The sequence below is a fragment of the Tianweitania aestuarii genome, assembly GCF_018457165.1.
Classification (GTDB): Bacteria; Pseudomonadota; Alphaproteobacteria; order Rhizobiales; family Rhizobiaceae; genus Tianweitania; species Tianweitania aestuarii.
Map to the genome: position 1 here is coordinate 230,687 of NZ_JAFMNX010000004.1, position 57,013 is coordinate 287,699.

Here is a 57,013-nt window from a genome sequence, read left to right on the forward strand (position 1 = left end):
CCATCCTCCTGCAAGCTTCGCCTGCTAACCAGTGGTTAACCATGCTCGTGGCAGCCGCCAGCAACGGAACTGTTGAAAATGTCTGACGTAGTGAGTGAGTCCAAGGCGATCCGGCTGAAGGGACGGTCCTTCCTGGCCCTTGTTCTGACGCCCGAGCTGCCCTTCGACGAATGGCTGGCCCGCCTTGATGACCTTGCTGCGCGCTCTGCGGGTTTCTTTCTGCGCCGCCCGATCGTGCTCGACGTTCAGAACCTCGATGTCGACCGTACTCAACTGCGCACGATGATCGAACAGCTGACTGAGCGCAATGTCCGCATCATGGGCTTGGAAAATGCGCGCGCCTCCATGCTGGCAGCCGATCTCCCGCCCGCCTTGACCGACGGCCGCGCAGCCTCCGACTTCGAGCCGCCTGCAGAACGCGCGCCCGGTGAAGCACCGCAGACAAACCCGTCGCCCGCTGCTTACGAGCGCGAGCCGGTGCAAGGCCAGTTCACGGCCATGCCATCGCTGACGGTCACCGAGCCGGTCCGCTCCGGGCAGTCGCTCGTGTTTCCCGATGGTGACGTCACCGTAGTGGGATCGGTTGCATCGGGCGCGGAAATCATCGCCGGTGGCTCGATCCACGTTTACGGCGCGCTGCGGGGGAGGGCGCTTGCAGGAACGATGGGCAATTCGTCGGCACGCATTTTTTGCCGCAAACTCGAAGCAGAACTGATTGCGATCGACGGCTTCTACAAGACGGCGGAAGACATGGAGCACGAACTGCGCGGCCAGGCCGTTCAGATCTGGCTCGAAGGCGAGGCGATCGTCGCGGAAACCTTAAGCTGACGCGAAAGCGGGCAAACGGAACACAGGAGATAACGATGGGCAAAGTTATTGTAGTCACATCGGGCAAGGGCGGCGTTGGCAAGACGACGTCGAGCGCCGCACTCGGTGCTGCCCTGGCGCAGAATGGCGACAAGGTCGTCGTCGTCGATTTCGACGTCGGTCTGCGCAACCTCGACCTCGTCATGGGCGCCGAGCGCCGCGTGGTTTATGACCTCGTCAACGTCATCCAGGGCGAAGCCAAGCTGGCGCAGGCGCTGATCCGCGATAAGCGCCTCGAAACGCTGTACCTGCTCCCGGCCTCACAGACCCGCGACAAGGACAATCTCACGCCGGAAGGCGTCGAGAAGGTCATCACCGCTCTGCGCAAGGCGTTCGACTGGGTGATCTGCGACAGCCCGGCCGGCATCGAACGCGGCGCGACGCTCGCCATGCGTCATGCCGATGTGGCGATCGTCGTCACCAATCCGGAAGTTTCGTCCGTTCGCGATTCCGATCGCATCATCGGTCTGCTCGATTCCAAGACCATGAAGGCGGAGCAGGGCGAGCGGATGGAAAAGCATCTGCTTCTGACCCGCTTTGACCCCGCACGTGCCGAGCGCGGCGATATGCTGAAGGTCGAAGACGTGCTCGAAATCCTGTCCATTCCGCTGCTCGGCATCATCCCCGAGAGCATGGACGTCCTGCGCGCTTCCAATGTCGGCGCACCCGTGACCATTGCCGACAACAAGAGCGCGCCGGCACTGGCTTATTTCAACGCCGCGCGTCGATTGAAAGGCGAGACTGTTCCGCTCACCACGCCCGGCGAGAAGCGTGGTTTCTTTGGCAAGATCTTCGGAAGGAAAGCGGCATGAACCTGAAGCGTTTCTTCTCCCGTTCGGCTTCCGCGCCCGCGGCGCGCGAGCGCCTGCAGGTGTTGCTGGCGCATGAGCGCGCGTCGAGCGGGGATTCCGATCTCCTCAAAACGCTGCGCGACGAAATCATGGCCGTGATCGCCAAGCATATGCAGGTCGATGGCGACAAGGTCAGCGTGAAGATGGAACGTGGCGCGTCGGTCTCGACGCTCGCCGTGGACATCGAAGTGCCGTTTGATGGTGGCAAAAAGGCAGCCTGACCGCTGCCTCTTCGTTCCATCTCCGTCTAAAGCGCGTTTGAACGCCTACAAGATCACACGATGCGCAGCCTGGCCGCGAATGCCGAGGTCTGCCTTGAAAGCCGAGCCTGCTAGGGGTTGGCTAGCCAAGGCTTCGGCATCGAGATTGTCGCGCGCGCTGGTGATGAAGAGCGTCGACAGGTCCGCGCCACCGAAGGCTGGACACGAAGACTGTGTCGCTGGCGTTGACACGATCTCGATCAGCGTTCCGGCATCGTCGTAGCAGGCGACTCTGCCTGCGCCCCATTGCGCCACCCAAAGGCGACCTTCGGCATCAACGGCGGCTCCATCCGGGTTGAGGCTTTCTGAGCTCAGGTCCAGAAAAACCGACGGTTCCCCTTTCGGCCATCCCTCACCGTCGAGCGCCTGTTTCCACACAAGCCGCTGCCGCGTATCGGCAAAAAAGGCAAAGCTTCCATCCGGCTTGAAGGAAATGGCGTTGGTGATCGTCACGTCGGGGACGAGCTGCCGGACCTCACCGCGATAATAGCGATAGATCGAGCCGGCCTTGTGTTCGCCTTTGCGTCCCATCGTCCCGATCCAGAACCCACCCCACGGATCGGTGCCGCCATCGTTCGAGCGATTGTCCAGCTGTTCGCCTTCCAGCTCGATGATCGGTTCAGAGCGACCGCTCACGAGATTGAAACGAAGCAAAGCGCCGGCACCGGCCACCAGCAGCGTGTCGCGATCGATCCAGCCGGCCGCCGAAACCGCTCGATCGAACTGCCATTCGCGCTGTTCATCGCCTTCGCGCGTTAACATCTTGTGGTTGAGAATATCAAACCAGAACAGCTGCTTACGCTCCGGGTGCCAGAGCGGACCTTCGCCAAGGCGGCAGGGGCGATCGTCGTAAAGCTCGGCCTGGATCATGCTTTTCCTCCGGCTTCCCAGGTCGATACGCTGCGCCTGGCTTCCTGTGCGATGCGGTCAACGGACCAATCCGGCTTGAACAGCGAGGAGCCCAAACCAAAGCCGTTTGCGCCGGCTGCGCGCCATGTCGCAAAGTCGTCGGGTCCAACGCCGCCCACAGGGTAAATCTGTGTTTGCGGGGGAAGAACGGCGCGTAAGGCCTTGAGTGCGTCCGGGCCCATCAGGCTTGCCGGAAAGATCTTCAGCGCATCCGCACCGGCGGCCAGTGCGGCGAAACATTCGGTCGCCGTAAACACGCCGGGAAAAGAGCCGAGGCCGCGATCCTTGGTGTAGGTGATGACGTCCGGGTTGCAGTTCGGCGAAACGATGAACGTCGCTCCGGCTTCAGAAACGGCGTCGACTTCATCTCGCGTCAACACAGTGCCGGCCCCGATCTCCGCGACGTCTTTGAAGGCGCGGCTCATGGTGGTGATACTTGTGAGAACATCGGGCGAGTTCAAGGGCACCTCGATGCGCGTAATGCCGGCATCGATCAAGGCGCGGCCCACGGCTTCCGCCTTGTCAGGTGTCAGTCCGCGCAGGATCGCGATCAAGGGCAGGGTCATCGTGCCTCCAGAAGTTGGTGCCGCGCTGCAACGAGGCCGGCAAGCGTACAAGCCTGCGCATCCACCATGCGCGCCGTTCCGCCAAGCGCATGTAAAGCGCGCAAATAGCGTTCGGCAAGCTGATCGGCGCCGATCAGAACCACATCGCCACCCGACCATTCCTGCTGCATCGCTGCCAGTTCAGCACCGATCAGGAGGCCCGATAGCCGGGAGCGTGCATCTTCATTGTCGGCATCCGCAACAAGCCCGCTTGCGCGAATGCCAAACAGAAGCGCGGTCAAATCGGCAGGGGTCTCGGCCGCAACACGCACGGCATTATCGAAGACGGTGTCATGAAGCGTTCCATCCTCGCCCATCGAGTGCCTGAGCACCGACTGCTTCGCCAGCAAGGCGAACAGTTCGCCCGTCATGAAGGTGCGGAAGCTCTGGACCTCGCCCGCTTCGACCCGCGCCCACTTGGAATGGGTGCCCGGCAAGCAGACCATGCCGGTAAAGCCTTGTTCCAGGCCAAGAAGGCCGGCGATTTGCGTTTCCTCGCCACGCATCACGTCGGCGGGATCCATTTGGCTCAGTCCATGAACGATGCGGACGGTCAAACGCGGGTCGGATGTCGAAACCTGCTGCATCGCGGATGCAACCACGGGCTGGGTCGGCACGGCGAGATAAGGCACTTCCTGCCATCCCTGCCGCGCGCCAACCATGCCGCAGGCAACCACGTCGATCGGGCGCTCAGCGGAAAGCCATGGCTCTGTCGCCGCAAGCAAAGCGGGCTCGAACTGGTGCCGCTCGAGGCCACCCATTCCGGTCGGCGCAGAAACCGTTGCCACGGCGCGATCGTCCGCCATGGCCCAGGCGCGCAGATTGCTCGTTCCCCAATCGACGGCAATCCAGTCGACGCGCTCAGCGCTGCTTGCAGTCTCCGGCATCACGCCAGATCTTGCGGCAAAAGGTCGGCTGGCAGGTTCTGATAGGCAACGGGACGCAGGAAGCGCCGGATCGCCAGCGTTCCGACCGACGTCGTCGAAACATTGGTGCTGGCAGGGTAGGGGCCGCCATGCATCATCGCATCGGCCACTTCCACGCCGGTGGGATAACCGTTTGCCAGAATACGACCGGACTTGCGCTCCAGAACCGGCATCAGCTGCTTGGCGAAAGCGGTGTCACCGTCGTCCAGCTGAAGCGTTGTGGTGAGCTGACCGCGAAGGCCATGCGCGATGGCCAGCATCTGCTCAGGACCGGCAGCGCGCACCATGATACCGAGCGGCCCGAAAACCTCCTCGCCGAGTTCGGGATTGGCCAGGAACGTGTTTCCATCCGTCACGAAGAGGGCAGGGGCCCCTTCGCGGCCATTGCCTTCCGCGGCATGCGCCTGGCGCACCGCATTGCTGCCGGCGATCCGCGCCGAGCCACGACGAAACGCGTCGGCTATTCCGGTCGACAACATCGGCTGCGCTTGAACGGCACTCAGAGCCTGCGCGGCATTTGTTTCGAAGTTTTCGGCCACGGCGTCGGGCACGACGATGATGCCGGGGTTGGTGCAGAACTGGCCGACACCCATGGTGAGCGACGCGGCCCAGTCCCTGGCGATCGTTTCGCCGCGCGCCTTGGCCGCTTCGGGTAACACGAAGACCGGATTGACCGAGCCGAGTTCGCCGAAGAACGGGATCGGCTCTTCGCGCGCATTGGCGATGTCGAACAAGGCGCGTCCGCCGCGCAGCGACCCGGTGAAGCCGATCGCCTTGATGAGCGGATGGCGCACCAGCGCTTCGCCCGCTTCGTTGGTGTTGGATTGCACGAGCGAAAACGTGCCGGGGTGCTGGCCGGTCTTCTCGATGGCTTCCAGAATGGCTTCGGCAACGATTTCGGCCGTGCCGGGATGGCCGGGATGACCTTTCACCACAACCGGGCATCCGGCCGCCAATGCGGATGCCGTGTCGCCGCCGGCGGTCGAGAAGGCGAGGGGGAAGTTCGACGCGCCGAATACGCCCACAGGGCCGATCGGCCGCTGGATCAGCTTGATCTCAGGGCGCGCCGCAGGCTTGCGGTCGGGCATTGCCAGATCATGACGCTTGTCGAGATAGCTTCCGTCGCGAATATGGCTGGCGAACAAGCGAAGCTGACCGGTCGTGCGACCGCGTTCACCTTCCAAACGTCCGGCAGGCAGACCGCTTTCGCGCGTACCGATCGCGGTGATCGCCGCACCGCGCGCTTCGATCGCGTCGGCAATGGCGTCGAGAAACGCTGCGCGGTTTTCACGACTGGACGATCCGAACACCCAGAACGCATCCTCGGCAGCCTGAGCGGCGCGGTCGATATCATCCGCCGTGCCCAGCGCGAAACGCTGCGGTTCGCCGGAAACGGGGTCGGACTGGAAGCTTTGCGATCCTTCCACCCATTTTCCGGCAATCAGATGAGCGCCGCGCGGCTTGAAGCTGTCAGACATGGTCAGGTCCTTTTCGACCTCAGAAGTTTGCTGGATTACATCTCGAAAGCATCAACAACGATCCGGCGGCCCAGCATGAAGGCGTCGGCGACATGCACAAGAGGCGCGAGATCGACGTCGATCGACGTCTCAGCGACAAGCTGCGCGAAGCGGGCATAGATCCCGTCATATTCGCTGTCGGCTTCCTGCATCATCACCTTGCCGTCGATCGTCATCTCGGCACCGCCGGATGACAGCTTGAGCTGGCCGTCGTTCGTTTCGATTTCGATATTCCAGGTTTGCGGCCCGGTCTGGCGCCAGTCGAAATCGGCCGACACGGTTTCACCGCTCGCGCCTGCAAATTGCAGCTGCGCGGCGATCGGCGCATCGCGTCCGTCGGGGAACTGGAGCTCCGCCGCCGTCACGCGAACCGGCTGCGGCAGGATTTCGGTGAGGATCGACAAGGCGTTAATGCCGGGATCGAACACGCCGAGCCCACCCGGCTGCCAGATCCATTCCTGGCCGGGATGCCAGCGCCGCACATCTTCCTTCCAGGTGATCCGAGCCGATTGCACCTGCCGCTTAGCCAGCCAGGCCTTTGCCGCCGGAACGGACGCGGCATAGCGCGAGTGCCAGGTGGCAAACAGGGCAACGCCTTCGTCGCGCGCAGCAGCAATCAGCGCTTCGACTTCGGCCACCGTCGCACCCGGCGGCTTCTCTAGCAGCACATGGCGCCCGGCCTTGATCGCCGTCCACGCCGCATCGAAGCGGGCCTGCGGCGGCATGCACAGCGCAACCGCCCCCACGTCCGGCCGACCGGCAAGCAGCTCTTCGATCGTGGCAAAATTCTCGACCCCATCCACCCCGGAATGCCGGCTGACGGTTGCGCTCAGCTCAAAGGCGCCGTTGCGGGTGATCGACGGGATATGCTGGTCCCGCGCGATCTTGCCGACACCGACGATTGCAATCTTAGTGGCTGTCACGACCAACGGCCCTTCCGCGATTGCCCTTGAGGAAGTCGAGATCGGCCCCGGTATCGGCTCCCTGCACATGCTGCTGGTGCAGCCAGGCATAGCCGGATTGATATTGCTCGTGCTTGGGCTGCCAGGCAGCCAGACGGCTTGCAAGCTCCTCCGCGGAAATGTCGAGATGCAAACGGCGGTTCGGCACGTCGAGCTCGATGAAGTCGCCGTTCTGCACCACGGCCAGCGGTCCACCCGCAGCGGCCTCCGGCGAGGTGTGGAGCACAACGGTGCCGTAAGCGGTGCCCGACATGCGCGCATCCGAAATGCGCACCATGTCGGTGATGCCCTTGCGCAGCACCTTGGGCGGCAGACCCATATTGCCGACCTCGGCCATGCCCGGATAACCCTTCGGGCCGCAATTCTTCATCACCATGACGCAGGTCTCGTCGATGTCGAGCGCCTCGTCGTTGATCTTGGCCTTGTAGTCGTCGATGTCCTCGAACACCACGGCGCGGCCGCGATGGGTCAAGAGATGCGCCGACGACGCCGACGGCTTCAAAACGGCACCCTTGGGCGCCAGATTGCCCGTGAGCACGACGATGCCGCCGGACTGCGTCAGCGCCTTTTCGGCCGGGCGGATGACGTCCTCGTCGTGATTGGTGACGTCCTTGACCTGGTCCCACATCGTTTCGCCCGAAACTGTGAGCGCGTCTTTGTGGAGCAGACCTGCTTCGCCGAGCCGCTTGATGACGACGGGCAGACCGCCGGCATAGAAGAACTCTTCCATCAGATATTTGCCCGATGGCATCAGGTTGACGATCGTCGGCACGTCGCGGCCGCAACGATCCCAGTCTTCCAGCGTCAGGTCGATACCGACGCGGCCGGCAATCGCCAGAAGGTGGATCACCGCATTGGTGGAGCCGCCGATCGCCGCATTGGTGCGGATGGCGTTCTCGAAGGCTTCCTTGGTGAGAACGTCGGACGGCTTGAGATCGTCTTTCACCATGTCGACGATGCGCCGGCCAGACATCTGCGCCATCACGCGGCGGCGGCTGTCGACGGCGGGAATGGCGGCATTGCCGGACAGCGCCATGCCCAGCGCTTCGGCCATCGACGCCATAGTCGAAGCGGTGCCCATCGTGTTGCAGGATCCGGCCGAACGCGACATCGAGGCTTCGGCTTCGGCGAATTCTTCCTGCGTCATCTCGCCCGCCTTCACCGCTTCGGAGAAGCGCCAGAGATGCGTGCCTGAGCCGACGCGCTCGCCCTTGTAATAGCCGTTGAGCATCGGCCCGCCGGTCACCACGATCGAGGGCATGTCGGTGGACGCCGCTGCCATCAGCAAGCTCGGCGTGGTCTTGTCGCAACCCACCAGAAGCACGCAGCCATCCATCGGCTGGCCACGGATCTGTTCTTCCACCGACATCGCCGCCAGATTGCGGAACATCATGGCCGTGGGGCGGAAACCGGATTCGCTGGCCGAAAAGGCCGGCACTTCAACGGGGAAGCCGCCGGCTTCAAACACGCCGCGCTTCACCGATTCCGCGAGCACATTGAGATGTGCGTTGCAGGGCGTCAGCTCGGACCATGTGTTCATGATGCCGATCACGGGGCGGCCATCGAACAGGTCGTGCGGGAAACCCTGGTTCTTCATCCAGCCGCGATGATAGATCTGGTCGCGGCCGGTGCCGCCGAACCATTCCTGCGAGCGAAGCTTACGCGGCCATTCGGCCTTGGTGAACGCCATGGGAGACGCTCCTTTCCCTGCAATCAAAGTGTCTGGACGGCAACGCGCGTGGCGGCCGGCGTTGAGCCGTCGATCGCCAAACCGTTGCGCAATGGCAGGCCGAACGCGGCCGCCTCGATTTCGAACTGGTCGCCGGCTTCTGTGCGGATGCCGTCGGCGAACGACAAAGTCGCCGTGCCGAACATATGCACATGCACGTCGCCCGGCTGGCGGAACACGCGATACTTGAAGTGGTGATGTTCCAGATTGGCGATGGAATGCGACATGTTCGCTTCGCCCGACAGGAACGGCTTTTCGAAGATCACCTCGCCGCCCCGGCGAATGCGCGAAACGCCACGCACGTCTTCCGGCAGGGCGCCGATGCGGATTTCCGGCCCGAACGATGCGGGACGCAGCTTGGAATGCGCGAGATAGAGATAGTTCACCCGCTCCATCACATGATCGGAGAACTCGTTCGACAAGGCAAAGCCCAGCCGGAACGGCGTGCCGTCATCGCCGATCACATAGATGCCCGCCAGTTCCGGTTCTTCGCCGGCATCATCGGCAAAAACAGGGGAGGGAAGGTCGGCACCCGGTGCAACGAGGCTGGCGCCATTGCCCTTGTAGAACCATTCCGGCTGCACGCCGACGCCATCGCCCGCCGGCTTGCCGTTCTCGATCCCCATGCGGAACATCTTCATGGAATCGGTCAGCACCTCTTCCGCACCGGCCGCCTTCGCATGCATGGCGTTGCGGGTGGACGCCGAACCGAGATGCGTCAAGCCGGTGCCGGTCAGATGCAGATGCGCCGGGTCCGGATGATGGATCGGCGACAGGAGCCGGTTTTCCTCATAGGCCTGCTGCAGGTCGACAGCTGCACCGAAGCCCAGGCTGCCGATCGTGGCGGCGAGGCTCTTGCCATTGCGGGCGCAGTCGAGGGCCAGCGCATAAACGCTCTGCGCGCCCCTGACTTCATAGGCTTCCTTGCCTTCACGCGCGACCACTGCGAGCGCGCCATCCGGTTTTTTGATCTGCGACAGCAGCATCGGCGCGCTCCTCAAGCCTTGTTGCGGTTGTAAACGTCGAAGGAAACGGCAGCGAGCAGAACGAGACCCTTCACCAGCTGCTGGTAGTCGATGCTGAGCTGCATGGCGCTTTGCATGCCCATGTTCAGCGCACCCATGATGAAGGCGCCGATCACCGCGCCCGTCACCTTGCCGACACCGCCATAAGCGGAAGCGCCGCCGATAAAGCAGGCTGCGATCACGTCGAGTTCGAGGCCGGTGCCGTTCTTGGCGGTAGCACTGCCGACACGGGCAAAGAACACGAGACCGGCAACGGCTGCCAACACGCCCATGTTGACGAACGCCAGGAACACGATGCGCTCGGTCTTCACGCCCGAAAGCTTGGCCGCCTTTTCATTGCCGCCCACGGCATAAACGCGGCGGCCGATTGTGGTGCGGGTCGTCACGAAGGCATAGATCGCGATCAACAGCGCCATCAGGATCAGGACGTTCGGCAAACCGCGATTGGTCGACATGAGGTAACCCATGTAGAGGATCGCGAGCGCAACGATGGCCATGCGGCCGAAGAAGAAGGCGGAAGGCTCATGCACGTTGCCGAGCCCGGCCTTGCGGCCGCGCTTGCCGATCCCGAACACGAGAAAGGCGAGAGCAACAACGGCCGCCAGGATCAGCGTCGTGGAATTCGCCAGATCGAAGGCGGGAAGGAAATCCGGGATCGTACCGGTGGACAGTGCCCGCAACGATGGTGGGATCGGCGAGATCGAGGATGATGAGCCGAGCGCCATGAAGGTGAGGCCGCGAAACACCAGCATTCCCGCTAGCGTCACGATAAAGGAGGGGATGCGCAGATAAGCCACGAAATAGCCCTGCACCGCCCCGATCGCTGCACCCACGCAAAGGCAGATCAGCACCGCCAGCGGAACCGGCAGATCATAGAGCACCATCAAAACAGCGCCGAACGCCCCGACGAAGCCCACCACCGAGCCGACCGACAGATCGATGTTGCCGGTGATGATGATCATCAGCATGCCGATGGCCATGATGATCACATAGCTGTTCTGCAGGAACAGGTTGGTCAGGTTGGAGGCCGACACGAAGGTCGGGCGTCCGGTCAAAGCGGAATAGATCGCGAAGAACAGGACGATGGCGACCAGCGCCACCAGCATGCCGTATTCGCGCAGATGGTTCTTGAAGTAACCGAGGCTCGAGCCGCTGTCTTCCTCGCGCGAAGCATCGCTCTTCGCGTCAAACGTCTTGATGCTCATGCAGCGTCTCTCCCTGCGGTGCGGATGATGGCGCGCATGATGCTTTCCTGCGTTGCCTCTCCCCGCGCCAGTTCGGCCACGAAGCGGCCTTCGTTCATGACGTAGATACGGTCGCACATCCCCAGCAATTCCGGCATTTCCGATGAGATCATCAGGATGCCTTTGCCTTCGGATGCGAGCCGCTCGATGATGGAATAGATCTCGAACTTGGCGCCCACGTCGATGCCGCGCGTCGGCTCGTCGAGGATCAGCAGTTCGGGATCCGAAAACAGCCACTTCGACAGCACGACCTTCTGCTGGTTGCCGCCAGACAGGTTGAGTGTCTTGTGGAAGATGTCGGACGAACGGATGCGCAGGCTGGTGCGGTAATCCTCCGCCACCGTGCGCTCGCGTTCGGTATCGATCACGCCATTCTTGGCGATCTCGGGCAGATTGGCGAGCGACACGTTCTGGCGAATGTCGTCTTCAAGCAGCAGGCCATATTGCTTGCGGTCTTCGGTCACGTAAGCCAGCCCGGCATCGATCGCCCGCGTAATGGTCGAAACATCCACCGGCTTGCCATGGATGAACGCTTCGCCGGACACGTTGCGCCCATAGGACCGGCCGAAGATGCTCATCGCAAGCTCGGTGCGGCCAGCGCCCATCAGACCGGCAATGCCGACGATTTCGCCCTTTCGGACGTTGAAGGACACGTCTTTGACGATGCGGCGCTGCGTGTTGAGGTGATGATAGGCGTTCCAGTCCTTCACCTCAAACAGCGTCTCGCCGATATTGGGGTGGCGCGGCGGATAGCGGTCGTCGAGCTGGCGACCGACCATGTCGCTGATGATGCGATCTTCGCTGACGCCGTTGGTGGCATCGAGGGTGGACACGGTGGAGCCGTCGCGCAGAACGGTGATGCTGTCGGCCACGCGCGAAATCTCGTTCAGCTTGTGGCTGATCATGATCGAGGTCATGCCCTCGGCCTTGAAGGCCAGCAGAAGATCGAGCAGCGCCTGGCTGTCGCGCTCGTTCAAACTGGCGGTCGGCTCGTCGAGGATGAGCAGCCGGACCTTTTTCGAAAGCGCCTTGGCGATTTCCACCAGCTGCTGCTTGCCGACGCCAAGATCCTTGATCAGCGTTGCCGGGCTTTCCGAAAGGCCGACCTGCGCGAGCAGCTTTTCGGTGCGCGCAAAGACCTGATCCCAGTCGATCACGCCGAAGCGCGAGATTTCGTTGCCGAGAAAGATGTTCTCGGCAATCGACAGAAGTGGCACGAGCGCCAGTTCCTGATGGATGATGATGATGCCGGCATGTTCGCTGTCGCGAATGCCGCGAAAGGCTTTCACCTTTCCGTCGAAGATGATGTCGCCCTGGTAGGAGCCATGCGGGTAAACGCCCGACAGGACCTTCATCAGCGTCGATTTGCCGGCGCCGTTTTCGCCGCAGATGGCGTGAATTTCGCCGTGTTGAACCGTGAGGTTGACGTCGTCCAAGGCTTTAACGCCGGGAAACGTCTTGGTGATGCCGCGCATCTCGAGGATCGGTGCCAAAAAACGCGCTCCCGCAGGCGTGAGGGATCGTGGACGGCCGCAAGCGACCGTCCGGCAAGAAGAGGAATGGGCGGAACGGCGAGCCGTCCCGCTTTTTAGAAGGATCAGGGCTTGATCTGGTCGGCCGTGTAATAGCCGCTATCAACCAGAACCGGCGTGATGTTTTCCTTCGTCACCAGAACTGGCTTCAGAAGATAAGCCGGCACGACCTTTTCACCGTTGTCATAGGTCTTGGTGTCGTTGACCTCGGGCTCCTTGCCCTGTCCAACGGCGTCGATCATGTTGACCGTGACCTTGGCGAGTTCGCGCGTGTCCTTGAAGATCGTGGAATACTGCATGTCGTTCTGGATCGACTTCACCGAAGGCACTTCGGCGTCCTGACCGGACACGATCGGCATTTTCATGTCGCCCTGGCCATAGCCGACGGCGGTCAAAGCCGAGATGATGCCGATCGACAGACCGTCATACGGCGACAGCACGGCATCGACCTTCTTGTCGCCGTAGTAGGACGACAGGAGGTTGTCCATGCGGGCCTGCGCAACGGCTGGATCCCAGCGCAGCGTGCCGACCTTTTCCATGCCCGTTTCGCCCGAAACCACCACCAGCTTGCCGCTGTCGATGTAAGGCTGCAGCACGCTCATGGCGCCGTTGTAGAAGAAGAAGGCGTTGTTGTCGTCCGGCGAGCCGCCGAACAGTTCGATGTTGAACGGGCCTTCTTCCGTTTCGAGCTTCAAACCGTCGACGATCGACTGCGCCTGCAGCACGCCGACCTGTTCGTTGTCGAACGTGGTGTAGTAGTCGACATTCGGCGAATTGCGGATCAGGCGGTCATAGGCGATGACCTTGATGCCCTTGTTATGCGCCTGTTCCAGAACGTCCGTCAGCGTGGTGCCGTCGATGGAGGCGATCACCAGCGTCTGAACGCCGGCTGCCACCATGTTTTCCAGCTGGCTGATCTGCGTCGGGATATCGTCCTCGGCATATTGCAGATCGGTCTTGTAGCCGCGGTCCTGCAGCTGCTTGACCATGTTGTCGCCATCGGCGATCCAGCGGGCCGAAGCCTTGGTCGGCATCAAAACGCCGACGGTGCCCTTTTCCTGCGCAAAAGCAGGCGCGCCCAGAATGGTGGCGGTGAAAAGGGTTGCCGCGAGCGCGGTCTTCAAAAATCGCATGTGGTCCTCCCAGGGATCCGTTTGACGCAGACCAGACGATGCCGCCGAAACAAGCGCGCGAACGTCTCCATCCGATCTCCCAATCGGGTGTGGCCTCATCGGTATTCTCCTGCCGGTATGTCGGTCAAATCAGAATGATGCTGTGCGATATAGCATTTCCGGTATATCGTTGAGCCATGAACACCTCCGCCACATCCACCAGCCCCGGTTCCATGCGCGATCGATTGATCCGCCGCGGCCTGAAACTGACCCATCTGCGCCTGCTCGCGGTGCTCAGCGAAACCGGCCAGATCCGCGCTGCGGCGACCCAGCTCGCCATGACGCAACCCGCCGCCTCGCGCCTTCTTGCCGAACTCGACACGATCACCGGCGCCAAGCTTTATGATCGCCACCCCCGCGGGGTGGTGCTGACGCCTTTCGGCCTGAAGCTCGCGGATTGGGCCGGCAAGATCATGCGCGATCTCGATGCGGCCGATCGCGAAATCGGCGAAATGGAAGCCGGCCGCAGCGGCTTCGTGTCGATCGGTTCGGTGACGGGTCCGGCACTCGATCTCGTTCTGCCGGTGCTGCGCCAGACCCGCGTCACGCATCCCAACATCGCCACCAATATCTTTGTGGATACCAGCGACAAGCTCGCCGATCTGCTTCTGAGCGAGCGCCTCGATTTCTTGGTCGGCCGCATTCCCTCCGATGTCGATCACGGCCGTTTCGCCGCGCGTCAGATCGGTCCGGAACCGATGAGCCTGATCGTGCGCCAAGATCATCCGTTGATCCGCACCGGCAGCACTGCGCTGGCCGATTACGTGGATTATGACTGGGTGCTTCAGGCGCCCGGCGGCCTGCTGCGCACGACGGTGGAAACCTACATCCTGAGCAAGGGTCTTCCCCTCCCGCAGCGCGTGTTCAGCACCTCGTCGACCCTGATGACGCTGGCGATCATCTCGCAGTCGAACGCGATTGCGGCCTTGTCGGAAGCGGTGGCGGATTTCTTTGCCAAGCCCGACGGGCTGAACGCGCGCATCGCCACGCTTCCGGCCGCGCCCGATCTCGCGGTCTCGCCCTATTCCCTTCTTCGCTCCAGGGATCGTCCCCTGTCACCGGCGTCACAGACGATCTGGGACCTCGTTGAAGATCGGCTGCAAGCAAGCGAAGATGAGGCCAAGCTCAGCGGTTTACAAAAATAATATAGTATGATTTTTTCTTCTCAGGGCAGCAGCCCTTCTCGTGGAGGAGAAACATGATCAGCAAAATTGTATTCGGCGCGAGCCTTCTCGCGTCGGTGAGCCTGTTGTCGTCTGCAGCGATGGCACAAACCGTCGGCTTCTCACAGATCGGCTCGGAATCGGGCTGGCGCGCCGCCGAAACCACGCTCACCAAGCAGGAAGCCGAAAAGCGCGGCATCGACCTGAAATTCGCCGATGCCCAGCAGAAGCAGGAAAACCAGATCAAGGCGTTGCGCTCCTTTATCGCGCAGGGCGTCGACGCGATCCTGATCGCACCGGTTGTGGAAACCGGCTGGGATGCCGTGCTCGAGGAAGCCAAGGATGCCGAGATCCCGGTGATCCTGCTCGACCGCACCGTTGATTCCAGCAAGGATCTCTACCTCACCGCCGTCGGCTCGGATCTCGAGCATGAAGGCAAGGTTGCCGGCGACTGGCTGGTGAAGGATGTCGGCGACAAGCAGTGCAACGTGGTCGAGCTTCAGGGCACCACGGGTTCATCGCCGGCCATCAAGCGCAAGGCCGGCTTCGAGGCCGCCATTGCCGGCCACGACAACATCAAGATCACCCGCAGCCAGACCGGCGACTTCACCCGCGCCAAGGGCAAGGAAGTCATGGAAAGCTTCCTCAAGGCGGAAAATGGCGGCAAGGATATCTGCGCGCTTTACGCCCATAACGACGACATGGCGGTGGGCGCCATCCAGGCCATCAAGGAAGCCGGCTTGAAGCCGGGCACCGACATCAAGGTCGTGTCGATCGACGCCGTGCCGGACATCTTCCAGGCCTTGGCGGCAGGAGAAGCCAATGCAACGGTTGAGCTGACCCCGAACATGGCCGGCCCAGCCTTTGATGCGCTCAAGGCCTATATGGATGACAAGAAAGAACCGCCGAAGTTCATCCAGACCGAGTCCAAGCTCTACACCCAGGCCGACGACCCGAAGGCCGTTTACGAGGAAAAGAAGGGCCTCGGCTACTAAGCCGACGCTCACTTGGCCTGCCCGATCTGTGATCGGGCAGCGCGCTCGACCCTGTCCGCCGCACTTTGCTTGCGGCGGATCTCGGCTTTGCATTGATCTGAGGAACGACCTGAATGCTCGACCCGACCCCTGGTCGCGTCCCGCTTTTGCGCGCGGCGGCCGTGTCAAAGAGTTTTCCCGGCACCAAAGCGCTTGATGCCGTTGATTTCACCTTGGGCGCCGGTGAAGTGCATGCGTTGCTCGGCGAAAACGGTGCCGGCAAGTCCACGCTGGTGAAATGCCTGACCGGCGCTTACCGCCGGGACGGGGGCGAGATCAGGCTGAACGGCACTTCCATTGATCCGCGCGACACGCTGCATGCGCAGCGGCTTGGCATCGGAACCGTTTATCAGGAGGTCAATCTCCTTTCCAATCTGACGATCGCCGAAAACCTCTTTCTCGGCCATCAACCCACCTGGCTCGGCTTCGTGTCCACCCGCCGCATGAACCGGGATGCCCGCGCGCTGACGGCGCAATATGGTCTCGACATCGATGTGACGCGCAGCCTCGGCAGTTATTCGGTTGCCGTTCAGCAGATCGTCGCCATCGCACGTGCCGTGCGCCTATCGGGCAAGGTGTTGATCCTCGACGAACCCACCGCCAGCCTCGATGCGCATGAGGTCGATGTGTTGTTTGAAGCAATACGCGGCTTGAAGGAACGCGGCCTGGGGATCGTCTTCATCTCGCATTTTCTCGATCAGGTCTTCCGCATTTCCGACCGCATCACGGTGCTTCGCAACGGCCGGCTGGTCGGCGCGGAAGACACCGCCTCGCTCGACCGCCTGCGCCTCGTCAACATGATGCTTGGCCGCCAGCTTGAAGAAGAAACCCGCCAAACCGGCAAGACGGGCATGAGATATGATGCCGAGCCGCGTCTGCGCTTTACCGGCTTTGGCCGGCGCGGGCGCATCGCGCCCTTTGATCTTCCGATCCAGCGCGGCGAAGTGGTGGGCGTTGCCGGCCTGCTCGGCTCCGGCCGTACCGAAACGGCGGAAGTCCTGTTCGGCGTTTATCCCCATGACAGCGGCACGGCGACCAAGGAGAACAGGGCGCTTTCGCTTGGCTCGACCCGCGCTGCCGTTGCCGCCGGCTTCGGCTTCCTGCCCGAAGACCGCAAAACCGACGGCATCATTGGCGAGCTGTCGATCCGCGAAAACATCGCCTTGGCGCTGCAGGCCCGCATCGGCTGGGCGCGGCCTTTGTCGATTAAGCGGCAGCGCATCATGGCCGACGACTTCATCCGCCGCCTCGACATTCGGACCTCCGATGCCGAAAAGCCGGTCGGTCAGCTGTCCGGCGGCAACCAGCAGAAGGTCATGCTCGCGCGCTGGCTCGCCACCAATCCCGAATTCCTCATCCTCGACGAACCGACGCGCGGCATCGATGTCGGCGCGCATGCCGAGATCATCCGTTTGATCGAGGAACTCTGCGAAGACGGCATGTCGCTGCTCGTCATTTCCTCGGAACTGGAAGAGCTCGTGGTCTACAGCCATCGTGTCATCGTGGTGCGCGACCGCGCCCATGTCGCCGAACTGGTTGGCGAGGACATCACAACCGAGACCATCGTCAACGCCATCGCCAGAACACCTGTCAGAACATCCGAAGCTGCGGAGGCCACGATATGACGACGGCCACTCGCCTGGCGCAGCGCCTGCTGCCGCAGATCATCGCGCTTGCCGCCGTTCTCGGTCTCATCGCGGTGGTGTTTCCCGGCTTCTTCGACATCAGCTTCGCCAATGGCCGCCTTTACGGCAGCCCGATCGACATTCTCAATCGCGGCGCACCCGTCGCCTTGCTGGCCATCGGCATGACCCTGGTGATCGCCACCGGCGGCATCGATCTGTCGGTGGGCGCTGTCATGGCGATCTCCGGTGCGCTGGCCGCATCCTGCATCACGCAGGGCTATGGATTGCCGGCGACACTCGCCATCAGCCTTGCCGCCGGTCTCGTTTGCGGTTTGTGGAACGGCATCCTCGTATCCGTTCTGCGCATCCAGCCGATCGTCGCGACCCTGATCCTGATGGTGGCCGGGCGCGGCATCGCTCAGCTCGTCACACAGGGCGCGATCCTCACCTTCAACAATGAGGGCCTGATCTTCCTCGGTTCCGGCAGTCTGTTCGGAATGCCGATGCCCGTGATCCTCTGGCTCGCCATGGGGGCACTCGTCACCCTGCTCATCCGCCGTAGTGCGCTCGGCCTGTTGATTGAAGCTGTCGGCATCAACCAGCGCGCATCGATGCTGTCCGGCATCAATGCGCGCGTGCTGCTGATCGCCGTTTACATGACCTCCGGCCTGTGTGCGGCACTCGCCGGCATCATCGTTGCCGCCGACATTCGCGGTGCGGATGCCAACAATGCCGGTCTATGGCTGGAACTCGACGCTATCCTCGCAGTGGTGATCGGCGGCACATCGCTGCTTGGCGGACGCTTCTCGCTGATCGCCTCCCTGATCGGTGCGATGATCATCCAGGCCGTGAATACCGGCATTCTGCTTTCCGGCTTCCCGCCCGAGTTCAACCTCGTGATCAAGGCGGTGATCATCCTGATCATCCTCGTGGTGCAGTCGCCTGCCATCCAGATCATGATGACCTTCTTCACCACAAGGACGCCGGCACGATGAATGCCCGCACGCTGCCCCTCCTAGCAACGGTGCTGATCTTCATCATCGCCTATGCGCTTTGCTACCTCCAGTTCCCGGCGATCCTCTCGACCCGCGTGGTCGGCAATCTCCTGACCGACAATGCCTTTCTCGGCATCGTCGCCGTCGGCATGACCTTCGTGATCATATCCGGTGGCATCGACCTGTCCGTCGGGTCGGTGATCGCCTTTTCCGGCGTGTTCATCGCAGTCATGCTGCGCGACACCGGTCTCGGGCCGTGGCCGGTCTTTGCGCTGCTCCTCGTCATCACTACTTTGTTCGGCGCGGCGATGGGTGCCACCATCCACTTTCTGCAGATGCCCCCCTTTATCGTTACTTTGGCCGGCATGTTTCTGGCGCGCGGCATGGCTTACGTCCTGTCGATCGACAGCGTGCCGATCAACGACGAAACGATCAGCGTCCTGCAGCGCCTTTACTGGCTGATGCCGGGCAAGGGACGCCTCACGCTCATCGGCGGGTTGATGCTGGTTGTGGTCGTGGTCGGCATCATCGTTGCCCAACGAACCCGCTTCGGCACGAATGTCTATGCGCTGGGCGGCGGCGCACAGACTGCCCGGCTGATGGGCGTACCGGTCGCCCGAACCACGATGCAGGTTTATGCCGTGTCCGGCTTTCTTGCGGGTCTTTCGGGCATCGTCTTTGCCATCTATACCTCCGCCGGTTATTCGCTGGCCACGGTCGGCGTGGAGCTCGATGCGATCGCTGCGGTGGTGATCGGCGGCACGCTTCTGACCGGCGGCAGCGGTTTCGTGGCCGGCACGCTGATCGGCGTGCTGATCATGGGTCTGATCCAGACCTACATCATCTTCGACGGCACGCTGTCGAGCTGGTGGACCAAGATCGCCATCGGCATGTTGCTGCTGGGCTTCATCGTGTTGCAGAAGGCGCTGGTCTGGGCCGGCGGACGCCGTACGGAGGCTGCGGCAGGCAAAGGCTGAACGGGGTTATGATACTCAAGTCCGCGATCTCGGGAAGCATCACGCGCAACAGTCACGCGCGTGTGGTCGATGAACTCGGCAAGGCGATCGTCGGCGGAATCTATTCACCTGGCGCGGTTCTTCCGGGCGATGCTGAACTGGCCGAGCGATTCGATGTCTCGCGCACCGTTCTTCGCGAAGCCATGAAAACGCTGACCGCAAAAGGACTGGTCGTCCCCAAGGCGCGTATCGGCACCCGCGTCACCGAACGCTCGACCTGGAACCTGTTCGACGGCGATGTGCTGATCTGGCATCTGGAGAGCGGAAACGACCCGGAATTCATCAGCAACCTTGCTGAAATGCGTCTGTCATTCGAGCCTTTCGCCGCAAATCTCGCAGCCAAACGCGCAAATGGCGCCGAAATTGCCAGACTTTTTGCCTGTGTCGAGGCCATGGAAAAGGCCGACGCCATGGACAGCTTCGCCGTAGCGGACCTCGAATTTCACCTGACCCTGCTCGAGATCTCCAAGAATCCCTTCATGTTTTCAGTAGGTTCGCTCATCGAAGCCGCCCTCGTCACCAGCTTCCGCCTGAGCTCCCCCAACGGAGAACCCCGCCGCCAAAAAGCCACCTCCGACGCCCACCGCACCATCGTCAAAGCCATCGCCGCCGGCAACGGAAACGAGGCCGCAACGGCCATGCAAGCCGTCATCATCGACGGCCGCGACAGGATAGCTGGTCAGATAACCAGAAGCTAAGTCTTTGACTTTAAAATCTATTTGCGTGCGCGATAACCGAGATTGGCCGAAACCTTCTCGGCAGCATTCATGACAGCCTGCACCTGATCCGTGCTCGGATCCGGCGCAATGTGCTGAACGGAATCGTTGATCGCAATCGACCCCACGAACCCTCCCAGCGCATCAAAGATGGGTGCCGCAACAGCATTGAGACCGACCATGGCCTCGTTTGGCCCGGTAGCCCAACGCCGCCTGCGCACCGCATCCACCTCCGCCTGAAGCTGCTCGGGATCGGTGACAGTGTAGGGCGTGTGCATATCAAGCCCCTCCGAGAGAATACGCGGGAGAAGCAATCGGTCACCAAAAGCCAGCGTGACCTTGCCTTGAGCGCTGGCGTGATAATGCAGAAGCGAGCCAGGCTTGACGTGGATCTCGATGTTGGAGCGGCTCGGGACGATGAGCAGAATACGCACACCGTCTGGTTCCGGCTGGCTGATCGCAACCGCATGGCCCGTCTGGTCGCGCAGCTCACGGGCCACGTCGCGGGCGGCGGTTGCCAACTCGAAGCTTTCGCTCACCGCCTGCCCAAGGGACATCAACCGCGCGCTGATCGAATAGCGCTCTGTTTCCACGTTGCGGATCAGATAGCCAGCTGACACCAGCGTTTGCAGGTGGCGGTGAATGCGGCTTTTCGTTGTGTTGAAGGCACGCGCCATCTCCGAGACGCCGACCGAGGTCTGGCCTCGGGCGACATATTCCAGAATTTCCAGCGCAAACTCGACCGCCTGGATCGAACCGCCTTTGGGTGCCTCACTCATAAATCAAACCGTTTCCGACCCGTTGCGTGCCACGAACCGGCCGGTGCGGGACTACTGCAGATAGACTGCCATTTCGTTCTGGAGCAAGGCTGCCGCGCACCAACAACCTCGCCGATGTCAGCGAAGTGAAGCCGGTGCAGGATATTCGTCGGCGTTCAGGACCCAGCCCTGCTTGGAAAAGTCAATCCGCGGCGGGGAGAAAATATCAACAAGCTGGTTCAAACCTTCATCCATGCCACGCGAAGTGTGGATGGCTGGCGGCGGGATGACCGTCAGCGATGGAGACTTGACCAGAGCATGTTCGTCGTCACGCCACGCCGCCAGGTTTGTCGTCCATGGCCAGCGAAGGTGATGCGTGTAGGTGCCAGCGAGCGCCAGCGATCCCTGCTCGAAATCATCGTGATGATGCGGTGAGAGCTTCGCAACGTCGCGTGGACCATGCTGCTCATCAAGATAATTCACCATCAACGTGGTGCAACGGAAGATGCGCCCGAAGCGTCCGGGCGTCGGCGGCACATCAAGGCTGTAGGTTCGAATTCGGAAGCCGCCCACCGGATCAGGCCAAGGCTCGAGCAAGGTCACATTGGGGTGCTGTTCGGCATAGGAATCAGCATTCGCGCAAAGCGCGTTGAGGTCTTCCGACTTGGTCGAGAAGATCCGTGTGGCACGTCCACCTTCGGGTAACGTGATACGACTGTCGCCAGGAGGCAGGATCACCAGCGAAAAGCCGCTGACCTCGACCTGCTCACCCTTGGCTTCAACGATTGCTGGCGTTTCACGATCGGGCAAAAGAAGAACATATTCGTCGACTTGATCGTTGCGGGATAAGGCTCCGCCGGTCTCTAGTTCGCTGTAGCCAACAAGGAAATTTTGGCCGCGAGTGAGCCAGGTTCTCGCGCCTTCGTCGACGATTTGCGGATCTGTCCCATAGAACAGGCCGTAGTCGGCTCCTGAAAAGGTGGTGGCTACTGCAGCAGGTGCTGCCGATGCGTCGGTCATGCTCCACCGAGGGTCAGTCTGATCATACATCGTCTTCCTCGTGTTCTCTTCAGCAGAACGTTGATAGCGAAAATGATGATCCTGTACTCATCGTGCTGTCAAGTATCCCTGATTTAAAGCTTGCAGAAATCTTTCTGGGGACTGCTTGACAGAAGAAAACAATCAAAACATCATTCCACGCAACAGCGTTCTGCATAACGAAACGGAGGAGACGTTCATGCTGACTCGCCGACAGGTCCTCGCGTCGACCGGCGCAATGGCTGCGACCCTTGCCATGCCCAACATCGCCCGCGCCGCGCCTATCCAGATGCGGTACGCACATGCCGCGAACGAAATTCATCCCGGCCATATCGCGGCGCTGGAATTCCAGAAGTCGCTCGAAGAGCTGGTCCCCGGCGCCATAGAGATCACCATCTTCCCAAACCGACAATTAGGCGAAGACAAGCAGAATCTCGAATCCACGATTGCTGGCGTTGTTGATCTTTGCGGCTGCTCTGGGGTTCAGGTTCCTCTTGTCACGGGGCGGCAGGCTCTGGATGCCTACCAGTTGCCTTTTCTGATCCGCGACTACGATCACTTCACCGAGCTAGCGACCAGTGAGGTTGGCCAGAAGATCTTGGACGATCTGGAACCTGCCGGCCTGGTCGGATTGCAGACCACTGACATCGGGCGCCGACACTTCGTTTCGGCCACCAATGTGGTGAAAGCACTGCCAGATTTCTCAGGCCTGAAGACACGCATCATCCCCGTGCCGTTACACAAGGCGATCTGGGAAGCGGTTGGCACGTCGCCGGTCGGCCTGCCTTATGGCGAAGTCTATGGCGCCTTGGAAACAAAGGTCATTGACGCCGTCGAGATCAACGTCTCGTCGATGCTGTCAGAGAACCTCTGGGAAGTCGCCAAGAACTTTACGCTGACCGGACATTATCCCTGGCACAACCTCACCGCCATGAACAAAATGGTATTTGACGGACTGCCGCAGGAGCTGCAGCAAGCAGTTCGCGAGGCTGGCAAGCAGTCCATCAAGCCTACGATGGACTATACGGCCAAGCAGGACATGGAAGGCCGTGACCAGCTCAAGGCGAAGGGTGTCACGATCTACGAACTGGAGAACCTCCAGGAGATGAAGACAAAGGTCGCGCCGATCGTCGAGACGTGGAGCGCCAAGGACCCTTTGATCGCCGAGTTTGTCAAAGCCGCGCAATCAAAGAGCTGAGCTTCTGCAGAATGGGTTTGCGGAAGCCATTGATCGGCTCCGCACTCACCTCACGACAAACGAGTTCCAGCATGAATTCCGTATCATCCGAACGGGTCGGGAGGCCCGGTCCCCTTGCGTGGTACTCAGCCACCATTCGCTTTCTTGCGGGCACGTCAATGTTGATCGTCGTCGCGATCATGACGGCGCAGGTCGCTGCGCGTTACATCTTCAACTCGAGCCTTATCTGGGCTGAAGAGCTCTGCCGCTACATTCTGATCTGGCAAACCTTCCTGTTTATCGGGATGGCCTATACGCGAGGTGAGCTGATCGCGGTCGACATCATCCCAGACATGCTGACGCCGAAGATGCGTTTTGTTCTGAAAGCGCTGACAACGGTACCGATCATCATCTTCCTGTGGCTGATGATGACGAACGGCTATGATTATTCGACGCGCTTTGGCCGTCAGATCGTGCCGGCCGTAGATTTCATCAGCACGTCTCTGATCGGACGCGGCGTCGGCCTATCGATCTTCTGGGTCTATGTCTCGGTTGCGGTCGGCTCCTTTCTATTAATGCTGCACATCCTGGCATCCCTAGTCGCAGACATCATCGAAATCCGTCGCGGCGTTCCTGACGCCGCCCATCACCATACTGAAACGCAGGCTTGACGATGGGCAGTTTCTTTGGCGCTTTCGTTGTTCTTCTTGCCACTGGCGTGCCGATCTCGCTGGCACTCGGCGTCGGGGGCATGGCTTATCTTTTCTTATCAGGCCATGGCGCACTGATCCTGGCCTTCCCGCAAAGAATGATGGCGGGTGTTGATCAGTTCATCTTGTTGACGATCCCGCTATTTCTGCTGGCTGGAACGCTGATGAACGTCGGCGGCATCACCGATCGCATCGTGCAGTTCGCGCGTGCCATGGTTGGTCATCGTCGCGGCGGCATGTCATCGGTGACCGTTTTATCGGCCGGCTTCTTCGCGGGGATTTCCGGCAGCGCCACGGCGGAAGCCTCCGCGCTTGGCTCAATTCTGATCCCGGCGATGAAGAAGCAGGGCATTCCGCCGGCCTATGCCGCGGCCCTTGTGGGTGTCAGCTCCATCGTGGGACCTATCATCCCGCCCTCCATCACCATGATCGTTTATGGTGTCCTCTCAGGGGCTTCGATCGGCCAGTTGTTCATTGCAGGCGTCACCCCCGGCATTCTGATCCTCGGCGGTCTCCTGCTCTACTCAACCTGGCGGGCCAAGCGGGATGGTTTCACCATTACGCCGAAGATGGCTTGGAATGAGCGTCGCACCGCAACCATGCGCACGCTACCCGCTTTGATACTGCCGCTCATCATCATCGTCGGCATCAAGGCGGGAATCTTCACACCGACGGAAGCTGCCGCAGTCGCCGTCATCTATGCCCTGATCATCGGCTTTGCTTATCGCGACCTGACATTGGAGCGCGTTTGGGACGCAATGATTGCAACTGCGCTTGCAAGCTCGTCGATCCTGTTCATCACGGCCATGGCCAGCATCGTCGCCTTCGTGCTGACGCTCGAACAGGTGCCGACCACCATTGCATCAGGCGTTCTTTCGATCAGCGACAACCCTATCGTCGTGCTGGTCCTGCTGAACCTCGTTCTGCTGGTGCTCGGCATGTTCCTGGAGCCGATCTCGATCCTGATTTTGACCATGCCGATCCTCATGCAGTTCATGAAGATCATCGGCATGGACCCGGTCCAGTTCGGAACAATGGTGGTGCTCAACGTCGTGATCGGCATGGCGACGCCGCCGGTAGGCATCCTGCTGTTCATCGTTTGTGCGGCCTCGGGGCAACCGCTCAGCGCAGTGGCGAAGGAAGCCATTCCGTTGATCGGTATCTGCCTTCTCGTGCTGGCGCTGGTTGCTGCCCTGCCTGGTCTGACCCTGTGGCTGCCGCACGCAATGCTGCCGGTGAACTGAACATGATTGGAGAACAGCCTATGGCTTATGACACAACGCGCTCATCGTTTCGCCAGCGCTTCATGGCAGGCGAAACGCTTGTCGGGACCTTTGTAAAAACGCCGACCAGCCATCCAATCGAAATCCTCGGCAATCTCGGCTTCGACTTTGTTGTGATCGACGAGGAGCATGCCCCATGGGATCGCGGCACGATCGACGCAGGGCTCCTAGCCGCGCGTGCTTCAGGCACAGCCGGGATCGTGCGGGTGGCCGAGCCGACGCCGTCCAAAATTCTTGCTGTGCTGGATGATGGTGCAACTGGCGTGCTGGTGCCGCATGTGAGTTCCGCAGCCAAGGCCACGGAGATCGTGCAGGCCTGTCGGTTTCGAGGTGGCCGGCGCGGTTTCTCGAATACGACGCGGGCAGGCGACTTCGGCGCGGTTGGCGTGTGGCCGCATGTGGATGCTCAGGACGCGGCGGTGACCTTTGTCGCGATGATCGAGGACCCGGAAGCGCTGGACGAGATTGACGCGATCGTGGGCACCGATGGCTTGGATGGCGTCTTCATTGGCCGGGGTGACCTGACGGTGGCACTCGGGGCGCCGGCCATGGATGCGCCAGAGATCATGAGCGCCTGCGAGACAATCATCGCTGCGGCAAAGAAGGTCAACAAGCCAGTCGCCATGATGGTGGCTAATGCTGACGACGCCAAGCGCTTCAACGCCATGGGCGCAACCACCTTCATCGTCGCGTCGGACCAGGGGTTTCTGCGCCAAGCGGCGTCAAAAGCCCTATCCGAAATTTCTGCCGTGGGCGTGAAGAGCGCCTGATCGAGCCTTAGAGGAGACGAACAATGGCCGACACCAACACTGATTTCCCCCTCATCGTTCCGCTTCCCGAAATGACGCCGGAGCGCGAGGCCGAAGTGGCCGAGCTTCTGGTTGATGCGGTTGATCTGCACTGCCATTCCGGCCCTGCGGCGATGCCGCGCATACTTGGTCATCGCGAAGCCTTCCAGATGGCGGAGGACGCTGGGTTCAAGGCGCTGCTTTACAAGGACCATTACTATGTCGGCATGCCACATTGCGCGGTGCTGAAGGACATTTACCCGCATTCAAAGGTCGAGCTGTATTCGGGCGTGGCGTTGAACAACGCGTCGGGCGGCATCAACCCGCATGCTGTCGACCACAATATAAAACTCGGTGGCAAGATCGTCTGGTTCCCAACCTTTGCAGCGAAGAACCATATCGAAGCTTACGCCTCAAAGAGCTTCCCCAAAACCGCCAAGCCAATGCTTGCGCCCATCCCACTCACTGTTCTCGACGTCAACGGCAGGCTGATCGACGAGGCCAAGCAGATCTGCGACCTGATCGCGGAAGGCGACATCATTCTGGCCGGCGGCCATCTGCATGTGTCGGAGCTGTTCGTGCTGTTCGAGGAAGCGAAGAACCGCGGCGTCAAGAAGATGCTTGTGAACCATCCCTCTTATATCATCGGCTGTTCCGACGAAGATATTCGCGGGCTAGTGGGATTGGGTGCTTACATGGAGCATTCGATCTGCATGTTCATTCCGGGCCGCGCCAAGCAGCACGAGACAACAGACCTCATCCACATGATGGAAGTGGCCGGTGCCGACCGCACAGTGCTGGGCTCGGATCTCGGTCTGACGCAGGCTCCAAAGCCGGTTGATGGCTACCGGATGATCGTGTCCGACCTGCTCGACCACAAGGTCGACAAAGCCGACATCAAGAAGATCATTTCGACCAATGCCAGCGGCCTGATTAATCTCGCAGCCTGACCAAAACCGAACCAAGCGGAGGAAAACAAATGGCTGCTGCTCGCAAAGTGATCATCACCTGCGCGGTGACGGGCTCGATCCACACGCCGTCGATGTCGCCGCATCTGCCGGTGACGGCAGAGGAGATCGCGGATGCTGCTATAGGAGCCGCAGAGGCCGGTGCGGCAATCGTGCATCTGCATGCACGCAACCCGCGTGACGGTTCGGCCGACCAGTCCCCGGAAGCTTTCGAGCCGTTCCTGAAGGTGATCAAGCAGCGTTCCGACTGCGTGGTGAACATCACCACGGGCGGGGCGGCGACCATGACGATCGAGGAGCGGCTGCGGCCCGTCTCGACCTTCAAGCCGGAAGTGGCTTCGCTCAACATGGGCTCGATGAATTTCGGCCTTTATCCCATGCTGAACCGCTACAAGGAGTTCAAGCACGAGTGGGAGCGTGACTATCTCGAAGGCTCGCGCAACCGCATCTTCAAGAACACCTTTGCTGATATAGAGAACATCCTGACCACCTGCGCGGAGAACGGTACGCGGTTCGAGGTGGAATGCTACGACATCGGCCATCTTTACACCCTGGCGCATTTCGTGGATCGCGGCATCGTCAAGCCGCCCTTCTTCGTGCAAAGCGTGTTCGGCATCCTGGGCGGTATCGGCCAGCATTCAGAAGACGTCATGCATATGAAACGAACGGCCGACCGGCTGTTTGGAGACCAGTATTCCTGGTCGGTGCTGGGCGCTGGCTCGAACCAGATGCGGATTGCAGCACAAGCAATGGCGATCGGGGGCAATGTGCGGGTGGGTCTAGAAGACTCGTTATGGATTGGGCCCGGCCAATTGGCGAAGACCAATGCCGAACAGGTCACAAAAATTCGCGGCGTCATCGAAGGGCTGGGGCTGTCCATCGCCACGCCTGATGAAGCGCGCGAGATCCTGCAACTCAAGGGCGCGGATCGGGTGGCGTTCTAGTGGCGGGCAAGAACGTCCTTATCGTATACGCCCATCCCGAGCCCGCGTCCTTCAACGCCTCGCTGCGCGATCGCGCGCGAACAGCGCTGGAGCGGGCGGGGCATGAGGTGGTTGTGTCGGATCTCTACGCCGAGGGGTTCAATCCCCTGGCTGGACGACACGACTTCACCAGTGTGGCCGATCCCACCGTTTTCCATTACCAGACTGAGCAAGCCCATGCTGCGAGGCATGGCACCTTCGCACCGGATATAACGCGCGAACAGAAACGTGTCGCAGACGCTGACCTCGTAATCTTCCAGTTTCCGCTCTGGTGGGGTGGACCGCCGGCGATCATCAAGGGCTGGGGCGAGCGCGTGTTGGCCTATGGCTTCGGTTATGCCGATGGGTTGCGCTACGATACCGGCGTGTTCCGTGGCAGGCGGGCGATGGTATCGATGACCTCAGGCGGAACCACGGCGCGCTTCGGCGCAGGCGCTGCCTACGGTGATCTCCAAAGCCAGGTACTTTGGCAGCTTCAGCATCTTGGCCTCGAATATATGGGCTACGAACTTGAAGAGCCGTTCGTCGCCTACGGTGCTCCGCGCACCGACCATGCAGGACGGCAAACCTACCTTAATCAGTTGGAGGAGCGCGTGCTTGCCGCCGCCGCCAAGCCGGTCGATCGCAGCCTCACGATTACCAATCCACTCAACCTCGTACCGGACGGCGCCTGGAAGCAACAGCGATAGGAGAGGGTATTATGGACACTGGGAAAGTCGCGCTTGTCGCCGGCGGCTCTCGCGGCATCGGCACGGCAGTTGCGCGCAGGCTGGCTGCGGACGGAATGGCGGTTGCGGTCGGTTACCGGAACTCGGCATCAGAGGCCGAGACGATCGTGCGCGACATCGAGGCTGCAGGATGCCGAGCATGTGCCGTTCAGGGAGATGTGGGCTGTGACGGTGATCCGGTGCGTATGGTGGACGAGACGATACAGCGCTTTGGGCGGCTCGATGTTCTCGTTAACACCGCAGGCATCGGACCTTATCGCGCGCTGGATAGCCTGGACGAAGCTTACATCCGAGCGATGTTCGATACCAATGTCATTGGCGCAATCATGCTGACCAAGGCTGCGGCGGCCGTGATGCAAGACGGTGGGCGTATCATCCAGGTGTCGTCACGCTTGGCATACAGCCCGATCCCGACCAGCACGGTCTATGCGGCATCCAAGGCTGCCGTTCAGGCGATGGTGCATGGCTTTGCCAGGGAGCTCGGCCCGCGCGGCATAACGATAAACGCGGTCGCACCGGGTGTAATCGAAACGGACATGACCACGAAGATTATCGCCGAGCGTGGTGAGCAGATCCGGGCCTCGACGCCGCTCGGCCGCATCGGACAGCCAAGCGATATCGCCGGCATCATAGCCTTTCTGGCGTCTGATGATGCACGCTGGATCACCGGCCGCACGATTCTTGCGGATGGCGGGCTGACTTGAGGGGTAAGTTAAACGAGCAAACGAAGCTCTGTAACAGCGCGTTGCTTGACCTTCAGGCGTGCCTTATGAACGCTGAGAACTCCTGATCGGGTTGATCTTCGTTCTTCGAGGTGCGTTCGCCTTATGACTTCCATCGTGATCATCGGTGCCGGCCATGCTGGCTTCAACCTTGCGCATCTTCTGCGGCAGAGCGGCTTCAGCGGCCGCGTCGTGCTGATCGGCGACGAAGGCGGAGCGCCTTATCAGCGGCCGCCGCTGTCGAAAGCCTATCTTATGGGCAAGGTCGATGCCGAGGGGCTGACATTCCGGCCGGACAGCTTCTTTGACGAACAGAACATCGAGCGGATCGACGGAACGGCAACGAGCATCGACCGGCAGGCTCAGCGCGTTCATGTCGAGGGGCAACAACCCATCGCCTATGACATGCTGGTGCTCGCAACAGGTGCGCGACGGCGCGAGCTGCCGGTGGAAGGCGGAACTCTGGATGGCGTGCATGGGCTGGCTACGCGTGCCGACGCCGACCGGCTGAAGCAGGCTTTGGCGGGTGAGAAGCACCAGCCGCTTGTGATCGGCGCAGGCTTCATCGGCCTCGAGTTCGCCGCCGGCGCGAGGCATTTCGGGTTGAACGTCAAGGTCATCGATCTTGCGCCGCGCATCATGGCGCGCGCTGTCAGCCCGGCTATGTCGGCGTATTTTCAGGAAGCGCATGAGCAAAGCGGCGTGCAGTTTCTTTTGGAAACCGGCATCGCGCATCTGGAGGGCAAGGACGGGCATGTAACCCATGTCGTGACCACCCATGGGGACCGGCTCGAAAGCGATCTCGTCGTCGCCGGCATCGGCGTCATTCCAAACGATCAACTGGCTCGCGACGCAGGTCTTGCCGTTGAGAACGGCATCGTGGTCGACGAGCATCTGGCAACCGCCGACCCCAATATCTTTGCGATCGGCGATTGCGCCAATTTTCCGGACAAGGCGCTGGCTTCACGCCTGCGATTGGAGTCGGTGCAGAATGCGACGGACCAGGCCCGCGCGCTGGCAGCGTTCATCACCAGCAAGCAGCGCATCGCTTATGATGCCGTTCCGTGGTTCTGGTCGGATCAGGGATCGCTGAAGCTGCAGATCGCTGGTCTCAGCATAGGCAGCGACACCTTCGTGGAACAGCGCGACGACAAGGGCCTGTTGGTGTTCGCTTTCCGCGGCGGCCAACTGGCAGCGGTGGAAACGGCTAACCATGCCGGCAACCACATGGCCGCGCGCAAGCTGTTCGGCTCACCCTTGGCTCGTCCAAGCGCCGACGAAATCGCCAGCCCCGGCTTCACGCTGAAGGATTATGTGCTGCGGGGTGGCAGATCATCCGTCTAGTTTACGGTACATCGTTGGTCAAACGCACCCAAGGCCTGACGGATCAAGTCAGCAAGCTTCTGGGCGGCTAGCGAGGGCGGGCGGGCGTTGGGCGTCAGCATCCATACCTGCATGGGCGTTGCGGGTAGGAGAGGGCGGCGCACCAGCTGGCTTTCTCGATAATCGAGACCGACGAATGGTGGCACGACAGAAATGCCGACACCGTTGGCGACGAAGCCGCAGATCGTTTCCGATAGCGGCACCTCGATCGTCGTGCGCTTCTGAACGCCGTGCGCCCGAAATGCGCTGTCGATGGTCATTAGCGAGCAGTCATCGCGCGCCAGTGAAATGAAGGGTTCGTTGCGAAGGTCCTCGAAGCTGACGGCGTTTTTGCGCGCCAGGGGATGTCCCGTTGGCAGTATGCAAACCATGTCGAAGGACATGATGAGTTCGGTATCGACTTGGGGATGCTCGAACGGCACAACGGAGAGCCCGATATCGATCTGCTGGGCAGCAACCAGCTCGGCAATGCGTGGCGAGTGATGGCTCTTGAGCGTGAAATGGAGGTCCGGCTGGGATTTGAGGAACGGTGACAGGGCATGCGCGAGGTAGCGTGTGGCAAGTGCTGCGGGCGCAGCGATACTGACCTCACCCCATTCGCGGTTCTTCAAGGCCTTGGCGAGACGCGCGACGCGCTCCGTACCGGAAAACATACGGTCGACTTCTCCAGCGAGCTGACGGGCTTCCTGTGTCGGCACCAAGCGCCCGCCACTGCGTATGAACAGCGGGAACCCACAACTTTCCGAGAAGGCACGCAGAAGCTTGCTGACAGCTGGTTGGCTGACGTTCAGGCGTTGTGCGGCACGAGACACGGACCCGGTTTCAATGGTGGCCTGAAAAGCTTCGAGTTGCCGTACGTTCACGACGCCTGATCCCTCCTATATGAGCTTTGGTTATATTGATGGGAAAGAAAGCTATTTGACAATCATACCCCAGAGATTTTCCTTACGCATCTAACCTGCGCCTCACGGGGAGCGCGGGATCGATCAAGGGAACCTGCCGATGCGATCCGTTTTTGGCCTTTGCACCGCTGCGCTGCTGATGTCAGCGCCGGCCTATTCCGCCAACCTGTCCGTGTGCCTGGAAGGCGCGCCGGAGATCTTCAATCCGCAGCTGTCGAGCAACGGCACGACGCTGACGGTGCTCGGGCAGATCTATGACAATCTGGTTTCGGTAAAAGCTGGCACGTCGGAGATCCAGCCGGCGCTGGCGGAAAGCTGGAGCGTTTCGCAAGACGGCAAGACCTACACATTCAAGCTTCGCCATGGTGTGAAGTGGCAGGCCAACGACCAGTTCACGCCAAGTCGCGACTTCAATGCCGACGATGTCGTATTCACATTCGAACGCATGATGAACGACGATCATCCCTATGCAAAAATTGGCGGCGGCACGTTCGTGACCTTCAACACCAAGCTTTCCGATGTGTTGGAAAAGGTAGAGAAGATCGACGACCAGACTGTTGCCTTCACGCTCGACGCGCCGCTCGCACCCTTTATCGGCATCATGGCGCACCAGTCGATTGCGATCACGTCCGCTGAATATGCCGACACGCTTTTGAAGGCTGGAGCGCAGGATCAGTTCGATCGCGTGCCGATCGGTACCGGTCCATTCCAGCTGCAGGCATATCAGCAGGACGCTGCCGTACGTTTGGCCGCTTTCCCAGAAACTTGGGGCGCGGCGATCGGCGATGCAGCGCGGACGCCGAAGGTTGATGCGATCGTCATGGCGATCAGCGCCGATGCCTCCGTGCGGCTGCAACGTGCTCTTGCGGGCGAATGCCAGATTGCGCTTTACCCGAACCTCACCGATCTCAGGCAAATCAAAGACAGCGAAACGCTGGATGCCGTTCCAACGCCCGTTGCATCTACCGGCTTCATCACCTTCAACTTCAAGCAAAAAGAGTTTCAGGACAAAAAGGTCCGCGAAGCCCTTGCACATGCCATCAACATGAAGCCTCTGGTCGATGTTGTTTATGACGGCAAAGGCAAGGTGACGGGCTCGCTTGTGCCGCCGGCACTTTGGGGTACGGCCGATCTCGGCGCCTACGATTATGATCCGGAACTTGCCAAGAAGCTGCTGACTGAAGCCGGTTATGCCGACGGCTTCTCCACGCAACTTTGGGCTGTCCCGGTGGCGCGCCCGTACATGCCACATGGCCGCCGCGCGGCGGAGTTCATTCAGGCGGATTGGGCCGCGATCGGCGTGAAGGCCGAGATCGTCTCTTATGAATGGTCGGAATACATCACCCGCTCGCGCCAGGGCGAGGCGCAGGTCGGCATGTTCGGCGGTATCTATGACTTTCCCGATCCAAGCCAGATACCGAACAACTACTTCACCTGCGATTCCACCGGTAAGCCGAGCCCGTCCAACATTGGCGCTTGGTGCAACAACGCATTCAACGCGCTGATGAAACAAGCCGGTGAGATCACCGACCAAGCCGAGCGCGAAAACCTTTACAAGCAGGCGCAGGATGTCTTCCACGCAGAAGTGCCGGCCGTGATCCTTGGCGGTGCAGACACGATCACAGCCGTGAACAAGTCGGTGAAGGGCTTCGTACCGGCCATCTTTGGCGCGAACCGGTTTTCGGGCGTGAGTGTCGAGTAAAACAGATCATCCATCAAACAGGGCTTCGGCGCGATCATCACGCCGAAGCAGCAGAAGAAGAAAGGGATGCGCATGCGCGTTCTGATTATCGGTGCTGGAATGCTCGGTGCCAGCACGGCCTATCATCTCGCGCAACTAGGCGCTGAGGTCGAGATCGTCGATGAGGAACATCAGGGTAAGGCGACGCTGGCCGGTGCAGGTATTGTTTGTCCCTGGGCAACCAAGGCTGACGAGCCACAATGGTATGATATGTATGCGGCCGGCGCGCGGTATTACGAGACTCTGATCGAGGGCCTGAAGGACCGTGGCGAAACCAACATGGGTTACGGTAAGGTCGGCGCCCTCGTTGTGGCTGAGGAGGAAGCCGAGTTCATCGCTGCGGAAGAACGCGTTTTGCGTCGCACCAAGGACGTTCCCGAAGCCGGCATAATCTCTAAACTGACCCCAAAAGAAGCGCGCAAGCTGTTTCCGCCCCTGCGTGAAGACATGCCGGCAATCCACATATCCGGTGCCGCGCGTGTCGATGCTCGCCTGCTGGCGGCCGCCATGCTGCGTGCAGCCGTGTCGATGGGCGCTAGCTACCGGCGAGACAATGTCACGCTTGCCGTGAGAGGCGATAAGCCAGTCTGTATCGGCAGCAGCGGCGAAACAATCGAAGCCGACGAGATCATCGTAACGGCCGGCGCCTGGGCTTCGCGCATTCTGCAGCCGCTCGGACTCCACCACCCAGTGCAGCCGCAGAAAGGGCAGATTGTGCATCTGTCGCTGCCCGGCGTGGCGACAGCCAAATGGCCTGTCGTCCTGCCGATGGGCAGCCACTACATGCTGTCCTTTGACGACTCCCGCGTAGTGATCGGGGCGACACGCGAAGATAATTCCGGCTTCGATTACCGAGTTACAGCCGCCGGCGAGCATGAGGTTCTGTCGGCCGGTCTCAAGATCGCACCGGGTCTCGCCACTGCAACCCATATCGAAACCCGCATCGGCTTCCGGCCGGCGGCGCCCACCATGCGCCCGATACTGGGCCGCGTTCCAGGCATTCAAGGCCTGACGATCGGAAATGGTCTAGGAGCTTCCGGCCTGACCGTTGGTCCGTTCGCCGGCAAGTGCCTTGCCGATCTGGTTGCCGGCAAAAACGTGTCAGCTTCGCTTGTCGCCTACGCGCCGCAAGGCCGTGCCTGATCGCAGACCCATCACTAACGCTCGAGCCGGCACGAACCCAGTGCCGGCGAGCGTCTCCCTGCAATCGAACAAGAAGGAAACATCCATGATTACCCGTCATCGCAAGGCTCGCACCCTTTACGGCGCCGTCGAGCACAATGGCGTGCTTTATCTCGCGGGCCACGCCGCTTCCGATCTCAACGGCAGCATGAAAGAGCAGACGCGCGAAACCTGCGCCAAGATTGAGGCGCTTCTGAAGGAGCTCGGCTCCGACAAGACCAAGCTCCTGTCCGCGCGCATCTATCTCAGCGACATGTCGCGCAAGGAAGACATGAACGAGGTCTGGATGGAATGGCTCGATGAAGCCGACTTTCCGTCGCGCGCCACGATCGGCGGTGCTGACCTAGGTGATCCCAAGCGGCTGATCGAGATCGTTGTGATCGCCGCCAAGGACTAAACCCGACAGATCGAGGGAGGAGCGCGCATGACCAGGCAGCCGAACCACATGGACGATCGCTACGTGACGTCCGACAAATACGTCACGCTGAAAGGCATTCATGCCGATGCCCGCCGGCATCTTTCGGACGTTCATTGGAACTACCTATGGTGTGGCACCGGTGACGAAGTCACCTTGCGCGAAAACACGGACGCATTCGATCGCTACCTGTTCGAGGCGCCGCTGTTCACCGGCGTCAGCAATCCGCGTACGGAAACGCGCGTTCTAGACCTCGATCTCAGCTTCCCCGCCTTCACCGCACCCTTTGGCGGCGGGGAATCTGTGTTCCATCCCGATGCGCATCTGGCGATCGGCCGTGCGGCGGAGGCTGTGGGCATCAGCCAGATGGTGCCGGTTGCGGCCTTCCATTCCTTCGAAGAAGTGGCGGCGGCTTCGTCGGTTGCTTCCGTCTTTCAGATGACCTTTGCCGGTGATGAAGGTGCGGTGCTCGACATGATCGCGCGCGCCAAGGATGCCGGCTACCGATACATCTGCGTCACCTATTCGCCAATCCGGCAATGGCGCGAGCGCATGATGGAAGACCGCTTCAGCGTGCGCGGCGAAAAAGCACCCTCGAACTTCGGCGAAGGCAAGTCGGACCCAGCCATGCTGCGCGAACTTCTCGAGTTCACGCAACCGCGCTGGACCTGGGAACAGGCAGCGCGCGTCATCGCCAAATCGCCGCTGCCTTGTATCGTGAAGGGCGTGATGAGCGTGCGCGATGCCAAGGCTTCGATCGATGCCGGTGCCGTCGCGCTTTATGTCTCGAACTATGGCGCGCGCACGATCGATCGAACGCCGACCACAATCGACATTCTCCCGGCTGTGCGAGAAGCTGCCGGACCCGACATGCCGATCATCCTGGATTCCGGCATCCGTCGCGGCAGCGATATCGCGACCGCTCTGGCCCTTGGCGCGAATGCGGTCGCCCTCGGCCGCTTGATCGCCCTTGGCTTAGCTGCCGATGGCGAACATGGCGTGCGCCGCACGCTGGAACTGCTAAAGCGCGAGTTCTGGACCACGCTCGGGCATCTCGGCTGCTCGTCGCCGGCTGAACTCAACCGGGACGTGCTGGTTCAGCGCTAGATCGCCCGCCGGTCGAAGATCCTCTCGCACCGGTGTGCTGAGGCAACTTGAGGCGCCTTTGCTTTCAGCTTGCGGGAAGATAGTCCCGACCCGGATCAATGCTGGTGGGGCGTCCATCAAGGAAGAGCTCGCCGATGCGCGGTGCGCTCTTCGAGATGACCTTGCCACCTTTGATGACGGCGAGACGAGTGGGTTTCAGGCGCAACGCTTCGATGACATCGGCAGCCTGCAGGATGATGAGATCCGCATTGCAGCCAACCTCTAGCCCGTAACCTTCCAGGCCCATCGTCTTGGCCGAGTTGACCGTAAGCGCGTCGAAGATCTTCTTCTTGTCTTCTATGCCACCCATTTGCGCGACATGGATGGCCATGTGGCCGACTTCCAGCATGTCGCCCGAGCCCATCGAGTACCAGGGATCCATCGTGCAATCCTGGCCGAGCGAGACATTGAGCCCGGCTTGCATCAGTTCAGGCACCCGCGTCATCCCACGACGCTTCGGGTATGTGTCGTGACGGCCCTGCAGCATGATGTTGATCAAGGGGTTCGAGATCACGTTGATCTCGGCTTCCGCCATCAGGGGTATGAGCTTTGAGACGTAGTAGTTGTCCATGGAATGCATGGATGTGAGGTGTGAGCCCGCCACGCGTCCCTGCAATCCGTGGCGCACCGTTTCGGCGGATAGCGCTTCGATGTGGCGCGACATCGGGTCGTCGGTTTCATCGCAATGGATGTCGACCGGCAGACCACGATCGGCCGCGATTCGGCACAGTGCCTCAAGCGACTGGCGACCTTCGTCCATGGTGCGCTCGAAGTGCGGAATGCCGCCGACGATGTCGAGCCCCATGTCCAACGCGCGCTCAAGGGACTTTTCGCCCTCAGGCGCGCGGTAATAGCCGTCTTGTGGAAAGGCGACGAGCTGCAGCGTGATGTAAGGCGCGACACGCTCGCGGACCTCGATCATCGCTTCGGCCGTCAACAAACGGGGATCCGAGGTGTCGACATGGCTGCGGATAAACAGCAGGCCCTGGCTGACGGCAAGATCGCAATAACGCAGCGCTCGTTCCACGAGGGCTTCCTTGGTGAGCTGCGGTCGCAACTCGCCCCAAAGAGCAATACCCTCCAGCAGGGTGCCGGAGGTGTTCATACGCGGCAGACCAAGGGAGAGCGTCGCATCCATATGGAAGTGTGGATCGCACAAAGGCGGGCTGACCAGCCTGCCGGTCGCATCGATTTCCTGACCGCCCGACGCCGGCAGGTTTGTCTCGATCGCGGTGATCTTGCCGCCGGCCAAGCCTATGTCGATGCCTTGGCGGCCATCCGGCAGATTGGCATTGCGGATGATCAAGTCGAACATGGGTATCTCCTGGCCATCAGCGCTCGCCGCGCCGATAGGGTTGCATCAGCGCCTGCGGAACGCGGGCGCGCCTGGCCATCAGTGCGAGCGCCACGATAGACAGGATATAAGGGATCATCAGGAACAGCTGATAAGGAACGGCTCCGCCGAGCACGGTCTGCAGGCGTAGCTGGAAGCCATCGAAGAAGGCAAACAGCAGCCCTCCGAGAAGGGCTCGCACGGGCCGCCACGATGCGAAAACAACGAGCGCAATGCAGATCCAGCCGCGTCCCTGCACCATCGTGGGGAAGAAGCTGTTGAAGGCGGCAAGCGTGAGAAACGCGCCGGCCATGCCCATAAGCGCGCTGCCGATGATCACGGCGCCATAGCGCACGACCATCGGATTGATGCCTTGCGCTTCGGCCGCATGCGGGTTTTCGCCGGTCATGCGAATGGCAAGCCCCAAGGGCGTGCGGAAGATGACGTAAGCAAGCACGAGGGCAAGCAGGATTGCTAGGTAAGTCGGCGTTGTCTGGGAAAAGAAAGCCGGACCGAAGAAGGGGAGGTCGCTGAGACCGGGGATGGCAATTGGCTGAAAGGGCGTAATCGTGGGCGGGGTGCCGGCGACAGGCACGGCTAGCCGAAAGACATAATAGCTGAACGAGGAAGCAAACAGGGTGACGCCCAGTCCTGAGACATGCTGGGACAGGCCGAGGGTGACAGTCAGCAGGGAGTGCAGCAGGCCGAACAATCCGCCGGCCACGGCTGCCACGAGAAAGCCGATCCAGAGATCTGCGCCATTATAAACGGTCAACCAGCCGATCATCGCGCCAAAGGTCATGATGCCTTCGATGCCGAGATTGAGCACGCCGGCGCGTTCGCACAGAAGCGCCCCAAGTGTGCCGAGGATCAGCGGTGTTGCGATGCGCAGGACGGCAGCCCAGAGACCCGCGGATGCGATGATGTCGAAAGCGGCGCTCATCGGCGGATCCTGTATTGGGTGAAGAACACGGCCACAAGCATGGTCAGCAATGACAGTGCCACGATCACATCGGCAATATAGCTGGGAATTCCAAGGCTGCGGCTCATGCCATCCGCGCCGACGAACATCGTGGCCGTGAACAAGGCTGCCAGCACGACGCCGAGCGGATTGAGGTTCGCCAGCATGGCGACAACGATGCCTGAGTATCCGAAGCCAGGTGACAGTTCCGTCGTGACATAACCTTGCACGCCCATGACCTCGACGGCACCGGCAAGCCCGGCAAGACCGCCTGATATGCAGGCTACGATGACGAGGGTGCCCTTGAGCGGCACGCCAGCGAAGACGGCACCTTCGGGGTTCAGGCCAGCCGCACGCGATTGCATGCCGAAGACGGTCCGTGATTGAACAAAGGCGAGCACGATGGCCAAAACAACGGCGATGCCCAAGCCGAGGTGAAGGCGCGAGCGAGCCAGGAGTTTCGGCAGCATCGCGGCGTCGGCTACGGGTTGCGACTGCGGCCAGCCGAACGCCATCGGATCCTTGAGCACAGTGTCGATCAGCATCGACACGAGCAGCACCGCAACGAAGTTGAGGAGAAGGGTCGTGACCACCTCATCGACAGTAAATCGTAGCCGCATCCAGAGTGGCACCAGCAGAAGGGTCATGCCGGCTAAGGCGCCCAGAAGAAGCAGCAAGGGGATCTGCACCAATCCAGGCAAATCGCCCAGGAACTGCGAGCTCGCCCAGGCAACGGTGATGGCACCGAGGTAGAGCTGGCCTTCCGCCCCGATGTTCCAGAGACGAGCACGGAACGCCACTGCCGCTGCCAGGCCGGTCAGGATCAAGGGTGTGGCCCGGGTCAACGTTTCCGTTGCGGAGAGACGCGAACCGAAGGCGCTCTTCAGGATCAACCAATAGGCTTCCAGAACCGGAGCGCCTGCAACGGCGGTCAGAACTCCCGCCAAAGCGAGTGCTGCCCCGATCGCAATCAGGGGCGTGGCGATCACAAGCGCGATCGACCGGTGTTCACGCCGCTCAAACCGCATGCGGCACCTCGCTCGTCCACTCGCCTGCCATCATGAGCCCGAGCTTGCGGGCAGAAGCCTCTTCGGCAGAAATCGCAGGCGAGAGCCTGCCGCCGACGATCGCCTGAATGCGGTCGGCGAGGGCCATGACCTCGTCCAGATCCTCAGAAATCAGAAGCACGGCCGTGCCTTGACGTTTGGCTTCCAGAATGCGCTCGTGAACAGCTGCCACAGCGCCTTCGTCGAGACCCCGCGCCGGTTGGGCGGCGAGCAGGATGCGCTGACGGTTGATCAGGTTGCGTCCAAAGATCAGTTTTTGCATGTTGCCGCCGGACAGAAGCCGAATGCGGCTCGTTGGGCTTCCGCCGCGCACATCGAAGCGATCTATGATGGTCTGGGTAAAGGCGACAGCAGCCTTGCGGTCGACCAAACCACCGCGTGAGAAGGCTTTGACCCGTTCGAGGATGGCATTTTCCCAGATCGCCATTTCGCCGATGGCGCCTTCCTTGTTGCGATCTTCCGGAATGCGGCCGATGCCGGCTGAAACCACATCGGCCACAGAGAGTTTGTCGACCGCTTTGCCATAAAGCAGCAGGTCGCCTGCCGTTTTGGATCGCGTGCCGGACAGAAGCTGCGCAAGCACATGCTGGCCGTTGCCGGAAACGCCGATGATGCCCAGCACTTCACCGGCATGGAGGCGGAAATCGACAGCCTTCAGCCGGTCGATGCCGTCGGATCGGATCGTCACGGCGGCGGCTTCCAGCACCACGTCGCCGGGCGTTGATGGTTCGCGCACCGGCCTGGTCACCGTGCGTCCGACCATCAGTTCAGCGAGCTCGGCCTTGCTGGTCTCAGACGTCCTGCGTTCGGCCACATGCCGGCCACCGCGCAACACGATAACGCGGTCTGCCGCTGACATGACTTCGTCGAGCTTATGAGAAATGAAGATGAGCGATAGGCCTTGTGCGGCCATGTCTTTCAGTGTCGCGAAGAGGCGCTCGGATTCCGTTTGCGTCAAAACGGCCGTTGGTTCGTCAAAAACCAGAATACGGGCTTCGTTATAGAGCGCCTTGAGGATTTCCACGCGCTGTTGTTCCCCGACGGACAGATCGCCGAGCCGGGCGTCTGGATCAACCTTCAGGCCAAAGCGCTCGGAGATCGTCAGAAGCTTGGTGCGGGCATCGCTGCGACGCAGCTTGGGAGACCAGAGGCTTTGCGTGCCGGTGATGACATTCTCGAGCACGGTGAGATTGGGTGCCAGCGCGAAATGCTGATGAACCATGCCAATGCCGGCACGGATCGCAGCACGGGGCTTGCCTTGGGGCAGCTCCTGGCCATCAACCAGAATTTGCCCTTCATCGGCCACGTAATGGCCGAACAGGATGCTCATCAGCGTAGTCTTGCCAGCACCGTTCTCGCCCAACAGCGCAATGATCTCGCCTTGCGCAAGCGACAACGAAATCTTGTCGTTAGCAACAGTCGTGCCAAACCGCTTGCTGACGCCGACGATTTCAAGAACCGGTTTGCTCATGCGTTTTCAATTCGCCACGGGGAAGCGGTGCTGCCAGCGTTCCTCTTGCTCCAGGCGCTGCCCGAGCGCAAGCAGGAGCTCGTCATGACCCATCGGCGCCATGATCTGAACGGGAAGCGGCAGGCCGCTCGCGTCAGCCCCGAAAGGCAAGGTTATGGCCGGGAAACCCGTGATGTTGGCCAGCGCAGCGAGAGGCGCGAACTCCGTCATACGTTGGATCTGGAGGTCGACATCATCATGGTCGAAGGGAAAGGAACCCAGAGGGAGCGGTGCGCTCGACAGCATCGGCGTGAGAATGCAATCGACATCGTCAAAGAGGTCCCAAAGCGCGCGGCTGGCATGAATGCCGGCGTCGAGTGAGGTCCATAGAGCCTGACCGGTCAGCGTCTGGCCCTTGCGGATGAAGGCAAGCGTGAGGCGTTCGGCTTTTCCAGCGTCAAGCTCTGCCGCATCGACGTAGTTGGCGAGGTTGACGGCGATAATATCGCCCAGCGCCGTGCCACTCGCGGCAACGGCATGATCGAATTTGCTCCAGGCGATCGGAACGAGCGTGTGCCCGTCTGCTTCGAGCGCCGTTGCCGCAGCTTCAACCGCAGCAGCACGCACAGGATCGAGAGTGAAGGCTGCTCCAAAGTTTGAGAGCACGCCAATGCGAAGGGCGCCGGGTCGTGCCGCATGCAGATGTGGATCGGCGTAGGGTCCGCGCGCTTCACCGCTGGCGAAGTGGAATATGGTGGCGAGATCGCGAACCGAGCGGCAAAGAGCAAGCTCGCTGACGATGCCGCCGAGATGGTTGCTGAAGCTCGGCCCACCTGGGACCGCGCCGCGCGTTGTCTTGAGCCCGACCAAGCCGCAACAGGCAGCAGGCACCCGGATCGAACCGCCCGCGTCGGTGGCATGCGCGATGGCAACGATGCCGGCGCAGACTGCGGCTGCCGCTCCGCCCGAAGAACCGCCAGATGACAGTGATGGATCAAGCGGATTGCGACTTTGCGGTCCGACAGCGGGTTCGCTGGATAGCGACAGGCCGAGTTCCGGCACCGTTGTCAGCCCGAAGAAGCAGAGACCTGCGCTACGGACACGTGCGGCGAGATCCGAGTCGGGCTGTGCCGAGTGCCTGTCGAGCATGTCGGATCCCGCTGCAACGGGGAGGCGAGCAAACGGTCCGCCGAGATCCTTGGCCAAACTCGGCACGCCGAGGAAAGGGCTGTCCACAATAGATTGCTTGGCAAGCAGTGCGTCAGCTGTACGAGCTTCTTCTAGCCCCATCTCGCGGTCGAGATAGGCTATAGCGCCGAGATCGGACTGTCGCTCAGCTGCGGCGAGCGCAGCATGCATGGCTTCGACGGCACTGAGGCGACCCTCGCGGATCGCCTCAGCCAATGACGTGGCATCGTCCTTCATTGGAAAAGCTGGTTACTTTGGCTCTTCCATGATCCTTGGCACTTCGAACATGCCTGCCTTGATCTCGGCGCGCTTGGCTTCCATGGCCGCTTCGGCTTCTGCCGGCGCTACACCCTTCACGAAGGCAATATCACTGCCGCCTTCCTTCATCAGACCATAAGCGGTGTAGTCACGACCAACCGGCTTGCCGGCAGCAGCGTCTGCGATGGCGGCATTCAAGATCGGGCGGAAGCCCCACAGTGCGTTGGCGAACACCGTGTCCGGATAGCGCGGTGTGTAGTCGATCAGTGAGCCGACAGCCTTGATGCCACGCTCCTTGGCAGCATCAGCCGTGCCGATGCGTTCGCCGAACAGAATGTCCGCACCGGCTTCGATCTGAGCCAGACCGGCTTCGCGTGCCTTGGGCGGATCGAAGAAGGTGCCGATGAACGTGACGAGATGCTTGGCATCCGGGTTCACGGACTTGACGCCTTCACCAAAGGCATTGATCAGCATGTTCACTTCCGGGATCGGCATTGCACCCACGGAGCCAACGATGTTGGACTTCGTCATCTTTCCAGCCAGCATGCCTGCCAGATAGGCGCCGTCGAAGTTCCAGGTTCCGAACACGCCGAAATTGTCGCCAGCTTCCTTGCCGCTCGAACCCATCACGAAAGACGTTTCGGGGTAATCGCCGGCCACCTCACGGGCCTGCCGTTCGACCGGGAATGTTTCGCCGATGATGAGCTTTGCGCCCTGCTCGGCATATTCACGCATGGCTCGGGGATAATCCGGCCCCGACACGCCTTCCGAGAAGACATATTCAATTGCGCCTTCTGCCGCGGCATCCTGGAGAGCCTTGTGCAGCACGGAATTCCAGGCGTTCTCCACCGGCGAACCATGAATACCGGCAACCTTGATCGGTGCGGCTGCACGAGCTGACGGAATCCAGGCGGATGCACCGAGCGCAAGGCCAGAGGCAAGCAGCCCGCGTCGCGACAAAAGGATCTTGCTGGTCATGATCTTACCCCAGTTTGGCATCTGCTGAGATCGATAGTCAGAGCCTATAATGAAGTCAAGGATGGCAGATGCTCAGCAATTGAGCAAACCACAGCTGTTTTGCCCCACCGGCAATCTTCCTGTCAGCAGGTTGAACCGATTCGCTGAGCCAGTATGCCTCTCGCGCTGGAAAGAACCAGCAATCAAGGATGATGAATTTTTTCTAAGGTCCATATTATGGATCGTATGCTAGCTGGATTACGCTAGCAAAAACAATCACCTGCCATATCCACTTGCAACTTGTCTGAAGAGGCGATCTGTATTCTGGACTGGTTTTAGCTGTGAGGACGGCTCAAGTCAGGACGATGTCGCACTGGGAGGAGCGGCTGAGATCGAAGAGCCTTTGCAGGCGCGATCTCTGCCGACAGACGTCAGGGAGGATGACCATGACCACAGCCGCAGTTCCGGCCACGGACGAATTTACCGTTCCGTCCGAGACGCTGGACGCTACGCCCGGCTCGGCCTTTATGCGGCCGATCGAGGCAATTACTGCGGTGTTGTTGATCGCGATCATCGGCATGCTTCTGACCGGGGTCGTGTCGCGCTACTTCTTCAACCAACCGATCGTCTGGGTTGATGAAGCATCCTCCATTGCGTTTCTTTGGTTGGCGATGTTCGGCACCGCAATTGCGGTGGATCGCAGCGAGCATCTGCGCCTAACCCTATTCCTGTCGCGCATGGGCGAGCGCCGGCGAGATTTTGTTGAGACGTTCGGCGTGGTGCTGATGGCGGCATTCCTGATCGTGCTCCTGCCGCATGCCTACGAATATGCCGTGGGCGAGATGGACATCACGTCGTCCGCTCTCAATATTCCTGTCGGCTACCGGGTTTCTGCCATTGCCGTCGGCATGGTTCTGATGCTCGGCCTTCTCGTGGTGCGTTTATTCCGCATGTCGCGGCTGGTTGATGTTCTGGCGTCGGCTGCAATCGTCGTCGCTATCTGGGCCGCACTTTGGTTCCTGTCGCCCACCTTGAAAGGTCTTGGCGACGCCAACATCCTGATCTTTCTCGTTGGCGGCGCCGCGATCTGCTTGGCACTTGGCGTGCCAATCGCCTTCTGTTTTGGCGTGGCGACGCTGCTGTTCCTGTCGTTCACGACCACCATGCCGCTGGTTGTGATGGTGAGCCGGATCGATGAAGGCATGTCGAGCCTCATCCTGCTTTCGGTGCCGGTGTTCGTGCTGCTTGGCTGCATTTTGGATGCGACCGGCATGGGCAAGGCGATCGTCGACTTCCTGGCGTCGCTGCTCGGCCATGTCAAAGCCGGCATGTCTTATGTGCTGCTCGGATCACTGTTCCTTGTTTCGGGTATTTCCGGTTCCAAGGTTTCCGATATGGCCACCGTGGCGCCGGCCTTGTTTCCGGAAATGAAGCGGCGCGGTCATAAGCCGAGCGAGATGATCGCGCTCTTGGCTACCGGTGCAGCTATGGCCGACACCGTGCCGCCCTCAATCGTTCTCATCGTGCTGGGCTCGGTGGCTGGCGTGTCGATCGCGGCGCTGTTCACCAGCGGCTTTGCCATTGCCATGGTGCTCTTGATTGCCCTGGCCATTCTCGCCCGCTTCAAGGCGCGACATGAAAGCATGGAGGGCATTAAGCGCGCTTCGCTGAAGACGATCGTCAAGATCGCGCTGCTTGCTCTGCCGGCCCTCGTTCTCCCTTTCATCATTCGCAGCGCTGTAGCCAGCGGTGCCGCTACGGCAACCGAAGTGTCAACGATTGCGGTGTTGTACGCTTTCGTTATTGGCATGGTGCTTTATGGCGGGATCTCGCCGCGGCGCATCTATGGCATGCTGGTGGAAACCGCCGCCATGTCGGGCGCGATCCTGTTAATCCTGGGCACTGCGGCAGCCATGGCATGGGCGCTAACGCAGACAGGTTTCGCCTTTCATCTTCGCGATGCCTTGAGCGACCTGCCAGGTGGCTGGTTTACCTTCATGCTTCTATCGATTGCGCTTTTTATGCTGCTTGGCTGCGTGCTCGAAGGTCTGCCGGCGATCGTGCTGCTTGCACCGATCATGTTCCCGATCGCGCGCGCGATGGGCATCAATGACATCCATTATTCCATGGTGATCGTCACCGCGATGAATATCGGCCTCATGGCGCCGCCAATCGGGGTCGGCTTCTACATCGCCTGCAAGGTCGGCAATGTTTCGCCGGACGAAGCCATGGGTGCGATCTGGCCCTACATCGGCGCGCTGATCCTGGGCCTGTTCGCTATTGCCGCTGTTCCCTGGTTCTCGCTCGCCTTCCTTTAAGGGCGGCGTGTTCCCGGATTTGCTGTGTTCAATCAAGGAGGAGACTGAACGACATGATCATCAACCGCCGCACCATGCTTTTGGGAACGGGAACGCTCGCATTGGGCGCCGCATTCCATACCCGCGCAAACGCCGCTGAGTTCACCTACAAGTTTGCCAATAATCTGCAGACCACACATCCGCTCAACATCCGCTTGAAGGAAGCCACGGACAAGATCCTGGAAGAAAGCGGCGGACGTCTGCAGATCAACGTTTTCCCGTCGAGCCAGCTTGGCAACGATACGGAAACGCTGACCCAGCTGCGCTCCGGCGCAACCGAGTTCTTCTCGCTGTCGCCGTTGATCCTATCGACGTTGGTGCCGAACGCAGCCATCTCCGGCATCGGGTTTGCTTTCCCGGACTATGCAAGCGTCTGGAAGGCGATGGATGGCGAGCTCGGCGCTTATGCACGTGGCGAGATCGAGAAGAAGGGCCTCGTGCCCATGGAAAAGATCTGGGACAACGGATTCCGTCAGATCACGAGCTCATCCAAGGTGATCAACACGCCGGAGGATCTGAGCGGCTTCAAGATCCGCGTTCCACCGAGCCCGCTGTGGCAGTCCATGTTCACCGCCTTCGGGGCTGCTCCAACCACGATCAACTTCGCGGAGGTTTATACCGCGCTGTCGACCGGTACGGTGGATGGCCAGGAAAATCCGCTCGCCATCGCATCGACTGCCAAGCTTTATGAAGTGCAGAAGCATTGCGCGATGACCAACCACATGTGGGATGGGTTCTGGTTCCTGGCCAACAAGCGCTCGTGGGAGGCCCTGCCGGAGGAACTGCGCGAGATCGTCGCCAAAAACCTCAACGGCAAGGCGGATGAGCAGCGCGCCGATACGGCCAAGCTGAACGACACCGTGCGCGAAGAGCTTACGAAGCAGGGCATGGCCTTCACCGATCCGGACAAGGCTGCTTTCCGCGACAAGCTCAAGCAGGCCGGCTTCTACGGGGAGTGGAAGGGCAAGTTCGGCGATGAAGCGTGGGCCATCCTCGAAAAGGCCGTTGGCACCAGCCTGACCTGATCACTGATTGCTATTGGCCGCCGTTTCGATTGCGCGGCGGCCAATCACTGGAAATGAGGACCAAGTGGCAGACCGCTTGAAGAACAAGACCGCCATCGTGTTCGGTGCTGGATCCGCGGGGACAGGCTGGGGCAACGGCAAGGCCGCTGCAGTGCTTTATGCGCGCGAAGGTGCAGCCGTGGCCTGTATCGATCTTGATGCAAGGGCAGCGGAAGAAACAGCCGAGATCATCAAGAATGAAGGCGGCCGCGCCGTTGCGATCGCCGCCGATGTGACCAAGCTCGCTTCCATCGAGGCGGCTGTGGAACAAACGCGAGATGCATTCGGCGTTATCACTGTGCTGCACAACAATGTCGGCGTGACCCACATGGCCGGCCCTGTTGAACTCGACGAAATGCGCTTCCAACAGGCTGTCGATCTTAACCTCGGCTCGGTTTATCGCACGGCAAAGGCTGTGATCCCGCAGATGCTGGAAGGCGGTGGCGGGGCGATCGTCAATATTTCGTCGCTCGCGGCCATGCGCTGGACCGGCTATCCCTATTTTGCCTACTACGCCACCAAGGCTGCGGTGAATCAGGCGACGGTGGCGATTGCCATCCAGTATGCCGACCAGGGCATTCGCGCCAACTGTGTTGTGCCTGGCCTCATCGACACGCCGTTGATCTACAAACAGATCTCGTCGCAATATGCGTCGACCGAGGAAATGGTCGCGGCACGCAATGCTGCACTGCCGGGCGGCAAGATGGGGGATGCCTGGGATATCGCGCATGCTGCGCTGTTCCTCGCCTCCGACGAAGCGAAGTTCATCAACGGCGTTTGTTTGCCAGTGGATGGCGGACAGAGCTGTACGGTTCCGGTGCCCCATTGAGCGAAGCGGGAGACATCACGGGTTCCCAGAGCGTCGACCGGGCGCTGAAGCTGCTGTCGCTTGTCGGGCGAAGCTCCGAAGATGGCATGTCGCTCAACGAGATCGTCACTCGCAGCGGCTTCAACAAGGCAACCACGCGGCGCCTGCTGCTCGCCTTGATGCGCGCCAAGATGATTGATCAGGACGCAGTGGAGCGCCGCTATTATCTCGGTGAGGAAGCCTATGTGCTTGGCTCCTTTGCCGCGCCGCGCTTCGGCCTACTGGAAATGTCGATGGAAAGCCTGATCCGAATTTCCCGGCAAACGGGTGATGCCAGCTTTCTGTCCATCCGCCGTGACACGCATTCGATCTGCCTGCACCGCGAAGAGGGCACCTATCCGATCCGCACCCACGCGTTGCAGAAAGGGTTCGAGCATCCCCTGGGCATCGGCGCCGGTTCGCTGGCGATGTTGGCAATGCTCGACGATGCCGAAATCGAAGAGGTGATGGAGCGTAATGCGGAGACGCTCGCCACCGACTTTGCCGAGGTGCCGATCTCCGACATCCGAGCGGCACTCACCCGTACACGCATGAAGGGCTATGCCGTCAATCCCGGTATGATCTTCGGGAACTCCTGGGGCATCGGCGTTGCCCTGACCCTGCCCGATGGCCGTTTGGCCGGGGCAATCAGTTTGGCGGCGATCGACAGCCGCGTTCAGGAACCGAGACAAAGCGAACTGGCGGCAACCCTGCGCGAGGAAGCGGCGCGCATCGAATGCAAGCTTGCGCGCATGATCGACCGCGAGCACGCAGACAAACGCGTGAGGTCGCGCCCCGCACCTGCATCACCATTTACAGGGAGAAGGATATCGCTATGAGCAAGGCACAGATCGTGGGCTGGTCCCATTCTCAATTCGGCAAAACCGAGTATCCCGACACCGAAGCGCTCATGGCCTCGGTAGTGGCACCTGCCCTTGAACATGCAGGCGTCGGCGCGGAGGATGTCGATGGCATCTTCGTCGGTGTTCTCAACGGCGGTTTCTCCAAGCAGGAATTCCAAGGTGCGCTTGTCGGCATGGTGGAAGGCAGCCTTGCCGCCGTACCGTCCGTCCGGCTCGAAAATGCCTGCTCGACCGGCTCTTCCGCTATCTACACGGCCATGGACTTCATCGAGTCCGGACGTGGCCGCATGGCGTTGGTGGTCGGCGCGGAAAAGATGACAGCTGTGCCGACAGAGCGCGTCAGCGACATTTTGCTTGGCGGCAGTTACCGCAAGGAAGAAGCCGACGTCGAAGGCGGCTTTGCCGGCGTGTTCGGCCGCATCGCCCAGAATTATTTCCAGCGCTATGGCGACCGCTCGGAAGAGCTGGCGATGATCGCCGCCAAGAACCACGCCAACGGCGTCAACAATCCCTTGGCTCATATGCGCAAGGATTTCGGCTTCGACTTCTGCAACCAGGTTTCGGAAAAGAACCCGCGTGTGGCGGGACCGCTGCGGCGCACCGACTGCTCACTTGTTTCCGACGGCGCCGTAGCGCTTGTCCTCGCGGATGAAGAAACGGCAGCAAACCTGAACCGCGCCATCGGCTTCAGAGCGCGAGCCAATGTGAACGACGTGTTTGCGCTCAGCCGCCGCCGCGACGTGCTGGCCTTTGATGGGCCACGTGCGGCATGGCGCAAGGCGCTGGAGCAAGGCGGGGTGACGCTGGACGATCTTTCCTTTGTTGAAACGCATGACTGCTTCACCATCGCAGAACTCATCGAATACGAGGCGATGGGTCTGGCGCCGCAGGGCGAGGGCTACAAGGTCGTGCGCGACGGAACGACGGCCAAGGGTGGACGTCTGCCGGTCAACCCCTCTGGAGGCTTGAAGTCGAAGGGCCATCCGATCGGCGCGACGGGCGTTTCCATGCATGTCATGGCGGCCATGCAGCTCATGAACGAGGCGGGCGGCATTCAGGTACCGGACGCCAAGCTCGCCGGTGTCTTCAACATGGGCGGTGCCGCGGTGTCCAACTTCGTTTCCATCCTGGAGCGCGTGAAATGAGCGTTCCGGACGAAAAGCATGCGGATGATCCGATGGGTGGCGTGACGCCCTGCACGACCCGTGTGATGAACCTCGCCACCTTCCTCAGCCAGCAGGCCCGGCGTTTGACCGACGGCATCGGCTTTGTCTGGGCTGACCAACAATGGTCTTGGCGAGAAATGGAAGAACGCGTCAATGCCATGGCTTGTGCCCTTGTGCATGAGTTCGGCGTGCAGAAAGGGGACCGCATTCTGGTGCAGTCTTCGAACTGCAACCAGATGTTCGAATCCATGTTTGCGGCCTTCAGGGTTGGCGCCGTTTGGGTGCCAACCAACTTCCGCCAGACACCGGAAGAAGTCGCCTTTCTCGCACAATCATCGGGCGCTTCTCTGATGATCTGTCAGGCAGGTTTTGCCGGGCATGCCGAGGCCTCACGCACCACCAGCGCAGCCTTGAAGCAATTCATTGCTATCGGTGAGGCTGCCTTCGGAGAGGATTATGATGCGATCGTCGCACGCAATCTCGGCCAAACGGTAAAGGCTGTCGCAGTCGATCGTGACGATCCCTGCTGGTACTTCTATACGTCTGGTACGACGGGTCGTCCGAAGGCGGCCGTGCTGACGCATGGCCAAATGGCCTTCGTCATCAACAACCATCACGGCGATCTTTTTCCCGGTACGACGCATGAAGATCGTTCGATCGTGGTTGCACCACTGTCGCACGGCGCCGGCGTTCACCAGCTTTGCCAGGTCGCACATGGCTGCACCACGATCCTTCTGCCGACGGAGAAGTTCGATATCGACGGCATGTGGCGGCTGGTGGAAGAATGGAAGGTGACGAACCTCTTCACCGTTCCCACCATCGTCAAGATGCTGGTCGAGGATCCGGCAGTCGATCGCTACGATCATTCCTCTCTGCGCTACGTCATCTATGCCGGCGCGCCGATGTATCGCGAGGACCAGAAACGAGCGCTCAACAAGCTCGGCAAGGTGCTGGTGCAATATTTCGGCCTTGGCGAGGTCACCGGCAACATCACGGTGCTGCCGCCAGCCATGCACAGCGCGGAAGACGGCCCTCATGCGCGGATCGGAACCTGTGGTTTCGAGCGAACGGGCATGCAGGTCGAAATCCAGGATGATCAGGGCAACGAGGTCGCGCCGGGCGAGACCGGCGAAATCTGCGCCATGGGGCCGGCCGTCTTTGCCGGCTACTACCAGAACCCGGAAGCCAACGCGAAAAGCTTCCGCAATGGCTGGTTCCGTACTGGCGATCTCGGCCACATGGACGAGCAGGGCTTCGTATACATCACGGGTCGGGCGTCCGACATGTATATCTCCGGCGGGTCCAATGTGTATCCGCGAGAGGTCGAGGAAAAGCTGCTGCAGCATCCCGCAATCTCGGAAGTCGCGATCCTTGGTGTGCCCGATCCGGTCTGGGGTGAGGTGGGTGTTGCCGTTTGCGTGCCGCGTGCGGGCGAGCGAGTCGAAGCGGGCGAGTTGGCTGCTTGGCTCGACGGCAAGGTCGCTCGCTACAAGCTGCCGAAGCGCTACGTGTTCTGGGACGTGATGCCCAAGTCTGCTTACGGCAAGATTGCCAAGAAGCTGATCCGCGAGGAGCTGGATAAGCGCGGTGATCTCAGTGACGCGCCGCAGCGGCTGAGCGCCTGAGGAGGAGCACCTATGACAAGTGAGATCAAGAGCGTCGTCGTGACTGGCGGCGCTTCGGGCATCGGCTTTGACATCGCCGGTGTCCTGCACGCGCGCGGCTGGCAGGTCCATCTGCTCGACTTGAAGCGCGAGAGCCTCGATGCCGCCTGCGACAAGCTCGGCATTCCCCATGATCGCGGCCATAACGCCAATGTGGTTGACGAGGACGCGGTGGACGCGCTCCTCCAATCCGTGGCGCAACACGCTCAACTGGGTGCCGTGGTCAACTGTGCAGGCATCGGTCAGGACACACCCGCCATCGATATGACGGTCGAGGACTTCCGCCGCATCATCGACGTGAACTTAACCGGTACGTTCATTGTCGCCCGTGCTGCAGCCCGTTATTGGCTGGCGAACACCTTGCCGGGCGCCATCGTCAACATCGGGTCCGTATCCGGTCTTACCGGCAACAAAGGCCGCGCTAGCTATGGCTCGTCCAAGGCTGCAGTAAGCCACCTCACGCGCATTCTCTGCACGGAATGGGGTTCCGACAACATTCGTATCAACACGGTCGCACCTGGCGCCGTGAATACCCCGTTGACCGACCTCCACCACACACCCGACGTGCGTCAGCAATGGCACGAGCGCATTCCGCAAAAGCGTTATGGTACAACGCGTGAGATCGCCAATGCCGTCGCCTTTCTCATCTCGGACGAAGCGAGCTACATCAACGGTCAAACGCTTGCGGTCGATGGTGGCTTCACAACTGCCGGCCTCATGGTGCGCGAATGAACCCGCGCTCGATCCACCATCCCGGCACACCGGAACAGCCGCGCGTGCTGGCGCAGAAATGCAGCGTTCGTACGCTAACCATGCGGTTTTCAGCCGGTATGCCGGTTCTGGACGCCGTCACAAAGGCGCTTGCGGCCGAAGGTGTGGACAGCGCCGTCATCGAAATCGAAGGCGGCAGCTTTGCGCCGCTGGTTTATGTCATTCCCGCACCAAGCCCGGACGACAGTCATGCCGCCTGGTATAGCGACACTCGTCAGCCGGAAGAAACCGCGCTGAACGAGCGGTTGGTGATGTCCTTTGGTCGCCGCCAAGGTGCCCCGTTCATCCACTGCCACGGCATCTGGATCCACGCCGATGGCTTGCGCGGGGCGGGTCATCTCATTCCGCACGAAGCCATGTTCGCAGAAGATGTGGAGGCGACAGTCTATTCGCTGTCAGGGGCGATCTTCGAGCAGCAGCAGGATGGGGAAACGAACTTCGCCCTCCTGACTCCGGTCGCGAATGGCACGCCGGAAGCCGATGGAGCGAAGGGTGTTCTGCTGCGGATCAAGCCAAACACGGACATCCATGCGGCGGTGGAAGATGCAGCGCGGTCAGCGGGTCTGAGGAACGGAACGGTTCACGGCATCGGTAGTCTCGTCGGCTGCGACTTTTCCGATGGCACGCATATGGCGTCTTATGCGTCGGAGCTCTTCATTCGCGAAGGTAGCATTGCCAACGGTCGGGCATCGCTCGACATCGTGATCGTCGATGTCGATGCCGCGATCTTCGAAGGCGAGATCAACAGCGGAACCAACCCGGTTTGCGTGACCTGTGAGTTGTTGATCGTGGGGCAGTGAATGCCGGAAGGATTGTCCATCCGGCATTCATCATTGCTTGTCAGGCTGTCAGCTGCGTAACGAACTTCGTGACGAGATAAGCCTCGATGGCTTCTGAGCCGCCTTCGGTGCCGTAGCCCGAGTCGCGCACGCCACCGAAGGGAACCTCCGGCAAAGCCAGTCCCAGATGGTTGATCGTGGTCATGCCGGCATCGATCCGCAGGCCGAGTGCCTGGGTTGTTTCTGCCGAACGCGTAAAGGCATACGATGCCAGACCGAAGGGGAGACGGTTGGCTTCGTCGATGGCTTCATCCAGCGTGGAGAAACGGTTCACGATGGCTACGGGACCGAACGGCTCTTCGTTCATGATACGAGCCGATTTCGGCGCGTTGGTGATGACTGTCGGCTCGAAGAAGTTGCCCTTGTTTCCGATGCGGCGACCGCCGGTCTTCACTTCCGCGCCTTGCTGCACGGCGTCGGCAATAAGCTCTTCGAGTGCCGGGATGCGACGATCATTGGCAAGCGGCCCCATCTGGCTGTCCGCTTCCATGCCGCTGCCGACGCGGATCGACTTGGCATAATCGACAAGGCCATCCAGGAACTGATCGTAGGCGTTGTCTTGCACGAGGAAACGGGTCGGCGACACGCAGACCTGCCCGGCATTGCGGAACTTGGAGCCGCCCAAGACCTTCGCGGCCTGGGCAATATCGGCGTCGTCGAAAACGATGGCTGGGGCATGGCCGCCGAGCTCCATCGTCGCGCGCTTCATGTGCTGGCCGGCCAAAGCCGCGAGATGCTTGCCGATCGGGGTTGAGCCGGTGAAGGAGATTTTGCGGATAACCGGATGCGGAATGAGATATTCCGAGATTTCGGCAGGAACACCGTAAACAAGGTTCACCACACCTGCGGGAATGCCGGCATCCACGAAGGCCTTGATGAGGGCGGCAGGCGAAGCGGGTGTTTCTTCCGGCGCCTTCACGATGATGGAGCAACCGGCGGCAACCGCTGCCGAAAGCTTGCGCACGACCTGGTTGATAGGAAAATTCCACGGCGTGAAGGCGGCTGCTGGACCGACCGGCAATTTGATCGCCATCTGCGTGACGCCGGCGGTACGGGCCGGAATGATCTGGCCGTAAGTACGGCGCGCTTCTTCGGCGAACCAGTCGATCACGTCGGCGGCAGCCATGACTTCGCCCTTGGATTCGGCCAGCGGCTTGCCTTGTTCCATGGTCAGGATAGGCGCAATCTCGCCGGCACGCTCGCGCAGCAGTTCCGCCGCCTTGCGCATCAGCTTGGAACGATCAAAAGCGCCGACTTCGCGCCAGATCTCAAACCCCTTCTGCACCGAAGCAAGCGCTTCATCGAGATCTGCGCGGCTGGCATGCGCAACAGTGCCGATCACTTCACCATTGGAAGGATCAACGACGTCGATCGTGCGACCTTCGCTGCCGTCGCGCCAAACGCCGTCGATGAGGAGCTGGGTATTGGGATAGGCTGTCATGGTCTTGTCCTTCACGATGTGTGTTGGCCGATGATCGACCGCGTCTTGCTGTTGCGTCGGCTTCAAGGGGATGCACCCTTTGAACCTCGCGACTTACTGTGCACTCCTTTCTATGAAGCCTTCTCGCCTAGCCATCAACTCTTCGAACCGCTTTGGCTTGAAGCTCTGGATCACTAAGCCGCTTTCTCGATGGTCCAGACCGCGGCCCCGACGCAGAGGGCAAGCTTACGGAAGGTCTCAGCGATGAATGTAGCATCGTGGATTCGTGTCTGATACGAAAAAGCTGCTGACGAATGTCCAAACCATGTGGTGGTAAGCGCAAGACGATGCTAAGCATAAAGGTTCTAAATAAAAGTATGCAATGCAAGTCAGGATAATGATCTGCAAGAGCTCGCAAGTCAAAGGGGCAATTGGCGAAGCATGAATGTAGACCTCGATAGTCTTCAGCTTGCGCCTGCCGCCTTCGCACCCCCGCCCGCAAAGATCAATGTCGGTGCGCGTTTGCAGGCGCTACGCAAGGAACGTGGCTGGACTCTGCAGCAGGCGAGCAAGCATTCGGGTGTTTCCACCTCGGCTTTTTCTAAGATCGAACGTGGCGAGTTGTCGCCAACCATTTCGACGATTCAGCGCATCGCGAACGGGTTCGGCATGGATGTTTTGACCATGCTGAGCGATCCGACCGACGCGCCTAGCCTGCTCGGCCGCCGCAGTGTGACACGCGCAGGCATGGGACAACCGCATCTTTCAGGAAGCTGCGAAAACAAACTGCTCTGCTCGGATCTGAAGAACAAGCGTATCACGCCGATTCTCACCAAGGTCGTTGCGCGGTCGCCAGACGAGTACAAGGTTTGGCCGAAATCAGACGCAGAGATTTATATCTGGGTTCTGAAAGGAACGGTCGTCGTCCACAGCAAGCTGTATGAGCCATTGGAACTCAATGAAGGCGATTCGATGTATTATGATGCCAACACGGAACATGTCTGGACCTCGAAAGGCCCGGAAGATGCACAAGTGCTCTGGGTTCTGACTGCCTGATCCTGGATAAAATGCAACCGCAGAACTTCTACGATTTTCGCGCTTTGGCGCAGCGCAGGCTGCCGAAGGGGCTTTTCGAATATATCGATCGCGGCACCGAGAATGAGGTCGCCCTTCGCGCCTTACGTGACAGTCTGGACGCTATCCAGATCGTACCGCAGGCGCTGACGGGCCATGGAGCGCGAGATTTCACGACTAACATTATGGGCAAGGAGCTTGCTCTGCCACTGATCGTTGCGCCCACGGCGTTGGCGGGTCTCGTGTCCCACAATGGTGAAGTCAAACTGGGGCGGGCGGCGATGAAAGCCGGCATCCCCGTTTGTGTTTCGACCCAGTCGATCACCGCCGTAGAAGACATCCGAGCTGGCGCTTCAGATGCCGACATCTGGTTCCAGCTTTACATGTGGCGCGATCGCAAACTGACACGCGAATTGCTTGATCGTGTTTGGGCGAGTGGTGTCACCACGCTGGTTCTCACAGCCGATACCCCGGTCGGTCCCAATCGAGAATACAACACGCGCAACGGCTTTGCGATGCCAATGACGCCGACGTTCCGGGCGGGGCTCGACATAGCGCTGCATCCGGGCTGGTTGTTTGGGGTCATTCTGGCCTATCTGCGGACCACCGGCATGCCGACCTACGGCCACTATCCCAAGGAACATCAGGTCGCGATCACGGGTGCACCGAGCAGCGAAGCCGTTGCGCTAGAGGAGCGTTTGAACTGGGACGATTTCGTTGCTCTGCGCCAGCAATGGCGCGGTGAGCTTGTCATAAAGGGCCTGCTTTCCGTCGCCGATGCTCTTCTGGCCCAAAAATTGGGTGCCGACGCGATCGTTGTCTCCACGCATGGAGGCCGCAACCTTGATTCAGCGCCGACAACTGCGCGTGTGCTTCCCGACATAGCGGATGCGGTCGGGGAGAAGCTGACAGTGCTTGCCGACAGTGGCGTTCAACGCGGCAGCGATGTGCTGAAATATGTCGGGCTCGGTGCAAAAGCCGTGATGGCAGGTCGGTTGCCACTTTGGGGCCTGGCCACGGGTGGTGAGACTGGCGCTGATGCAATCTTCGCCATGATCAAGCGCGAGATGGATGTGACCATGGCAATGCTGGGCCTTGAAAAGCCAAGCGAGATCGCGCCGCACATCATCCGCTAGATCAAGCCGCCCTTCGGCGTCTTCTACACAGTTAAAGCAAGATAGAGAGCCCGTTTGTGGGTCCAGCAACGGCCACAAAATGGTTCGGCTCGATTTAGTCGTTGTTGCGGGTGTGGAAGTGGCTGAGGAAGGCGCGCGTCGCTTCTTCTTTCGGAGTGTCGATGACATCGCGCGCGGGACCTTCTTCGACAATCACGCCGTCGCGCAAGAAAATTACTTTGTCGGCGACTTCGCGGGCGAACGCCATTTCATGCGTGACGATGATCATCGTCATGCCTTCGGACGCCAGATCGCGCATCACGCCGAGCACTTCGGCCACAAGCTCGGGATCGAGCGCCGACGTGGCCTCGTCGAACAACATGACTTCCGGTTCCATGGCAAGCGCGCGGGCAATCGCCACGCGTTGCTTTTGGCCGCCTGACAAGCGATCGGGATAGGAATCCGCCTTGTCGTCCAAGCCCACTTTGCCAAGGAGGGTGCGGGCAAGCTGCTCTGCCTTTGCCTTGGGCGTGCGCTTCACAACGAG

General features: G+C 60.7%; 53 protein-coding genes (1 of these 53 only partly in view). 32 read left to right on the plus strand and 21 right to left on the minus strand.

Annotated features, from left to right (window positions below; translation table 11 throughout):
• The first annotated feature begins 78 nt into the window (after positions 1-78).
• From minC to minE, 3 genes are read left to right on the plus strand one after another with little or no spacing between them, the layout of a single operon-like run.
• Complete coding sequence (gene minC, locus JYU29_RS15725; protein ID WP_213985790.1) at positions 79-828, plus strand: septum site-determining protein MinC; 750 nt, start codon at positions 79-81, stop codon at positions 826-828.
• Positions 829-863: 35 nt separating this feature from the next.
• On the plus strand, positions 864-1,679 hold the full coding sequence (minD, locus tag JYU29_RS15730; RefSeq protein ID WP_213985791.1) for a septum site-determining protein MinD: 816 nt from the start codon (positions 864-866) through the stop codon (positions 1,677-1,679).
• Complete coding sequence (gene minE / locus JYU29_RS15735; protein ID WP_213985792.1) at positions 1,676-1,939, plus strand: cell division topological specificity factor MinE; 264 nt, start codon at positions 1,676-1,678, stop codon at positions 1,937-1,939. The genes minD and minE overlap by 4 nt, the downstream gene beginning before the upstream one ends.
• 45 nt (positions 1,940-1,984) lie before the next feature.
• Here minE and JYU29_RS15740 read toward each other — a convergent pair whose 3' ends face one another.
• The 10 genes from JYU29_RS15740 to chvE all read right to left on the minus strand — a co-directional run bounded on the left by JYU29_RS15740 (position 1,985) and on the right by chvE (position 13,560).
• Positions 1,985-2,848: an SMP-30/gluconolactonase/LRE family protein gene (locus JYU29_RS15740; RefSeq protein WP_213985793.1), complete on the minus strand. Its 864-nt coding sequence runs from the start codon at positions 2,846-2,848 to the stop codon at positions 1,985-1,987.
• Positions 2,845-3,453 (minus strand): 2-dehydro-3-deoxy-6-phosphogalactonate aldolase, encoded by a 609-nt coding sequence (locus JYU29_RS15745; protein ID WP_213985794.1) that lies wholly within the window; start codon positions 3,451-3,453, stop codon positions 2,845-2,847. Before JYU29_RS15745 ends, JYU29_RS15740 begins: the two co-directional genes overlap by 4 nt.
• Complete coding sequence (locus JYU29_RS15750; RefSeq protein ID WP_213985795.1) at positions 3,450-4,379, minus strand: 2-dehydro-3-deoxygalactonokinase; 930 nt, start codon at positions 4,377-4,379, stop codon at positions 3,450-3,452. The genes JYU29_RS15745 and JYU29_RS15750 overlap by 4 nt, the downstream gene beginning before the upstream one ends.
• The gene (locus JYU29_RS15755) at positions 4,379-5,896 is read right to left on the minus strand and encodes an aldehyde dehydrogenase (NADP(+)) (protein ID WP_213985796.1); all 1,518 of its coding nucleotides are present in this window, start codon (positions 5,894-5,896) and stop codon (positions 4,379-4,381) included. Before JYU29_RS15755 ends, JYU29_RS15750 begins: the two co-directional genes overlap by 1 nt.
• A gap of 35 nt (positions 5,897-5,931) precedes the next feature.
• On the minus strand, positions 5,932-6,858 hold the full coding sequence (locus JYU29_RS15760; RefSeq protein ID WP_213985797.1) for a Gfo/Idh/MocA family protein: 927 nt from the start codon (positions 6,856-6,858) through the stop codon (positions 5,932-5,934).
• Positions 6,845-8,587, minus strand: a complete 1,743-nt coding sequence (gene araD, locus JYU29_RS15765; protein WP_213985798.1) for an L-arabinonate dehydratase — start codon at positions 8,585-8,587, stop codon at positions 6,845-6,847. Before araD ends, JYU29_RS15760 begins: the two co-directional genes overlap by 14 nt.
• A 23-nt stretch (positions 8,588-8,610) precedes the next feature.
• Complete coding sequence (gene araD1 / locus JYU29_RS15770) at positions 8,611-9,612, minus strand: AraD1 family protein (protein ID WP_213985799.1); 1,002 nt, start codon at positions 9,610-9,612, stop codon at positions 8,611-8,613.
• A gap of 11 nt (positions 9,613-9,623) precedes the next feature.
• Positions 9,624-10,856: a multiple monosaccharide ABC transporter permease gene (gene mmsB / locus JYU29_RS15775; RefSeq protein WP_213985800.1), complete on the minus strand. Its 1,233-nt coding sequence runs from the start codon at positions 10,854-10,856 to the stop codon at positions 9,624-9,626.
• A complete protein-coding gene (gene mmsA, locus JYU29_RS15780; protein WP_213985872.1) occupies positions 10,853-12,370 on the minus strand; it encodes a multiple monosaccharide ABC transporter ATP-binding protein in 1,518 nt (505 codons plus the stop codon). The genes mmsB and mmsA overlap by 4 nt, the downstream gene beginning before the upstream one ends.
• A gap of 122 nt (positions 12,371-12,492) precedes the next feature.
• Positions 12,493-13,560, minus strand: a complete 1,068-nt coding sequence (chvE, locus tag JYU29_RS15785; RefSeq protein WP_213985801.1) for a multiple monosaccharide ABC transporter substrate-binding protein — start codon at positions 13,558-13,560, stop codon at positions 12,493-12,495.
• Between the two features lie 176 nt (positions 13,561-13,736).
• On the opposite strand from chvE, the gene JYU29_RS15790 reads away from it, so the two are divergent.
• The 6 genes from JYU29_RS15790 (at position 13,737) to JYU29_RS15815 (ending at position 20,130) form a co-directional block, all read left to right on the plus strand.
• On the plus strand, positions 13,737-14,744 hold the full coding sequence (locus JYU29_RS15790) for a LysR family transcriptional regulator (RefSeq protein ID WP_213985802.1): 1,008 nt from the start codon (positions 13,737-13,739) through the stop codon (positions 14,742-14,744).
• Between the two features lie 53 nt (positions 14,745-14,797).
• A complete protein-coding gene (gene ytfQ, locus JYU29_RS15795; protein ID WP_213985803.1) occupies positions 14,798-15,757 on the plus strand; it encodes a galactofuranose ABC transporter, galactofuranose-binding protein YtfQ in 960 nt (319 codons plus the stop codon).
• 113 nt (positions 15,758-15,870) lie between these two features.
• Positions 15,871-17,421 (plus strand): sugar ABC transporter ATP-binding protein, encoded by a 1,551-nt coding sequence (locus JYU29_RS15800; RefSeq protein ID WP_213985804.1) that lies wholly within the window; start codon positions 15,871-15,873, stop codon positions 17,419-17,421.
• Positions 17,418-18,416 carry an ABC transporter permease gene (locus tag JYU29_RS15805; RefSeq protein ID WP_213985805.1) on the plus strand — a complete coding sequence of 333 codons (999 nt, stop codon included), beginning with the start codon at positions 17,418-17,420 and terminating at the stop codon, positions 18,414-18,416. The genes JYU29_RS15800 and JYU29_RS15805 overlap by 4 nt, the downstream gene beginning before the upstream one ends.
• Complete coding sequence (yjfF, locus tag JYU29_RS15810; RefSeq protein ID WP_213985806.1) at positions 18,413-19,393, plus strand: galactofuranose ABC transporter, permease protein YjfF; 981 nt, start codon at positions 18,413-18,415, stop codon at positions 19,391-19,393. Before JYU29_RS15805 ends, yjfF begins: the two co-directional genes overlap by 4 nt.
• An 8-nt stretch (positions 19,394-19,401) precedes the next feature.
• Positions 19,402-20,130, plus strand: coding sequence for a FadR/GntR family transcriptional regulator (locus JYU29_RS15815; protein WP_213985807.1), 729 nt, complete (start codon positions 19,402-19,404; stop codon positions 20,128-20,130).
• Between the two features lie 17 nt (positions 20,131-20,147).
• Here JYU29_RS15815 and JYU29_RS15820 read toward each other — a convergent pair whose 3' ends face one another.
• Both JYU29_RS15820 and JYU29_RS15825 read right to left on the minus strand, forming a co-directional pair.
• Positions 20,148-20,927: an IclR family transcriptional regulator gene (locus JYU29_RS15820; protein ID WP_213985808.1), complete on the minus strand. Its 780-nt coding sequence runs from the start codon at positions 20,925-20,927 to the stop codon at positions 20,148-20,150.
• A 117-nt stretch (positions 20,928-21,044) separates the two neighbouring features.
• Complete coding sequence (locus JYU29_RS15825; protein ID WP_250157512.1) at positions 21,045-21,926, minus strand: cupin domain-containing protein; 882 nt, start codon at positions 21,924-21,926, stop codon at positions 21,045-21,047.
• A 145-nt stretch (positions 21,927-22,071) separates the two neighbouring features.
• Between JYU29_RS15825 and JYU29_RS15830 the strand changes: the two genes are divergently transcribed.
• The 9 genes from JYU29_RS15830 to JYU29_RS15870 all read left to right on the plus strand — a co-directional run bounded on the left by JYU29_RS15830 (position 22,072) and on the right by JYU29_RS15870 (position 30,647).
• The gene (locus JYU29_RS15830) at positions 22,072-23,142 is read left to right on the plus strand and encodes a TRAP transporter substrate-binding protein (protein WP_213985810.1); all 1,071 of its coding nucleotides are present in this window, start codon (positions 22,072-22,074) and stop codon (positions 23,140-23,142) included.
• Between the two features lie 158 nt (positions 23,143-23,300).
• The gene (locus tag JYU29_RS15835; RefSeq protein WP_213985811.1) at positions 23,301-23,792 is read left to right on the plus strand and encodes a TRAP transporter small permease; all 492 of its coding nucleotides are present in this window, start codon (positions 23,301-23,303) and stop codon (positions 23,790-23,792) included.
• Positions 23,793-23,794: 2 nt separating this feature from the next.
• The gene (locus JYU29_RS15840) at positions 23,795-25,075 is read left to right on the plus strand and encodes a TRAP transporter large permease (RefSeq protein WP_213985812.1); all 1,281 of its coding nucleotides are present in this window, start codon (positions 23,795-23,797) and stop codon (positions 25,073-25,075) included.
• Between the two features lie 20 nt (positions 25,076-25,095).
• Complete coding sequence (locus JYU29_RS15845; protein ID WP_213985813.1) at positions 25,096-25,884, plus strand: HpcH/HpaI aldolase family protein; 789 nt, start codon at positions 25,096-25,098, stop codon at positions 25,882-25,884.
• A 23-nt stretch (positions 25,885-25,907) separates the two neighbouring features.
• Complete coding sequence (locus tag JYU29_RS15850; RefSeq protein WP_250157513.1) at positions 25,908-26,852, plus strand: DUF6282 family protein; 945 nt, start codon at positions 25,908-25,910, stop codon at positions 26,850-26,852.
• Between the two features lie 29 nt (positions 26,853-26,881).
• On the plus strand, positions 26,882-27,814 hold the full coding sequence (gene kce / locus JYU29_RS15855) for a 3,5-dioxohexanoate:acetyl-CoA acetone transferase (RefSeq protein ID WP_213985814.1): 933 nt from the start codon (positions 26,882-26,884) through the stop codon (positions 27,812-27,814).
• Positions 27,814-28,542 (plus strand): NAD(P)H-dependent oxidoreductase, encoded by a 729-nt coding sequence (locus JYU29_RS15860; RefSeq protein ID WP_213985815.1) that lies wholly within the window; start codon positions 27,814-27,816, stop codon positions 28,540-28,542. Before kce ends, JYU29_RS15860 begins: the two co-directional genes overlap by 1 nt.
• A gap of 11 nt (positions 28,543-28,553) precedes the next feature.
• A complete protein-coding gene (locus JYU29_RS15865; protein ID WP_213985816.1) occupies positions 28,554-29,285 on the plus strand; it encodes an SDR family NAD(P)-dependent oxidoreductase in 732 nt (243 codons plus the stop codon).
• 123 nt (positions 29,286-29,408) lie between these two features.
• Positions 29,409-30,647, plus strand: coding sequence for an NAD(P)/FAD-dependent oxidoreductase (locus JYU29_RS15870; protein ID WP_213985817.1), 1,239 nt, complete (start codon positions 29,409-29,411; stop codon positions 30,645-30,647).
• Here JYU29_RS15870 and JYU29_RS15875 read toward each other — a convergent pair.
• Positions 30,644-31,549 carry a LysR substrate-binding domain-containing protein gene (locus JYU29_RS15875; protein WP_213985818.1) on the minus strand — a complete coding sequence of 302 codons (906 nt, stop codon included), beginning with the start codon at positions 31,547-31,549 and terminating at the stop codon, positions 30,644-30,646. The two genes, JYU29_RS15870 and JYU29_RS15875, sit on opposite strands and share 4 nt — an antisense overlap.
• Positions 31,550-31,688: 139 nt before the next feature.
• On the opposite strand from JYU29_RS15875, the gene JYU29_RS15880 reads away from it, so the two are divergent.
• The 4 genes from JYU29_RS15880 to JYU29_RS15895 all read left to right on the plus strand — a co-directional run bounded on the left by JYU29_RS15880 (position 31,689) and on the right by JYU29_RS15895 (position 36,033).
• Positions 31,689-33,290: an ABC transporter substrate-binding protein gene (locus tag JYU29_RS15880; RefSeq protein WP_213985819.1), complete on the plus strand. Its 1,602-nt coding sequence runs from the start codon at positions 31,689-31,691 to the stop codon at positions 33,288-33,290.
• A 72-nt stretch (positions 33,291-33,362) separates the two neighbouring features.
• The gene (locus JYU29_RS15885; protein ID WP_213985820.1) at positions 33,363-34,472 is read left to right on the plus strand and encodes an NAD(P)/FAD-dependent oxidoreductase; all 1,110 of its coding nucleotides are present in this window, start codon (positions 33,363-33,365) and stop codon (positions 34,470-34,472) included.
• A gap of 85 nt (positions 34,473-34,557) precedes the next feature.
• Positions 34,558-34,908, plus strand: coding sequence for a RidA family protein (locus JYU29_RS15890; RefSeq protein ID WP_213985821.1), 351 nt, complete (start codon positions 34,558-34,560; stop codon positions 34,906-34,908).
• Positions 34,909-34,935: 27 nt separating this feature from the next.
• Positions 34,936-36,033 carry an alpha-hydroxy acid oxidase gene (locus JYU29_RS15895; RefSeq protein ID WP_213985822.1) on the plus strand — a complete coding sequence of 366 codons (1,098 nt, stop codon included), beginning with the start codon at positions 34,936-34,938 and terminating at the stop codon, positions 36,031-36,033.
• A gap of 64 nt (positions 36,034-36,097) precedes the next feature.
• On the opposite strand, the gene JYU29_RS15900 is transcribed toward JYU29_RS15895, so the two are convergent.
• From JYU29_RS15900 to JYU29_RS15925, 6 genes are read right to left on the minus strand one after another with little or no spacing between them, the layout of a single operon-like run.
• A complete protein-coding gene (locus JYU29_RS15900) occupies positions 36,098-37,387 on the minus strand; it encodes an amidohydrolase family protein (protein ID WP_213985823.1) in 1,290 nt (429 codons plus the stop codon).
• A 16-nt stretch (positions 37,388-37,403) separates the two neighbouring features.
• Positions 37,404-38,348, minus strand: coding sequence for an ABC transporter permease (locus JYU29_RS15905; RefSeq protein WP_213985824.1), 945 nt, complete (start codon positions 38,346-38,348; stop codon positions 37,404-37,406).
• The gene (locus JYU29_RS15910; RefSeq protein ID WP_213985825.1) at positions 38,345-39,394 is read right to left on the minus strand and encodes an ABC transporter permease; all 1,050 of its coding nucleotides are present in this window, start codon (positions 39,392-39,394) and stop codon (positions 38,345-38,347) included. Before JYU29_RS15910 ends, JYU29_RS15905 begins: the two co-directional genes overlap by 4 nt.
• A complete protein-coding gene (locus JYU29_RS15915; RefSeq protein ID WP_213985826.1) occupies positions 39,384-40,904 on the minus strand; it encodes an ABC transporter ATP-binding protein in 1,521 nt (506 codons plus the stop codon). Before JYU29_RS15915 ends, JYU29_RS15910 begins: the two co-directional genes overlap by 11 nt.
• A 6-nt stretch (positions 40,905-40,910) precedes the next feature.
• Positions 40,911-42,308 (minus strand): amidase, encoded by a 1,398-nt coding sequence (locus tag JYU29_RS15920; protein WP_213985827.1) that lies wholly within the window; start codon positions 42,306-42,308, stop codon positions 40,911-40,913.
• A gap of 12 nt (positions 42,309-42,320) precedes the next feature.
• Entirely contained in the window at positions 42,321-43,307 is a 987-nt protein-coding gene (locus JYU29_RS15925) for a BMP family protein (RefSeq protein WP_213985828.1), read from the minus strand.
• 425 nt (positions 43,308-43,732) lie between these two features.
• On the opposite strand from JYU29_RS15925, the gene JYU29_RS15930 reads away from it, so the two are divergent.
• From JYU29_RS15930 to JYU29_RS15965, 8 genes are all read left to right on the plus strand, one after another.
• Entirely contained in the window at positions 43,733-45,604 is a 1,872-nt protein-coding gene (locus JYU29_RS15930) for a TRAP transporter large permease subunit (protein WP_431192872.1), read from the plus strand.
• A gap of 53 nt (positions 45,605-45,657) precedes the next feature.
• Positions 45,658-46,668, plus strand: coding sequence for a TRAP transporter substrate-binding protein (locus JYU29_RS15935; RefSeq protein WP_213985830.1), 1,011 nt, complete (start codon positions 45,658-45,660; stop codon positions 46,666-46,668).
• Between the two features lie 64 nt (positions 46,669-46,732).
• The gene (locus JYU29_RS15940; RefSeq protein WP_213985831.1) at positions 46,733-47,536 is read left to right on the plus strand and encodes an SDR family NAD(P)-dependent oxidoreductase; all 804 of its coding nucleotides are present in this window, start codon (positions 46,733-46,735) and stop codon (positions 47,534-47,536) included.
• A complete protein-coding gene (locus JYU29_RS15945) occupies positions 47,533-48,393 on the plus strand; it encodes an IclR family transcriptional regulator (protein WP_250157514.1) in 861 nt (286 codons plus the stop codon). The genes JYU29_RS15940 and JYU29_RS15945 overlap by 4 nt, the downstream gene beginning before the upstream one ends.
• Positions 48,390-49,562, plus strand: a complete 1,173-nt coding sequence (locus JYU29_RS15950; RefSeq protein ID WP_213985832.1) for an acetyl-CoA acetyltransferase — start codon at positions 48,390-48,392, stop codon at positions 49,560-49,562. Before JYU29_RS15945 ends, JYU29_RS15950 begins: the two co-directional genes overlap by 4 nt.
• A complete protein-coding gene (locus JYU29_RS15955) occupies positions 49,559-51,208 on the plus strand; it encodes an acyl-CoA synthetase (protein ID WP_213985833.1) in 1,650 nt (549 codons plus the stop codon). Before JYU29_RS15950 ends, JYU29_RS15955 begins: the two co-directional genes overlap by 4 nt.
• Positions 51,209-51,220: 12 nt before the next feature.
• Positions 51,221-51,979: an SDR family NAD(P)-dependent oxidoreductase gene (locus JYU29_RS15960; protein ID WP_213985834.1), complete on the plus strand. Its 759-nt coding sequence runs from the start codon at positions 51,221-51,223 to the stop codon at positions 51,977-51,979.
• Positions 51,976-52,818, plus strand: coding sequence for a PCC domain-containing protein (locus JYU29_RS15965; protein ID WP_213985835.1), 843 nt, complete (start codon positions 51,976-51,978; stop codon positions 52,816-52,818). Before JYU29_RS15960 ends, JYU29_RS15965 begins: the two co-directional genes overlap by 4 nt.
• 40 nt (positions 52,819-52,858) lie before the next feature.
• Here JYU29_RS15965 and JYU29_RS15970 read toward each other — a convergent pair whose 3' ends face one another.
• A complete protein-coding gene (locus JYU29_RS15970; protein WP_213985836.1) occupies positions 52,859-54,298 on the minus strand; it encodes an NAD-dependent succinate-semialdehyde dehydrogenase in 1,440 nt (479 codons plus the stop codon).
• A gap of 501 nt (positions 54,299-54,799) precedes the next feature.
• Between JYU29_RS15970 and JYU29_RS15975 the strand changes: the two genes are divergently transcribed.
• Positions 54,800-55,333, plus strand: a complete 534-nt coding sequence (locus tag JYU29_RS15975) for a helix-turn-helix domain-containing protein (RefSeq protein WP_250157515.1) — start codon at positions 54,800-54,802, stop codon at positions 55,331-55,333.
• An 11-nt stretch (positions 55,334-55,344) separates the two neighbouring features.
• Positions 55,345-56,487 carry an alpha-hydroxy acid oxidase gene (locus tag JYU29_RS15980; RefSeq protein WP_213985838.1) on the plus strand — a complete coding sequence of 381 codons (1,143 nt, stop codon included), beginning with the start codon at positions 55,345-55,347 and terminating at the stop codon, positions 56,485-56,487.
• A gap of 94 nt (positions 56,488-56,581) precedes the next feature.
• On the opposite strand, the gene JYU29_RS15985 is transcribed toward JYU29_RS15980, so the two are convergent.
• Positions 56,582-57,013, minus strand: the 3' portion of a protein-coding gene (locus tag JYU29_RS15985) for an amino acid ABC transporter ATP-binding protein (RefSeq protein WP_213985839.1). The gene runs 357 nt beyond the window's last position; the window shows 432 of its 789 coding nt (coding positions 358-789); its start codon lies off the right edge, out of view; its stop codon occupies positions 56,582-56,584.

Excerpts from the sequence above, each read along its gene's own strand:
- minC (WP_213985790.1), top strand. The coding sequence starts at position 79 with ATGTCTGACGTAGTGAGTGAGTCCAAGGCGATCCGGCTGAAGGGACGG.
- minD (WP_213985791.1), top strand. The coding sequence starts at position 864 with ATGGGCAAAGTTATTGTAGTCACATCGGGCAAGGGCGGCGTTGGCAAG.
- minE (WP_213985792.1), top strand. The coding sequence starts at position 1,676 with ATGAACCTGAAGCGTTTCTTCTCCCGTTCGGCTTCCGCGCCCGCGGCG.
- JYU29_RS15740 (WP_213985793.1), bottom strand. The coding sequence starts at position 2,848 with ATGATCCAGGCCGAGCTTTACGACGATCGCCCCTGCCGCCTTGGCGAA.
- JYU29_RS15745 (WP_213985794.1), bottom strand. The coding sequence starts at position 3,453 with ATGACCCTGCCCTTGATCGCGATCCTGCGCGGACTGACACCTGACAAG.
- JYU29_RS15750 (WP_213985795.1), bottom strand. The coding sequence starts at position 4,379 with ATGCCGGAGACTGCAAGCAGCGCTGAGCGCGTCGACTGGATTGCCGTC.
- JYU29_RS15755 (WP_213985796.1), bottom strand. The coding sequence starts at position 5,896 with ATGTCTGACAGCTTCAAGCCGCGCGGCGCTCATCTGATTGCCGGAAAA.
- araD (WP_213985798.1), bottom strand. The coding sequence starts at position 8,587 with ATGGCGTTCACCAAGGCCGAATGGCCGCGTAAGCTTCGCTCGCAGGAA.
- araD1 (WP_213985799.1), bottom strand. The coding sequence starts at position 9,612 with ATGCTGCTGTCGCAGATCAAAAAACCGGATGGCGCGCTCGCAGTGGTC.
- mmsB (WP_213985800.1), bottom strand. The coding sequence starts at position 10,856 with ATGAGCATCAAGACGTTTGACGCGAAGAGCGATGCTTCGCGCGAGGAA.
- mmsA (WP_213985872.1), bottom strand. The coding sequence starts at position 12,370 with ATGCGCGGCATCACCAAGACGTTTCCCGGCGTTAAAGCCTTGGACGAC.
- chvE (WP_213985801.1), bottom strand. The coding sequence starts at position 13,560 with ATGCGATTTTTGAAGACCGCGCTCGCGGCAACCCTTTTCACCGCCACC.
- JYU29_RS15790 (WP_213985802.1), top strand. The coding sequence starts at position 13,737 with ATGAACACCTCCGCCACATCCACCAGCCCCGGTTCCATGCGCGATCGA.
- ytfQ (WP_213985803.1), top strand. The coding sequence starts at position 14,798 with ATGATCAGCAAAATTGTATTCGGCGCGAGCCTTCTCGCGTCGGTGAGC.
- JYU29_RS15800 (WP_213985804.1), top strand. The coding sequence starts at position 15,871 with ATGCTCGACCCGACCCCTGGTCGCGTCCCGCTTTTGCGCGCGGCGGCC.
- JYU29_RS15805 (WP_213985805.1), top strand. The coding sequence starts at position 17,418 with ATGACGACGGCCACTCGCCTGGCGCAGCGCCTGCTGCCGCAGATCATC.
- yjfF (WP_213985806.1), top strand. The coding sequence starts at position 18,413 with ATGAATGCCCGCACGCTGCCCCTCCTAGCAACGGTGCTGATCTTCATC.
- JYU29_RS15815 (WP_213985807.1), top strand. The coding sequence starts at position 19,402 with ATGATACTCAAGTCCGCGATCTCGGGAAGCATCACGCGCAACAGTCAC.
- JYU29_RS15820 (WP_213985808.1), bottom strand. The coding sequence starts at position 20,927 with ATGAGTGAGGCACCCAAAGGCGGTTCGATCCAGGCGGTCGAGTTTGCG.
- JYU29_RS15825 (WP_250157512.1), bottom strand. The coding sequence starts at position 21,926 with ATGACCGACGCATCGGCAGCACCTGCTGCAGTAGCCACCACCTTTTCA.
- JYU29_RS15835 (WP_213985811.1), top strand. The coding sequence starts at position 23,301 with ATGTTGATCGTCGTCGCGATCATGACGGCGCAGGTCGCTGCGCGTTAC.
- JYU29_RS15840 (WP_213985812.1), top strand. The coding sequence starts at position 23,795 with ATGGGCAGTTTCTTTGGCGCTTTCGTTGTTCTTCTTGCCACTGGCGTG.
- JYU29_RS15845 (WP_213985813.1), top strand. The coding sequence starts at position 25,096 with ATGGCTTATGACACAACGCGCTCATCGTTTCGCCAGCGCTTCATGGCA.
- JYU29_RS15850 (WP_250157513.1), top strand. The coding sequence starts at position 25,908 with ATGGCCGACACCAACACTGATTTCCCCCTCATCGTTCCGCTTCCCGAA.
- kce (WP_213985814.1), top strand. The coding sequence starts at position 26,882 with ATGGCTGCTGCTCGCAAAGTGATCATCACCTGCGCGGTGACGGGCTCG.
- JYU29_RS15865 (WP_213985816.1), top strand. The coding sequence starts at position 28,554 with ATGGACACTGGGAAAGTCGCGCTTGTCGCCGGCGGCTCTCGCGGCATC.
- JYU29_RS15870 (WP_213985817.1), top strand. The coding sequence starts at position 29,409 with ATGACTTCCATCGTGATCATCGGTGCCGGCCATGCTGGCTTCAACCTT.
- JYU29_RS15880 (WP_213985819.1), top strand. The coding sequence starts at position 31,689 with ATGCGATCCGTTTTTGGCCTTTGCACCGCTGCGCTGCTGATGTCAGCG.
- JYU29_RS15885 (WP_213985820.1), top strand. The coding sequence starts at position 33,363 with ATGCGCGTTCTGATTATCGGTGCTGGAATGCTCGGTGCCAGCACGGCC.
- JYU29_RS15890 (WP_213985821.1), top strand. The coding sequence starts at position 34,558 with ATGATTACCCGTCATCGCAAGGCTCGCACCCTTTACGGCGCCGTCGAG.
- JYU29_RS15895 (WP_213985822.1), top strand. The coding sequence starts at position 34,936 with ATGACCAGGCAGCCGAACCACATGGACGATCGCTACGTGACGTCCGAC.
- JYU29_RS15900 (WP_213985823.1), bottom strand. The coding sequence starts at position 37,387 with ATGTTCGACTTGATCATCCGCAATGCCAATCTGCCGGATGGCCGCCAA.
- JYU29_RS15905 (WP_213985824.1), bottom strand. The coding sequence starts at position 38,348 with ATGAGCGCCGCTTTCGACATCATCGCATCCGCGGGTCTCTGGGCTGCC.
- JYU29_RS15910 (WP_213985825.1), bottom strand. The coding sequence starts at position 39,394 with ATGCGGTTTGAGCGGCGTGAACACCGGTCGATCGCGCTTGTGATCGCC.
- JYU29_RS15915 (WP_213985826.1), bottom strand. The coding sequence starts at position 40,904 with ATGAGCAAACCGGTTCTTGAAATCGTCGGCGTCAGCAAGCGGTTTGGC.
- JYU29_RS15920 (WP_213985827.1), bottom strand. The coding sequence starts at position 42,308 with ATGAAGGACGATGCCACGTCATTGGCTGAGGCGATCCGCGAGGGTCGC.
- JYU29_RS15925 (WP_213985828.1), bottom strand. The coding sequence starts at position 43,307 with ATGACCAGCAAGATCCTTTTGTCGCGACGCGGGCTGCTTGCCTCTGGC.
- JYU29_RS15930 (WP_431192872.1), top strand. The coding sequence starts at position 43,733 with ATGACCACAGCCGCAGTTCCGGCCACGGACGAATTTACCGTTCCGTCC.
- JYU29_RS15935 (WP_213985830.1), top strand. The coding sequence starts at position 45,658 with ATGATCATCAACCGCCGCACCATGCTTTTGGGAACGGGAACGCTCGCA.
- JYU29_RS15950 (WP_213985832.1), top strand. The coding sequence starts at position 48,390 with ATGAGCAAGGCACAGATCGTGGGCTGGTCCCATTCTCAATTCGGCAAA.
- JYU29_RS15955 (WP_213985833.1), top strand. The coding sequence starts at position 49,559 with ATGAGCGTTCCGGACGAAAAGCATGCGGATGATCCGATGGGTGGCGTG.
- JYU29_RS15960 (WP_213985834.1), top strand. The coding sequence starts at position 51,221 with ATGACAAGTGAGATCAAGAGCGTCGTCGTGACTGGCGGCGCTTCGGGC.
- JYU29_RS15965 (WP_213985835.1), top strand. The coding sequence starts at position 51,976 with ATGAACCCGCGCTCGATCCACCATCCCGGCACACCGGAACAGCCGCGC.
- JYU29_RS15970 (WP_213985836.1), bottom strand. The coding sequence starts at position 54,298 with ATGACAGCCTATCCCAATACCCAGCTCCTCATCGACGGCGTTTGGCGC.
- JYU29_RS15980 (WP_213985838.1), top strand. The coding sequence starts at position 55,345 with ATGCAACCGCAGAACTTCTACGATTTTCGCGCTTTGGCGCAGCGCAGG.